This is a genomic window from Pseudomonas sp. PSPC3-2, assembly GCF_049897085.1.
GTDB classification, from domain to species: domain Bacteria; phylum Pseudomonadota; class Gammaproteobacteria; order Pseudomonadales; family Pseudomonadaceae; genus Aquipseudomonas; species Aquipseudomonas paraveronii.
In genome coordinates, this window is record NZ_JAFCVO010000010.1 from 168,831 (window position 1) to 224,043 (window position 55,213).

General features: G+C 58.0%; 54 protein-coding genes and 8 pseudogenes (2 of these 62 only partly in view). 27 read left to right on the forward strand and 35 right to left on the reverse strand.

The annotated features are described in order from the left end of the window. Positions 1-1,035: the 5' portion of a monovalent cation:proton antiporter-2 (CPA2) family protein gene (locus ACP7CJ_RS18195; RefSeq protein WP_426100938.1), read on the reverse strand. It extends 774 nt beyond the left edge of the window; only the first 1,035 of its 1,809 coding nucleotides appear in the window; its start codon is at positions 1,033-1,035; the stop codon falls past the left edge of the window. Between the two features lie 246 nt (positions 1,036-1,281). Between ACP7CJ_RS18195 and ACP7CJ_RS18200 the strand changes: the two are divergent. The 5 genes and pseudogenes from ACP7CJ_RS18200 to ACP7CJ_RS18220 all read left to right on the forward strand — a co-directional run bounded on the left by ACP7CJ_RS18200 (position 1,282) and on the right by ACP7CJ_RS18220 (position 5,265). After that, positions 1,282-1,588 (forward strand): annotated as a pseudogene (locus ACP7CJ_RS18200) (type II toxin-antitoxin system RelE/ParE family toxin). After that, positions 1,581-1,886, forward strand: a complete 306-nt coding sequence (locus ACP7CJ_RS18205) for an XRE family transcriptional regulator (RefSeq protein WP_247401743.1) — start codon at positions 1,581-1,583, stop codon at positions 1,884-1,886. The pseudogene ACP7CJ_RS18200 and the gene ACP7CJ_RS18205 overlap by 8 nt, the downstream one beginning before the upstream one ends. A 57-nt stretch (positions 1,887-1,943) precedes the next feature. Continuing rightward, positions 1,944-2,255: pseudogene (locus ACP7CJ_RS18210) on the forward strand (helix-turn-helix domain-containing protein); the annotation flags it as partial. A 95-nt stretch (positions 2,256-2,350) separates the two neighbouring features. Beyond that, positions 2,351-3,904, forward strand: a complete 1,554-nt coding sequence (locus ACP7CJ_RS18215; protein ID WP_426100940.1) for a DUF726 domain-containing protein — start codon at positions 2,351-2,353, stop codon at positions 3,902-3,904. Between the two features lie 41 nt (positions 3,905-3,945). Beyond that, positions 3,946-5,265, forward strand: coding sequence for an Nramp family divalent metal transporter (locus ACP7CJ_RS18220; RefSeq protein WP_426100942.1), 1,320 nt, complete (start codon positions 3,946-3,948; stop codon positions 5,263-5,265). A 26-nt stretch (positions 5,266-5,291) separates the two neighbouring features. On the opposite strand, the gene ACP7CJ_RS18225 is transcribed toward ACP7CJ_RS18220, so the two are convergent. The 3 genes from ACP7CJ_RS18225 to ACP7CJ_RS18235 form a co-directional block, all read right to left on the reverse strand. Beyond that, positions 5,292-5,669, reverse strand: a complete 378-nt coding sequence (locus tag ACP7CJ_RS18225) for a type II toxin-antitoxin system VapC family toxin (RefSeq protein WP_426100944.1) — start codon at positions 5,667-5,669, stop codon at positions 5,292-5,294. After that, positions 5,666-6,025 (reverse strand): type II toxin-antitoxin system Phd/YefM family antitoxin, encoded by a 360-nt coding sequence (locus ACP7CJ_RS18230; protein ID WP_426100946.1) that lies wholly within the window; start codon positions 6,023-6,025, stop codon positions 5,666-5,668. The genes ACP7CJ_RS18225 and ACP7CJ_RS18230 overlap by 4 nt, the downstream gene beginning before the upstream one ends. Before the next feature lie 144 nt (positions 6,026-6,169). Further along, on the reverse strand, positions 6,170-7,102 hold the full coding sequence (locus ACP7CJ_RS18235; protein WP_426100948.1) for a LysR family transcriptional regulator: 933 nt from the start codon (positions 7,100-7,102) through the stop codon (positions 6,170-6,172). Between the two features lie 117 nt (positions 7,103-7,219). Here ACP7CJ_RS18235 and ACP7CJ_RS18240 point away from each other — a divergent pair, with 117 nt between their 5' ends. From ACP7CJ_RS18240 to ACP7CJ_RS18265, 6 genes are all read left to right on the forward strand, one after another. After that, positions 7,220-7,708 (forward strand): DMT family transporter, encoded by a 489-nt coding sequence (locus tag ACP7CJ_RS18240; protein WP_276197704.1) that lies wholly within the window; start codon positions 7,220-7,222, stop codon positions 7,706-7,708. Between the two features lie 4 nt (positions 7,709-7,712). Beyond that, positions 7,713-8,165 (forward strand): DMT family transporter, encoded by a 453-nt coding sequence (locus tag ACP7CJ_RS18245; RefSeq protein ID WP_276197705.1) that lies wholly within the window; start codon positions 7,713-7,715, stop codon positions 8,163-8,165. 89 nt (positions 8,166-8,254) lie between these two features. Then, positions 8,255-8,425: a metallothionein gene (locus tag ACP7CJ_RS18250; RefSeq protein WP_276197706.1), complete on the forward strand. Its 171-nt coding sequence runs from the start codon at positions 8,255-8,257 to the stop codon at positions 8,423-8,425. A 75-nt stretch (positions 8,426-8,500) separates the two neighbouring features. Then, positions 8,501-9,265, forward strand: a complete 765-nt coding sequence (locus ACP7CJ_RS18255; RefSeq protein WP_276197707.1) for an AraC family transcriptional regulator — start codon at positions 8,501-8,503, stop codon at positions 9,263-9,265. Between the two features lie 91 nt (positions 9,266-9,356). Continuing rightward, on the forward strand, positions 9,357-9,530 hold the full coding sequence (locus ACP7CJ_RS18260; RefSeq protein WP_426100950.1) for a DUF1427 family protein: 174 nt from the start codon (positions 9,357-9,359) through the stop codon (positions 9,528-9,530). Between the two features lie 30 nt (positions 9,531-9,560). Then, the gene (locus tag ACP7CJ_RS18265) at positions 9,561-10,520 is read left to right on the forward strand and encodes a quinone oxidoreductase family protein (protein WP_276197709.1); all 960 of its coding nucleotides are present in this window, start codon (positions 9,561-9,563) and stop codon (positions 10,518-10,520) included. A gap of 48 nt (positions 10,521-10,568) precedes the next feature. Here ACP7CJ_RS18265 and ACP7CJ_RS18270 read toward each other — a convergent pair whose 3' ends face one another. The 3 genes from ACP7CJ_RS18270 to ACP7CJ_RS18280 all read right to left on the reverse strand — a co-directional run bounded on the left by ACP7CJ_RS18270 (position 10,569) and on the right by ACP7CJ_RS18280 (position 13,652). After that, positions 10,569-11,597, reverse strand: coding sequence for a purine-nucleoside phosphorylase (locus tag ACP7CJ_RS18270; protein ID WP_247408038.1), 1,029 nt, complete (start codon positions 11,595-11,597; stop codon positions 10,569-10,571). A gap of 14 nt (positions 11,598-11,611) precedes the next feature. Continuing rightward, positions 11,612-12,559 (reverse strand): nucleoside-specific channel-forming protein Tsx, encoded by a 948-nt coding sequence (locus tag ACP7CJ_RS18275; protein WP_426100952.1) that lies wholly within the window; start codon positions 12,557-12,559, stop codon positions 11,612-11,614. Between the two features lie 172 nt (positions 12,560-12,731). Continuing rightward, positions 12,732-13,652, reverse strand: coding sequence for an AraC family transcriptional regulator (locus ACP7CJ_RS18280; RefSeq protein WP_426100954.1), 921 nt, complete (start codon positions 13,650-13,652; stop codon positions 12,732-12,734). A 291-nt stretch (positions 13,653-13,943) separates the two neighbouring features. Here ACP7CJ_RS18280 and ACP7CJ_RS18285 point away from each other — a divergent pair, with 291 nt between their 5' ends. Then, positions 13,944-14,717, forward strand: coding sequence for an L-iditol 2-dehydrogenase (locus ACP7CJ_RS18285; protein WP_321860897.1), 774 nt, complete (start codon positions 13,944-13,946; stop codon positions 14,715-14,717). Positions 14,718-14,792: 75 nt separating this feature from the next. Here ACP7CJ_RS18285 and ACP7CJ_RS18290 read toward each other — a convergent pair whose 3' ends face one another. Next, positions 14,793-15,485 (reverse strand): NUDIX hydrolase, encoded by a 693-nt coding sequence (locus ACP7CJ_RS18290; RefSeq protein WP_426100956.1) that lies wholly within the window; start codon positions 15,483-15,485, stop codon positions 14,793-14,795. A gap of 145 nt (positions 15,486-15,630) precedes the next feature. On the opposite strand from ACP7CJ_RS18290, the gene ACP7CJ_RS18295 reads away from it, so the two are divergent. Beyond that, a complete protein-coding gene (locus ACP7CJ_RS18295; RefSeq protein WP_426100958.1) occupies positions 15,631-16,278 on the forward strand; it encodes a nicotinamidase in 648 nt (215 codons plus the stop codon). A 584-nt stretch (positions 16,279-16,862) separates the two neighbouring features. Here ACP7CJ_RS18295 and ACP7CJ_RS18300 read toward each other — a convergent pair. Together ACP7CJ_RS18300 and ACP7CJ_RS18305 are read right to left on the reverse strand one after the other, a co-directional pair. Next, positions 16,863-17,018 carry a DUF2256 domain-containing protein gene (locus ACP7CJ_RS18300; protein ID WP_247397565.1) on the reverse strand — a complete coding sequence of 52 codons (156 nt, stop codon included), beginning with the start codon at positions 17,016-17,018 and terminating at the stop codon, positions 16,863-16,865. After that, positions 17,015-18,553 (reverse strand): cryptochrome/photolyase family protein, encoded by a 1,539-nt coding sequence (locus ACP7CJ_RS18305; RefSeq protein WP_276197713.1) that lies wholly within the window; start codon positions 18,551-18,553, stop codon positions 17,015-17,017. The genes ACP7CJ_RS18300 and ACP7CJ_RS18305 overlap by 4 nt, the downstream gene beginning before the upstream one ends. Positions 18,554-19,355: 802 nt before the next feature. On the opposite strand from ACP7CJ_RS18305, the gene ACP7CJ_RS18310 reads away from it, so the two are divergent. The 3 genes and pseudogenes from ACP7CJ_RS18310 to ACP7CJ_RS18320 all read left to right on the forward strand — a co-directional run. Beyond that, positions 19,356-20,996 carry a methyl-accepting chemotaxis protein gene (locus ACP7CJ_RS18310; protein WP_426100960.1) on the forward strand — a complete coding sequence of 547 codons (1,641 nt, stop codon included), beginning with the start codon at positions 19,356-19,358 and terminating at the stop codon, positions 20,994-20,996. 326 nt (positions 20,997-21,322) lie between these two features. Further along, positions 21,323-22,006: pseudogene (locus ACP7CJ_RS18315) on the forward strand (PAS domain-containing protein); the annotation flags it as partial. Positions 22,007-22,111: 105 nt separating this feature from the next. Beyond that, positions 22,112-22,546 (forward strand): annotated as a pseudogene (locus tag ACP7CJ_RS18320) (methyl-accepting chemotaxis protein); the annotation flags it as partial. 294 nt (positions 22,547-22,840) lie between these two features. Here ACP7CJ_RS18320 and ACP7CJ_RS18325 read toward each other — a convergent pair. Both ACP7CJ_RS18325 and ACP7CJ_RS18330 read right to left on the reverse strand, forming a co-directional pair. Continuing rightward, positions 22,841-23,002: a hypothetical protein gene (locus tag ACP7CJ_RS18325; protein ID WP_247397571.1), complete on the reverse strand. Its 162-nt coding sequence runs from the start codon at positions 23,000-23,002 to the stop codon at positions 22,841-22,843. 70 nt (positions 23,003-23,072) lie between these two features. After that, positions 23,073-23,276 (reverse strand): annotated as a pseudogene (locus tag ACP7CJ_RS18330) (molybdopterin-dependent oxidoreductase); the annotation flags it as partial. Between the two features lie 181 nt (positions 23,277-23,457). On the opposite strand from ACP7CJ_RS18330, the gene ACP7CJ_RS18335 reads away from it, so the two are divergent. Then, positions 23,458-24,093, forward strand: coding sequence for a TetR/AcrR family transcriptional regulator (locus ACP7CJ_RS18335; protein ID WP_276197716.1), 636 nt, complete (start codon positions 23,458-23,460; stop codon positions 24,091-24,093). Continuing rightward, the gene (locus ACP7CJ_RS18340) at positions 24,090-24,767 is read left to right on the forward strand and encodes a glutathione S-transferase family protein (protein ID WP_247397576.1); all 678 of its coding nucleotides are present in this window, start codon (positions 24,090-24,092) and stop codon (positions 24,765-24,767) included. The genes ACP7CJ_RS18335 and ACP7CJ_RS18340 overlap by 4 nt, the downstream gene beginning before the upstream one ends. A 285-nt stretch (positions 24,768-25,052) precedes the next feature. Here the strand turns inward: ACP7CJ_RS18340 and ACP7CJ_RS18345 are convergent, their stop codons facing one another. The 11 genes and pseudogenes from ACP7CJ_RS18345 to ACP7CJ_RS18395 form a co-directional block, all read right to left on the reverse strand. Then, a complete protein-coding gene (locus ACP7CJ_RS18345) occupies positions 25,053-25,835 on the reverse strand; it encodes a hypothetical protein (RefSeq protein WP_426100962.1) in 783 nt (260 codons plus the stop codon). A 226-nt stretch (positions 25,836-26,061) separates the two neighbouring features. After that, entirely contained in the window at positions 26,062-26,301 is a 240-nt protein-coding gene (locus ACP7CJ_RS18350; protein WP_247397580.1) for a hypothetical protein, read from the reverse strand. 209 nt (positions 26,302-26,510) lie between these two features. Further along, a pseudogene (locus ACP7CJ_RS18355) lies at positions 26,511-26,647 on the reverse strand (short-chain dehydrogenase); the annotation flags it as partial. Beyond that, positions 26,646-27,461 (reverse strand): methyl-accepting chemotaxis protein, encoded by an 816-nt coding sequence (locus ACP7CJ_RS18360; RefSeq protein ID WP_426101016.1) that lies wholly within the window; start codon positions 27,459-27,461, stop codon positions 26,646-26,648. The pseudogene ACP7CJ_RS18355 and the gene ACP7CJ_RS18360, both read right to left, overlap by 2 nt. Positions 27,462-27,503: 42 nt before the next feature. Next, a pseudogene (locus ACP7CJ_RS18365) lies at positions 27,504-28,406 on the reverse strand (hypothetical protein); the annotation flags it as partial. 645 nt (positions 28,407-29,051) lie between these two features. Then, positions 29,052-29,762 carry an SDR family oxidoreductase gene (locus tag ACP7CJ_RS18370; protein WP_276197719.1) on the reverse strand — a complete coding sequence of 237 codons (711 nt, stop codon included), beginning with the start codon at positions 29,760-29,762 and terminating at the stop codon, positions 29,052-29,054. 36 nt (positions 29,763-29,798) lie between these two features. Further along, positions 29,799-30,359 (reverse strand): GTP cyclohydrolase I FolE, encoded by a 561-nt coding sequence (gene folE / locus ACP7CJ_RS18375; protein ID WP_426100964.1) that lies wholly within the window; start codon positions 30,357-30,359, stop codon positions 29,799-29,801. Between the two features lie 155 nt (positions 30,360-30,514). Then, positions 30,515-30,979, reverse strand: a complete 465-nt coding sequence (locus ACP7CJ_RS18380) for a thiol-disulfide oxidoreductase DCC family protein (RefSeq protein ID WP_247397584.1) — start codon at positions 30,977-30,979, stop codon at positions 30,515-30,517. A gap of 691 nt (positions 30,980-31,670) precedes the next feature. Next, entirely contained in the window at positions 31,671-32,681 is a 1,011-nt protein-coding gene (locus ACP7CJ_RS18385) for a zinc-dependent alcohol dehydrogenase family protein (RefSeq protein WP_247397586.1), read from the reverse strand. A 55-nt stretch (positions 32,682-32,736) separates the two neighbouring features. Next, the gene (locus tag ACP7CJ_RS18390; RefSeq protein WP_247397610.1) at positions 32,737-33,033 is read right to left on the reverse strand and encodes an ArsR/SmtB family transcription factor; all 297 of its coding nucleotides are present in this window, start codon (positions 33,031-33,033) and stop codon (positions 32,737-32,739) included. 289 nt (positions 33,034-33,322) lie between these two features. Further along, entirely contained in the window at positions 33,323-33,781 is a 459-nt protein-coding gene (locus ACP7CJ_RS18395; protein ID WP_426100966.1) for a winged helix-turn-helix transcriptional regulator, read from the reverse strand. Between the two features lie 97 nt (positions 33,782-33,878). Between ACP7CJ_RS18395 and ACP7CJ_RS18400 the strand changes: the two genes are divergently transcribed. Next, the gene (locus ACP7CJ_RS18400; protein WP_247397591.1) at positions 33,879-34,820 is read left to right on the forward strand and encodes an aromatic alcohol reductase; all 942 of its coding nucleotides are present in this window, start codon (positions 33,879-33,881) and stop codon (positions 34,818-34,820) included. 198 nt (positions 34,821-35,018) lie between these two features. On the opposite strand, the gene uraH is transcribed toward ACP7CJ_RS18400, so the two are convergent. Further along, positions 35,019-35,429: a hydroxyisourate hydrolase gene (uraH, locus tag ACP7CJ_RS18405; protein ID WP_247397592.1), complete on the reverse strand. Its 411-nt coding sequence runs from the start codon at positions 35,427-35,429 to the stop codon at positions 35,019-35,021. Positions 35,430-35,439: 10 nt separating this feature from the next. Beyond that, positions 35,440-35,943: a GlcG/HbpS family heme-binding protein gene (locus ACP7CJ_RS18410; protein WP_247397597.1), complete on the reverse strand. Its 504-nt coding sequence runs from the start codon at positions 35,941-35,943 to the stop codon at positions 35,440-35,442. A gap of 146 nt (positions 35,944-36,089) precedes the next feature. Here ACP7CJ_RS18410 and ACP7CJ_RS18415 point away from each other — a divergent pair, with 146 nt between their 5' ends. From ACP7CJ_RS18415 to ACP7CJ_RS18430, 4 genes and pseudogenes are all read left to right on the forward strand, one after another. Then, the gene (locus ACP7CJ_RS18415; protein WP_247397599.1) at positions 36,090-36,761 is read left to right on the forward strand and encodes a heavy metal response regulator transcription factor; all 672 of its coding nucleotides are present in this window, start codon (positions 36,090-36,092) and stop codon (positions 36,759-36,761) included. Then, a complete protein-coding gene (locus tag ACP7CJ_RS18420) occupies positions 36,758-38,128 on the forward strand; it encodes a heavy metal sensor histidine kinase (RefSeq protein ID WP_276197932.1) in 1,371 nt (456 codons plus the stop codon). The genes ACP7CJ_RS18415 and ACP7CJ_RS18420 overlap by 4 nt, the downstream gene beginning before the upstream one ends. Positions 38,129-38,187: 59 nt before the next feature. Further along, a pseudogene (locus ACP7CJ_RS18425) lies at positions 38,188-38,301 on the forward strand (NAD synthetase); the annotation flags it as partial. Positions 38,302-38,373: 72 nt separating this feature from the next. Next, entirely contained in the window at positions 38,374-38,559 is a 186-nt protein-coding gene (locus ACP7CJ_RS18430; protein WP_426100968.1) for a hypothetical protein, read from the forward strand. Positions 38,560-38,697: 138 nt separating this feature from the next. Here the strand turns inward: ACP7CJ_RS18430 and ACP7CJ_RS18435 are convergent, their stop codons facing one another. The 7 genes from ACP7CJ_RS18435 to ACP7CJ_RS18465 are packed head-to-tail and all read right to left on the reverse strand — an operon-like array spanning position 38,698 to position 45,137. Continuing rightward, complete coding sequence (locus ACP7CJ_RS18435; RefSeq protein ID WP_276197722.1) at positions 38,698-39,729, reverse strand: ABC transporter substrate-binding protein; 1,032 nt, start codon at positions 39,727-39,729, stop codon at positions 38,698-38,700. 14 nt (positions 39,730-39,743) lie between these two features. Beyond that, positions 39,744-40,841: an NAD(P)/FAD-dependent oxidoreductase gene (locus ACP7CJ_RS18440; protein WP_426100970.1), complete on the reverse strand. Its 1,098-nt coding sequence runs from the start codon at positions 40,839-40,841 to the stop codon at positions 39,744-39,746. Then, positions 40,838-42,181, reverse strand: a complete 1,344-nt coding sequence (locus tag ACP7CJ_RS18445; protein ID WP_276197724.1) for an NAD(P)/FAD-dependent oxidoreductase — start codon at positions 42,179-42,181, stop codon at positions 40,838-40,840. The genes ACP7CJ_RS18440 and ACP7CJ_RS18445 overlap by 4 nt, the downstream gene beginning before the upstream one ends. Then, positions 42,178-42,468 carry a (2Fe-2S)-binding protein gene (locus ACP7CJ_RS18450; RefSeq protein ID WP_046383765.1) on the reverse strand — a complete coding sequence of 97 codons (291 nt, stop codon included), beginning with the start codon at positions 42,466-42,468 and terminating at the stop codon, positions 42,178-42,180. The genes ACP7CJ_RS18445 and ACP7CJ_RS18450 overlap by 4 nt, the downstream gene beginning before the upstream one ends. After that, on the reverse strand, positions 42,468-43,262 hold the full coding sequence (locus ACP7CJ_RS18455; protein ID WP_276197725.1) for an ABC transporter permease: 795 nt from the start codon (positions 43,260-43,262) through the stop codon (positions 42,468-42,470). The genes ACP7CJ_RS18450 and ACP7CJ_RS18455 overlap by 1 nt, the downstream gene beginning before the upstream one ends. 4 nt (positions 43,263-43,266) lie before the next feature. Then, positions 43,267-44,112 carry an ABC transporter permease gene (locus ACP7CJ_RS18460; protein ID WP_276197726.1) on the reverse strand — a complete coding sequence of 282 codons (846 nt, stop codon included), beginning with the start codon at positions 44,110-44,112 and terminating at the stop codon, positions 43,267-43,269. After that, entirely contained in the window at positions 44,109-45,137 is a 1,029-nt protein-coding gene (locus ACP7CJ_RS18465) for an ABC transporter ATP-binding protein (RefSeq protein ID WP_426100972.1), read from the reverse strand. Before ACP7CJ_RS18465 ends, ACP7CJ_RS18460 begins: the two co-directional genes overlap by 4 nt. Positions 45,138-45,379: 242 nt before the next feature. Between ACP7CJ_RS18465 and ACP7CJ_RS18470 the strand changes: the two genes are divergently transcribed. Next, on the forward strand, positions 45,380-46,210 hold the full coding sequence (locus tag ACP7CJ_RS18470) for an IclR family transcriptional regulator (protein WP_247399775.1): 831 nt from the start codon (positions 45,380-45,382) through the stop codon (positions 46,208-46,210). A 151-nt stretch (positions 46,211-46,361) separates the two neighbouring features. Further along, on the forward strand, positions 46,362-47,273 hold the full coding sequence (locus ACP7CJ_RS18475; RefSeq protein ID WP_426100974.1) for a DMT family transporter: 912 nt from the start codon (positions 46,362-46,364) through the stop codon (positions 47,271-47,273). Between the two features lie 66 nt (positions 47,274-47,339). On the opposite strand, the gene ACP7CJ_RS18480 is transcribed toward ACP7CJ_RS18475, so the two are convergent. Then, positions 47,340-48,218, reverse strand: a complete 879-nt coding sequence (locus tag ACP7CJ_RS18480) for a GGDEF domain-containing protein (protein ID WP_247399785.1) — start codon at positions 48,216-48,218, stop codon at positions 47,340-47,342. 396 nt (positions 48,219-48,614) lie between these two features. Here ACP7CJ_RS18480 and ACP7CJ_RS18485 point away from each other — a divergent pair, with 396 nt between their 5' ends. Further along, complete coding sequence (locus ACP7CJ_RS18485; RefSeq protein ID WP_426100975.1) at positions 48,615-51,419, forward strand: ATP-binding protein; 2,805 nt, start codon at positions 48,615-48,617, stop codon at positions 51,417-51,419. Beyond that, positions 51,409-52,521, forward strand: a complete 1,113-nt coding sequence (locus ACP7CJ_RS18490; RefSeq protein ID WP_247399789.1) for an HD domain-containing phosphohydrolase — start codon at positions 51,409-51,411, stop codon at positions 52,519-52,521. Before ACP7CJ_RS18485 ends, ACP7CJ_RS18490 begins: the two co-directional genes overlap by 11 nt. On the opposite strand, the gene ACP7CJ_RS18495 is transcribed toward ACP7CJ_RS18490, so the two are convergent. Together ACP7CJ_RS18495 and ACP7CJ_RS18500 are read right to left on the reverse strand one after the other, a co-directional pair. Beyond that, positions 52,518-53,216: a response regulator gene (locus ACP7CJ_RS18495; protein WP_426100976.1), complete on the reverse strand. Its 699-nt coding sequence runs from the start codon at positions 53,214-53,216 to the stop codon at positions 52,518-52,520. The genes ACP7CJ_RS18490 and ACP7CJ_RS18495 overlap by 4 nt on opposite strands. Next, positions 53,197-55,213, reverse strand: the 3' portion of a protein-coding gene (locus ACP7CJ_RS18500; RefSeq protein WP_426100978.1) for an ATP-binding protein. The gene runs 1,361 nt beyond the window's last position; 2,017 of the gene's 3,378 nt are visible here — the last part of the coding sequence; the start codon falls outside the window, past its right edge; it ends in the stop codon at positions 53,197-53,199. The genes ACP7CJ_RS18495 and ACP7CJ_RS18500 overlap by 20 nt, the downstream gene beginning before the upstream one ends.

A 55,213-nucleotide genomic window follows, 5' to 3' on the forward strand; every position in this document is an offset into this window, starting at 1 on the left:
CACGAAGGCGAATTCACCGCCTGCGGCCAGCACCACGCCCAGGCGCAAGGCGCTCTCGCGGTTGAGATCGCCCACCAGTCGGCCGACGGCATACAGCAGCGGCAGTTTCAGGCCGATCAACAGCAGGGTCAGGCCGATCACCACCAGCGGCGAGCTGAGCAGCAGGCTGAGGTTGGCGCCCATGCCCACGCTGATGAAAAACAGGCCCAGCAGCAGGCCCTTGAACGGTTCGATCTGGGACTCCAGCTCGTGGCGGTATTCCGAATCGGCCAGCAGCAGGCCGGCGAGGAAGGCCCCCAGGGCCATGGACACACCCACCAGTTCCATCAGCCAGGCGGTGCCGATCACCACCAGCAACGCGGTGGCCGTGGACACTTCGCGCAGGCCAGTCTTGGCGACGATGCGAAACACCGGGCGCAACATATAGCGCCCGCCGATGATCACCACGGCGATGCTGCCGAGGATCTGCAACACGTGCTGCACGCCCTGGGCCTGCGTGCTTGGGTGATCGCCCCCGGCGAGCAACGGCACCATGGCAATCAGCGGGATCGCCGCAATGTCCTGGAACAGCAAAATCGCAAAGGCCAGGCGCCCGTGGGGCTGGTTCAATTCCTTGCGCTCGGCCAGGCTTTGCAGGCCAAAAGCGGTGGACGACAGCGCCAGGCCCAGGCCGAGCACGATCGCGCTGTTCCACGACTGGCCAAACAGCCACAGCGCCACCCCGCCCATCACCAGGCCGGTGAGCAGCACCTGGGCCAGGCCGACGCCGAACACCGCCTTGCGCATCACCCATAAACGTTTCGGCGACAACTCCAGGCCGATGATGAACAGCAGCAACACCACACCCAGCTCCGAGAACTGCGCGACGCTTTGCGGGTTACCGATCAACCCCAGCACCGACGGGCCGATGATGACACCGGCGAACAGATAGCCCAGCACCGCGCCCAATTGCAGGCGCTTGGCCAGGGGCACGGTCAGCACGGCGGCGAGCAGGAACACCACGGCTGCTTGTAACAGGTTGCCTTCATGGGGCATTGCGAACTCCAAAATCTTTAAAACCAGTCAACAGGCGGCTATTAGAGCGCTTTTTACCTGTCGATAATTGTGTTTTTGCAGTGCGTGATCGTGCAAGGCGCGGGATTTTCTGCTGGGCGACCGCGTTCTCGCGGGCGTGTCGGAAGGATGTGCAAACAATTTTCCCGGGGGATCGGGTGGCGGTCTGTCCCATTGGTCTTCTAGCGTTATGTTCTTGATTTTATATTCCTTGGGTGGAATATTTGCATGGATTGGGACATTGAATACACGGATGAATTCGGCAACTGGTGGAATGGTCTGGATGCAAAGGCGCAGGTGTCGGTATCTGCCAGCGTTGATCTGCTGGGGCTTTTCGGGCCAGGGCTGGGCTTTCCTCACAGCAGCGATATCAAAGGCTCTCGATACGGGCACCTGCGGGAACTGCGCGGTATTGCTGATCGGTGGCGATAAGCGCGGGCAACATCGATGGTACGACGAGCACGTCCCCGCGGCAGAAAAGCTGTATGACGAACATTTGAAAACACTGGGTAAAGAGGGCCGCAACCATGGCTAAAAAATTCGCTGAACTGCAAGCGCGCATGACGCCCGAGTCGCGCGCCGATGCAGAGCAGCTATTCCAGCAGCACTTGAAAGAGATGCCCCTGCATGAACTGCGCAAGGCTCAACAGTTGAGCCAGGCCAGCCTGGCCAAAGCACTGAATATCAACCAGGCCGCGGTCTCCAAGATGGAGCGGCGCACCGACATGTACATCAGCACGCTGCGCGACTACCTCCGCGCGATGGGCGGCGAGCTGGAAATTATCGCGACGTTTCCCGATGGTCAGGTGAAGATCGACAATTTCGCTGGCTGAGTGTTTTGCCATGCGCACTTGCGGGCGTGCGGTACAACCCTACGGCCAGTCCCGTGAGCCTGCCAACGATTTCTTGAGGCGCCTACGCAAAGTGTCTCCATTGACGAAATGGCCGCTTGGTCGAGCATGAGTCGACTCACCTTTCCCCGGCATTTCCTTGAGAACACGGGCATGACGTTCGTCTCCTGGCGCCAGCAAGTCTGCCTGCTGGAAGCCACCGCCCGGCTCAGCCACGGCGTGTCCATCACCGACGTGGCGTTTGAGTTGGGCTTCAGCAGTGCCAGCGCGTTCACTGCGCTGTTCCGGCGCAACCTGGGCGATACCCCGGCGCATTATCTGGCTAAATCAAAGGCGGCGGCGTTGTTCTGAGCCCCTCGTGCCGTCCACGCCCGTCAGGATTCATCTGCCTGTGGCACCGCCCTTTGTTACTATCGCCGTCTCTCGTCACCAGGAGTCACCGGCCCATGCAGCACCAGTGGGATGAAATGCACCGTACCCGCAAGCCCACGTTCGTAATGTGCGGCGAGCCTCAGGGGGACGTGCTCAATCTCTATGTTCACGGTTACTCGGCGTTCTTTGACCGGCAGCAACTGGGCAACTTCACGGCGCAACTGGCACGTATCGAGGGTTCGACCAACCTGATGCTGTTCTGGCCTGCCGGGCATTTTCTGGAAAACCTGTTTGCACCGTTCAAGGACGTGATCACCGCGATGCTCGGCGGTGGTGGCCTGGGCGCTGCGACGGTGGGGGTGGGCAAGGCGATTGGGTATTTTCTCGACCATTACAAAAGTGTCGAGGCCCGGGTGGATGAAGTGGCCCGCAGCCTGTTGCCGGAATTGGCCGAGTTCCTCCACGGCGAGTCGCTGCAGGTGCGGCGCATCAACTTGATCGGCCATTCCCTCGGCGCGCGCATCCTGGTCAAGAGCGTGTTGGCCAACCCCGACACCGCCCGCGAACTGCCGTTGAACAATTTGCTGTTGATGGGAGGGGCGATCTGCACGTCGAGCCCTTGGGATGAAGTGTGCGCACCGCTCTCAGGGCGGGTGATCAACTGTCATTCCAGCAAGGACTGGGCCCTGGCGATGAAACCGGATACCGAGCGTTGCATCGGCCGCTATGCCATCCCGATCACGCCCGCGCTCAAGGCCAAGGTGACCAACGTTCACCTGGCCAGCTTTGATCACGCGGCCTATTGGCCACAGTTGCAGACGGTGGTGCAGTACACCGACCTGCTGCAGGAGCGACGCGGCATGATCCGTGCCGACCAGCGCAGTACCGAAGTGCGCTTTGCCGAAGACGATGGCGAACTGTTCCCGGCGTTGGTGCAGGCGCGCCCGGACGAGCTGAAATTCCTCGCCGAATTGATCGCGCAAAAGCGCAGCGCCTCGATTGATGCGGCGGTGCGTGAGCCATTGAAGTTGGCCATCGAGTTGCAGCGCATGGGCGGTGACAGCTTCATGAACCTCGCCCGGGGGCACGGCGTGGGTTATCGCCAGATCGCCGAGGATGTGGCGCAGCGGCTGGGGATCAAGTTCGATGAGCCGATGGAGACCGTCGCGCTGGCGGACATCGAAGCGCAGGTCGCGGAAACACTGATCGAGCAATACAAGGACAAACTCAGCCATGCCGACCGCCAGGCGTTCGATGCCGAGCTTCAGGCGGCGGCGCAAAAGGAGCAGGGCTTGTTCCATCGCATCGATCTCGGCCGTTCGGCTGCCACGGCGTTGAGCGGTACGGCGTTGGCGGGGCTCACTGGGTTTATCCTGCGGCGCGGCGCGGCCACGGCGATTCCGCTGGTGGGCCAGGCGCTGGCGGCGGCGATGTTGTTGGTGAGTGGGGTGCGCGCGTTTTCCGGCCCGGCATATTCGATCACAACCTTGGCGGTGCTGGTGATCGGGGTGATCCGCCAGCGCATGGAGCGCGAAGCATTGAACCAGGAGATGGACCTGGTGGTACAAGTGGTCGAAGCGTTTGACCTGCCGCGAGACACGGTGATGCGCACGGTTACGTCCGACTGATAAGCTGCGGGCTTGCCTAATGTGTTTGCCTGGAATACTGCGTGAAATTCAGCCTGCCGAAAATCGCTACCGCTCCGTTCTGCCCGCCTGAAGTGGCCGGCTCTGTCATCGTCGATCCCAAGGCGTCGTTTTTCAAACGGATGCTGATGTTTGCCGGCCCCGGCTTGCTGATTTCCATTGGCTACATGGACCCGGGCAACTGGGCCACGGCCATCGAGGCCGGTTCGCGCTACGGCTACAACCTGCTGTTTGTGGTGCTGCTGGCCAGCCTGGCGGGCATGGTGGTGCAGTGCCTGTGCTCGCGCCTGGGCATCGCCACCGGCAAGGACCTGGCGCAACTGTGCCGCGAACGCTATAGCCAGCGCTCGGCCCGCACCCAGTGGGTGTTGGCGGAAATTTCCATCATTGCCACCGACCTCGCCGAAGTGCTTGGCTGCGCCCTGGCGTTTCACTTGCTGCTGGGTGTTTCGTTGACCACCGGTATTGTCATCACGGCGTTTGACACGCTGTTGGTCCTGGCCCTGCAAAATCGCGGTTTCCGCCGCCTGGAAGCGATCATGCTGGCGCTGGTCGCGACCATCGGCGTGTGCTTCTTCATCGAACTGATGCTGATCAAACCCTACTGGCCGGACGTGTTCAGCGGTTTCGCGCCGTCGCTGTCGGCCATCAGCGATGCCGCGCCGTTGTACCTGGCGATTGGTATCCTCGGCGCCACGGTCATGCCGCATAACCTCTACCTGCACAGCTCGATCGTGCAAACCCGGCTGATCGGCAAAGACCTCGCCAGCAAGCAGGACGCGGTCAAGCTGGCGCGTATCGACACCATCGGCTCCCTGGCCCTGGCGTTGCTGGTCAACGCCGCGATCCTGATACTGGCCGCCGCCGCGTTCCATAAAACCGGGCATGCGGATGTGGTCGAGATCCAGGACGCCTACCATTTGCTCGATCCGCTGGTCGGCGGCGCCTTCGCCAGCATTCTGTTCGGCGTCGCCTTGCTGGCCTCCGGGCAGAGTTCCACCTTCACCGGCACCATCGCCGGGCAAGTGATCATGGAGGGCTACCTTAACCTGCGCATTCCCTGCTGGCAGCGCCGCCTGATCACCCGTGGGCTGGCGCTGATCCCGGCGTTTGTGGGGGTGTGGCTGATGGGCGACGATGCCATTGGCAAACTGCTGATTCTCAGCCAGGTGGTGCTCAGCCTGCAGTTGCCGTTTGCGCTGTATCCGCTGATCCGCATGACCGGCGACGCGCAACTGATGGGCCCGTTCGTCAACCGCCTGCCGACGCGGTTGCTGGCGTGGTTTCTGTTTGCGCTGATCAGTGGGGCAAACGCGTGGTTGATCGCGCAGTGGTTGTTTTGATCCAAGGCTCGCGGCGCTTGGGCGATCTACATCAGGATCGCCAGCGACGTGTATTGGGCAACCTGCGGATCGGCGGTCAATAGCTTCATCGGTTCGCTCATGGCGGTTGCAACGATGAGCCGATCGAAAGGGTCTTTGTGATGAGGCTCAAGATCCTTTACGGCAATAGCGTGTTCTGACGTGATGGGGAGTTCGACGAAACCGCTTTGCAGGCAGTACTCACGGATGTCATCCAGATCGACAGTGAGTTTCCCCAAGCCTACCTTGATCGCCAGTTCCCAGAATGTGGCGGCACTGACGTAGATCTCTGCCGCATGTTCAATCAGCTTTCGGGCTTTGCTGGATAGCTTGGGGTCGTCGTTCAACGTCCACAGCAGGATGTGGGTATCCAGCAGCACTCTCATGAATGAGTGCCTTGGAACGCATCGAGGAGGTCGTCAGACAAAGGCGTGTCAAAGTCATCCGGGATCACCAACTTGCCTTTCATGGCGCCAATCCGCTGGCCTTTGGATTTTCCGACAGGGACAAGCTGTGCCATCGCCCGTCCATGCTTGGAGATAGTGATGATGTTGCCGGCCGCCGCCTCATCAACCAGTTTTGACAGCGTGTTTTTTGCTTCACCCAGCGGGACGGTCATCATGTGGCTCTCCGCATATTTTGGCCAAATATAGCCAAAACTGCTGGCGCTATCAAAGACGGCCTGACCGCTGGTTGACGCCAACCGTTTTGAGTGCGACGGGTAGCGGTTCATGACATCCATGGCATTTCTCCGAACAAGGAATTCGCCAAAGTCTGTCGCAGCGTTGGGGGGGCTTAGGAATAGTGGCCCGAAAAAACGGAACGGACCTACATTTAGCCGCGAGGCGTTTTCCTCATGAGCGTGGTTGTGGCGGATCTCGCTCGCTTATCGATCCCAATACGGCACCGCTCCAAAACACTCCACAAAATAATCAATCACCGTGCGCACCTTCAACGACAACCGCCGACTCCCGGGCCACAACGCTGCAATCTGCTGCGGCTCCAGGGTGGTCGCCACGTCGTATTCCGTCAGCACCGCCTGCAAGGTGCCGGCGCGCAGGCTTTCACCGATCAGCCACGAGGGAAACACCACCAGCCCCAGGCCCTGTTCGGCGGCGTGGGTCAGGGTGTCGGCGTGGTTGCCGGTGATGGGGCCTTTGACGCTGTAGGGCGTCCAGTCGCCCTGGTCGCGGCGGAAGAACCAGCGCTGCTGGCCGGTGATGCCTTTGTAGGCCAGGCACTGGTGGTTAACCAGTTCGTCGGGGTGGCCGGGGGTGCCATGTTCTGCCAGGTACGCCGGGCTGGCGGCGATGCGAAAGCGCTGGGGGGCGAAGATGCGCGCCTGCATGCCCGAGTCGTTGAGTACGCCGATGCGAAATAGCAGGTCGGTGCCGTCTTGCAGCGGGTCGACGTAGGTGTCGGTTTGCTGGATATCCAACTGCAGCTTCGGATAGCGCCGGCACAACTCCCCCAGCCACGGTGAAAGGTGGCGTTGACCGAACACCATCGGCGCGTTGATCCGCACCAGGCCGCTGGGCTCGCTTTCCTGTTCTTGCAGGGCCTGGCCGGCGGCCTCCAGTTGTTCCAGCATCAAGCGTGCGTGCCGCCCGAGCAGGCGCCCGGCTTCGGTGGGGCTGACCGCACGGGTGTGGCGATAGAGCAACTGTTGCCCGAGCGCCTGTTCCATCTGTTGGATCTGCCGGGAAATGGAAGAGGGCGCCAGGCCCTCACGGCGCGCCACTTCGGAAAAACTGCCGTGGTCCAGCACCGCGACGAACAGGCGCAGCGCCTTGAAACTCAATTCATTCAAGCCCTGCATCATGCCTCCAGGCTGTGCGTTTTGCACAAAGGTGTTGTACGTATGCTCCCATTTATCGCACAGCACGGCCACCGGATAATGCGCGCCAGGTTTCCTTTTTTGACACGCAGGTGATGTATGCAAGCCAGTTCTATCGAGGGTGCGGCGCAGGCCGGGCCGAAAAAAAACCTTCTGCGGTTGCTGTTGTTGCCCCTGGTGATCTTCGCCGGCATGGGCTTGTCAGTGGAGGCCGGTTTGCTCGGCCCGCTGGGTGTGCAGGTCGGGCATTTGTGGGCGACCTTGAGCATTTTTGGCGTTGGCTCGGCGATTTTGTATGTGCTGTTGTTGTTCAGCGGCCCGCAAAAGGGCCCGGCGTTGACTGATCTGCCGCGCTGGCAGTTGATCGGCGGGTTCCTGGGGCCGATGTACGTGGTGGTGCTGACCCTGGCCACGCCGCATATCGGCATCGCGATGACGATGATCGCGATTCTCTCGGGGCAGGTCGGCAAGAGCGTGCTGATCGACCATTTCGGCTGGTTCGGCACCGCGCGCAAGCGGGTCAACGGCGAGCGCTGGATTGCGTTGGCGTTGATTGTGGCGGCGCTTGTTTTGATTGCACGAGGCTAAGGCGATGAATTTGACTCTGTTGTTGGTACTGGTGATCGCCGCAGGTGCGGTGTTGAGTGTGCAGGCGGCGATCAATGGCCGTTTGGGCCAGACGGTGGGCGTGTTGCGCAGCAGCTTGCTGACCTTTACGGTGGGCGCGCTGACGACCGCGCTGTTGATTTTCTTCTTCGAACCGCCCCAGGCCGTGAGCCTGCTGGACGTGCCGAAGTGGCAACTGACCGGCGCCCTGTTCGGGGTGGTGTACATGATGGTGATGGTCGGCGCGGTGCCGGTGGTCGGTGCGGCAGTCGCCACCGTGGCGGTGATCGTCGGGCAATTGGGCATGGGCATGCTGATCGATAACTTCGGCTGGCTGGGCAACCCGGCCATCGAGCTGTCGGGCAGCCGGATCGTGGCGATGGCCTGCCTGGCACTGGCGCTGGTGTTCATGTACCGCAGCAATACCCGCACCGACTGATGGTTGGAACCCTCCGCGTCGGGCGGCAGTCACTGCTAAAGGTGTCGGCGCTCGCCGCACCGGGACGACCATGACGAAGGAGTTTGACCATGCCAGATACAACCTGTGCCTGCCCACACTGCAAGTGTGTGCTAGGAAAGGATGCGGTGATGAAAGACGGTAAGGGCTATTGCTGCCAGGGCTGCGCCGAACACCATGCGCATGGTGAGCCGTGTGCGGCGGCGACAGGCTGCGAATGCGCCAAGTCGGCTGGCGGCTGAACGCGGTAAAAATTCACTCGGCTTGTCGGGCGCTGGTCATTACCATGGCCGCTCACCTTTGCCGGATGTGTACCCATGGCCCTGGCCGCGCCCCCCGACCTCAGTGATCACGCCTTCCCCGTGCAGCGGCTGGCGCGTACTTACCCGCGCGGTTTGTATGTGGAACCCCATCGCCATGATTGGGGCCAGTTGCTCTATGCCATGAGCGGCGTGATGTGGGTCGAGACGCCACGCGAAGCGCTGGTGGTGCCGCCCCAACGAGCCGTCTGGCTGCCGCCGGGTGTGGAACACGGGATACGTGTGGTTTCGGATTTGCAGATGCGCAATATCTACCTGCGCCCGGCATTGGCGGCGACGCTGGACAGCCAGGTGCAGGTGCTTGAAGTCGGCGGGCTGCTGCGCGAGTTGATCGTCACGCTGGTGGAGCAGGCCGACAGTGGCGATGCCGTCTATTACGACGCGGTGGTCGGCCTGGCCTTGCTGGAGCTGCAGCGCGCACGCCGCGCGTCAATCCGCATCGCCATGCCGCTGGAGGCCGACCGCCGCCTGATCAATGTCTGCCAGGCGGTCATGGCTGCGCCGTCCCTGGCGATTCCCTTCGAACATCATGCCGAGGCCGCCGGTGCCAGCGTGCGTACCTTGGCGCGGCTGTTCCAGAACCACCTGGGGATGGGCTTTGCGCAATGGCGCCGCCAGGTGCAACTGGCCACGGCGGTGGCCGAGTTGACCCAGGGCCAGCCAGTCAGCGCTATTGCGCGATCCCTGGGTTACTCGCCCAGCAGTTTCAGCGACATGTTCCGTCGGGAACTCGGGGTGGCGCCGTCGCAGTACAGCGGTTGAGGGTTTGGCCGAAATTCTGAAGCACTTGGCCGACGAGGTGGGCGGCGGCTTCCTACACTAAGCGCCATCCAACCACCAGGCGCGGCTCCCCATGAATTACCTGATCTCCCTTGCCATTGGCCTGTTTGTCGGCGTGATCTACGGCGCGCTGGACTTCCGCTCGCCCGCGCCGCCGGCTATCGCACTGGTAGGCCTGATGGGCATGCTGGTCGGCGAAAAACTGTGGCCCATGGGGCGCCAGTTGGTCAGTGGTTGGTTGTCCTGAATGTCCTTTCCCCTTTGATGGATGCCGCTCATGAAAGCGCTGCAATTTACCGCCACCGGCGACCTCTCCACCCTGCGTTTCGTCGATGTGGTCACCCCGGTACCCGCCGCCGGTGAAGTGCTGGTACAGATCAAGGCCGCCGGTCTTAACCCCAGCGACGCGAAGAATGTGCTCGGGCGCTTTCCCTACACCACGCTGCCGCGCATTCCCGGTCGCGACTTTGCCGGCGTGGTGGTCGAAGGCCCACAGGAATGGGTGGGGCAGGCGGTCTGGGGCACCGGGCGTGACCTTGGTTTCTTCGCCGACGGTTCCCACGCCCAGTACCTCACCGTGTCCGCCAAGGGCGTGGCCCACAAACCCACGCACTTGAGTTTTGCCCAGGCCGCCAGCCTCGGCGTGCCGTACACCACCGCCTGGGACGCCCTGGAGCGCAGCGGTGTCGGCGAGGGGACGCGGGTGTTGGTTATCGGTGCGAACGGTGCTGTCGGCAGTGCGGCGTTGGCCTTGGCGAAAATTCGCGGGGCACAGATCCTGGCGGCGGTGCGGCGCCCTGAGCAGGTCGGGGTGTTGCAGGCGCAGGGTTTCGAGGCGATTGCGCTGGGCCAGCCGGAGGACTTGGGCGCGCAGGTCAATGCGCTCTTCAAGGGCGGCGCGGATGTGATCTTCGATACCACCGGTTTCTGGTTACCCGCCGCCGTGGCCGGGCTGGCACCGTTCGGGCGCATCGCAATCATCGCAGCGCCAGTCGACGGCCATGTGCAACTGCCGGCCCTGGCCCTGTACCGCAAGGGCGGCTCGGTGGTGGGGATCAATTCGTTGCTCTACACCTGCGAACAGTGTGCGGTGATGCTGGAGCAGTTCGGGCGCTTCTTTGATCAAGGGCTGCTGCCGCTGCCGACCGGCCTGCGTGAAGTAGCGTTGGCTGAAGGGGAGAAATGCTACGAAGAAGTGAATGCAGGCAGTGCCGATAAGATCGTTTTCCTGCCCTGACGCGGTTAAAAATGTGGGAGCAAACCCGCTCCCACATCGGGGTTTTTATTAGGCTTCGGGCACGCCTTTTTCCCACGCCGACCAGTTCTTCAGGATCGCCTGGACCAACGGGTTACCCGTGCGGTACAGGTTCTCCAGCGCCGGGACGAACCCGCCCTGGTCGGCATATTTCAGCAGGTTATCCACCTCGCTGTAGCCCGGATAAGGCCGGTCGAAATCCGACCCGGCGCGTACCACCGCCAGGCGCTGGATGTCCACCAGACCCTCGCGACTGGCGCGCAGCAGGGCTTCATAGGTGGAGTTGTCTTCCTGCTGGGTGGTGCAGTATTCGCCTTTGTTGTCTGTGAGCAAGCGGGTCCAGACTTCGGCGCGCTCGCTCAGGCGCGTGCCGGAGAACCAGGTGTTGCCCGCCAGTGTGTCGCAGCGGGTGACTTGCGGCGGCTGATTGGCCGGTGCGGCAGGGTAGTGCTTACGCCAGGCGGCGGATTCCTGGCTTTCCGTCAGCTCCACCTTCTGCGACAGGGCAAACGCCTTGGCCTGCAGTTTCGGGTTCAGTTCGAACACTTCGGTCTTGTAGTCCAGCGGCGGTTTTTCGTTGGGGCCCTTGGTATTGATGCCGATGTAGCCGGTCGGCCAATCCTTGGGCGCATCCCGCGAATCCAGCTCCCATTGGGTGCCGAACTCCACCAGGTAATGGGCCCAGGCCGCCGTGCCGATGGTGCCGTGTTTGGGGCTGATGCCGGCGATCCCGGCGATCAGAAAGTAGCTCTGGCGCAGGTCGAACTTGGGCGATAACGCCAGGGCCAGGGTGGACGCGGCGGCGTTGGTCTGGCCCATGCCGGTCACCAGCAGGCACACCTCTTCGGTGTTGCAACGAATCACCGGGTATTCGGCGGACAAGCCCGGCACGCGGACTTCCTGCTTGAGCGCCAGGCGATCGATCCAGGTTTGCGCCTCGGGGGCGAACATGGTGATCAGCATCACTTTCGGTTTGATCGGCGCAGGCGCTTGCGCCAGCACCACGAGGGGCAGCAGGGCCAGGCCGACGGCCAGCGAGAGACGGTTAAACGCTTTCATCTAAGACTCCTTGATTAGAATTGGTAGCCCACGCCTGCGTAATAACCCCAGCCGTTGGAGCGGGCGCGGAAGTTGCCGTCGCCGAAATTCAACTCGCTGCCATCTTCCCAGTTACCGCCGTTATGAAAGTAACGACCGACCAGTGTGAAGCGCAGGTGGGTGAACGAATACAGCAGCACATTGGTTGCTACCAGCGCGTTGGCGGTGCGCGCCGGGTTGTCCTTGTGCAGGTCCGAGCCGAAATCGTAGTTGGTGAAGCCGATGTAGGTCAGCGAGGCGCCGTTGTCGAACGTGTCGATGGGCACGATGTACTTCATCTGCGCACGGTAACCGTCCCAGGAGTATTCATTGCTGGCGCCATAGTTTTCCCACTGGTAACGCCCATAGAAGTTCGCGGACAGGTTGACCCGCGAGTGCGTATCGATGTCGGTGCCGAGGCCGCTGTACAAGGTGTTGGCGCGGTTGGCGGTGTTGCTGCCGTGGTCGTAGATCCAGTCAAAGGCCACATACCATTCCTTGAACGGGCCGATCGCCAGGCTGCGCCCGGCCAGGTAATCGATGGAGATCCGCGGTTCGTGCTCCATGAACAGCGGCGAGCCATGATCCCACGCACCTTTGTCATTGCTGTTACCGATGCCGAGGATCTTCGGCACGTCGATGTAACCGTACAGTTCGAACGGGCCCTTGCGGCCGAAGTACTCGTACTCCAGGTAAACGTCATCGGCCGGCTTGGGGCCGAAGCTGATGTCTTTGCTGCCGATCAATGTCAGGTCCTGGTTGAACCAGTCCGACAGGTATGCGCCTTTTTTCGTCCGGCTGGCTTCAGGGCTCAGGGTTTCGCCCTGTGCTGAGTCATCGACGGGTTGTTCCTGCGCCAGAATGGACGGGCTGAGTACTCCCGTAACGGCGCTCAGTAGCAGGGAGACACCAAAGGAAGCGGAACGCCTTGAGGTGGAGTGCATTGAAAATCCCTATTCGTTCGCGGTTTAGACCCGATTCTTCGGGTTGGAGTGAACCTGGCGATCAAGTTCGTTACGCAAACGTTTGCACAGGCTGTACCAACTTTACTCAATGGCTTGAATTGCTTTGAAAAAAGTGGAATTAATCGACCTTTTGGTCAGCATTGACGCGGTGTCATTTTTCGCTGCGATTGAACAGGTGCATGGCGGTTTCGCGCCGATACTCGCTGGGCGTCTGGTGCATCTCGATGCGAAAGTGCCGGTTGAAATTGGACAGGTTGGCGTAGCCCACTTCAAAGCAGATAGCCGCCACTGACAGCTCGCTTTGCAGCAACAGCCGGCACGCCCGCTGTATACGGAACTTGCGCATCAGGTCGATAAAGCCATGGCCGGTGTTGCGCTTGAAGAAGCGTGAGAAGCCCGGCTCGCTCATCTCCAGTTGCCGGGCGATCACCGACAGGCGCAAATCGCCGGTCAGTTCACGCATCAGGTAGTCGAACGCTTTGTTGATGCGCTCGGCGCTGCGCGCGTCCAGGGTCGGCGCGTAGCACGGGCTGGCCAGGGCCTGGACCTGCGGCGGCGGGGCGTTGTTGAGGGTGTCGAGCAGTTGCAGGAACAGGATCAGGCGTTGCAGGCCGTGGGCGCGGCCGATGTCTTCCATCAGTTGGGCCGCCTGCACAGCGGTCTCGCCGCTGAACGCCAGGCCGCGCCGGGCCTGTTCGAACAACGCCTGCAAATCGCCGAGTTCCGGCAGGGTCTCGCGCAGGGCGAGGAGGGCGGCGCCATCGAATTGCAGCACCACATCGCGGCCGCTCAGGTACTCACCGGGGGCCAGGTCGCCGATCCAGTCGTGGGGCAGGTCCGGGCCGATCAGCGCGACATGCCCTGCACTGAATGCGCCGATGTAGTCGCCCGCCACCAACTTGCCGCTGCCTTGGCGAATCAGGTGGATCTCGAATTCGGGGTGGTGATTCCAGCGCGCCAGCTCGTAGGGATAGTCATGTTCTAACCAGCGAAAGCAGTGCTCCGGTTCGGGCAGGATCACTTCGAGTTCGGCGGGGCGGTGCTCGAACAGCTCGGCGCGACTGACGGGCATGGTGATGCCTCTTGTACTTGGGGGAGTGCCCCAAAATACGCGGGTTGGCGACAGCGGCGCTACCCAAGGTTTTGCCCGGTACTGATACTTTTTTGCGCTGGGGTCTAGGGTCAAAAAAGTATCAGCCGAGCATTCGCCATGGGTTTGTGAGGGCCTGGCCAAGCTGCTGTAATCGGCCCTCACCGATAAAAACAACAGGTGGAAACTGCCGGTTCCAGGCTCAGCCCACCACCGAGCGCGAGATGAACCGCGCCGGTTATCCCAAATAAATGCCCAAGGGACACGCACCCCATGAAACGACTGGAAGGTAAGAGCGCGCTGATCACCGGATCGGCGCGTGGCATCGGCCGCGCCTTTGCCCAGGCCTATATCGGTGAAGGCGCGACGGTTGCCATCGCCGATATCGACCTGCAACGGGCCCAGGCCACGGCGGCCGAACTGGGCCCGCAGGCCTACGCGGTGGCGATGGACGTCACCGACCAGGCCTCCATCGACGCCGCGATTGCCGCCGTGGTGGCCCATGCGGGCCGGCTGGATATCCTGATCAACAACGCCGCGCTGTTCGACCTGGCGCCGATTGTCGACATCACCCGCGAGCGCTTCGAGCGGCTGTTCTCGATCAACGTCGCCGGCACGCTGTTCACCCTGCAGGCCGCAGCCCGGCAGATGATCCGCCAGGGCCACGGCGGCAAGATCATCAACATGGCCAGCCAGGCCGGGCGGCGTGGCGAGCCGCTGGTCGCGGTGTACTGCGCGAGCAAGGCGGCGGTGATCAGCCTCACGCAATCGGCGGGGCTGAACCTGATCAAGCAGGGCATCAACGTCAATGCCATCGCCCCGGGTGTGGTCGACGGCGAGCATTGGGACGGGGTGGACGCGCTGTTCGCCAAGCACGAAGGCCTGGCGCCGGGCGAGAAAAAGAAGCGGGTAGGCGACGAGGTGCCGTTCGGGCGGATGGGCACCGCTGAAGACCTCACCGGTATGGCGATCTTCCTCGCGTCGAAGGACGCCGACTATGTCGTCGCCCAGACCTACAACGTCGATGGCGGTAACTGGATGAGTTAGGCCATACACCGATCAACATGTGGGAGCGAGCAAGCCCCGTCCCACATTGGATCGTGGTTGTTCTTGAATACCGCGCTAGTCGGCAAAACTGCGATCGAAGAAATAAATCTTCCCCGGCTTCAAGTTCTCCATCGTCGCCTGGGGCCTGCCGCCTTCGCCTGGTTTCTTGCGCCCCGTTTCCCGCAAATACCCCACCTCAGTCAGCTTCAGCAAACGCTGGCGAACACTGGTCTTCAACACCGGCCGCGCGAGCACCAGCGAGAAGATCGCCGTCGCTTGCGGGGCGCTGAATTCCTCGCCCAGGAACATCAGCGGCAAGCTGCTGTACAGCGACTTGGACAGTAACCGCGCCTGCACGGCGGCCACGATGGTGTTGTGATCGAACGGCAACTTGATGCGGCCGTCGGCTAGCGCATCCAGCGAAAACCAGGCTTGATGCTCGCCCAGCGTCACCTCATCCGCGATGATCGCCAGGTAGAAAGTGGACGACGACCAGCAACGCGGATCGCGGAACGCGTCGCCCACCGTACCCACTTGCTCGCTCCACACCAGGTCGAGGCCGACTTTGTCGCTCGCGCGCAGGCGCTCCACGGCATCCGTGAGGCTCAGGTCCTGCACGTCGCCATTCACCACCACACCCGGCAGTGCCCAATGCCCGGCGAAGGGTTCGGTGTCGCGCTTGTTCAGCAGCAGCTTCAGTTCTCCCGCCGCGCGGCAGTAGAACAGCACGCACAGGTCGACGGTGTGGAGGTAGGCGCTAAGTGGCATGTGCAGTCCTTCTAAACAGCGGTGGTGCACAGTCTAACGGATCGAAAAAATATGTCATGTACTGACTAAAGCCTATATAAATAAATCATTCTTGCAATGAAAGTACGTGACGTGTACTTTTTTTTCAGGCCGCAGGAGACCCGCCATGACCCTCTCGAAACATGCCATCGCTTCATTCGACGTCGACGCCCAGAAGAGCTTTACGCCGCTGTGCCCCAACGAATTGCCAGTGGCCGGGGGGGACCTCATCGGTGCCGAACTCAACTACATGGCCAGCCTCGCGGGCTACCGTGTCGGCAGCAAGGACGCCCACACTCCACATGCGCCGTGGGTGGTCAAGCAACACAGCGAGATGCTGCAACCCACCGGCCTGGCCCACGCCGATGTCACCTGGGTCAGCCACTGCGTGCCGGGCACCGAGGGCTTCAGCCTGCTCGATGAACTGCCCACGCCCTATGACTACGATTACTTCATCTGGAAAGGCGTCGAACCCAACCTGCACCCCTACGGCGCCTGCTACCACGATCTGCACGACAAGCTGTCCACGGGCGTCATCGAGTACCTCAAAGCCCAGGGCGTAAGCCGCGTGATCGTCGGCGGCCTGGCCCTCGACTACTGCGTCAAGACCACCGCGTTGCAACTGCTCAAGGCCGGCCTGGAAGTGGTGCTGCACCTGCCGGCGTGCCGGGGTATTGCGCAGGAGGGCGGTGTAAAGGCTGTCAACGAGTTGCTCAAGGCCGGTGCCGGCATCAGCCGCACCCGCGAAGAACTGGCTGCGATGGCCACGCGCTAAGGGGACACACCATGGAAAGTGCCTACGACTACGAAGCCCCGGTGATCCAGGGTTTGCTCGACACCGACAGGTATACCCATGAGCATGTCTAAAGATTTACCGCCTAAATCCAATAAATTCAAAGAGTTACAGAGTCAGGATTTTGTCCATGTTTTCGGCCAGAAATGGACACGACTGAGGCGCTAGCTCAGAGGCGGATAAAGGATGGGGATTTATTGAAAAGGTTCAAGAAGATCCAGATGAGTTGATACGTGCAGATATCGGGGCTTCCACATGGCGGGTCAATTCCATCAGGGCTGCCTCAAGGGCTAGCTGGTTTTGGTACGTCCTCTCTAGGACATCAGCTAGCGAATATTGCGATGGCATGAGCTCGATCCTTCCTCGTAAAAACTTGGTTTGGTAGCGTAGGAATTGAAGGCCGCAGTTTGAGTTTCAGGTCATCCCACACTGGGCGTTGAACGCAGTGACGGTGCTTTAATCTTGGTACGCAGAGGTTTAAATATTTCCACCGGTCTATCCAACGTTTGATAAAAACCTACCGTTATCAAACACCGTAGCTTTGCGTGGGTCGGAAATGCTTCCAATCAAATTACCACTTTCGACCCGGAAGAAAGAATGCTACGCCGGCGGAGCTCTAAGCAGTAACGAACTTTCTCCCTGCAGCGCGCCCATTTCTTTCTCCATGTGAAGGGAACACCGCAGATCATGCAGGTGTTGATGGGGCGCTCACGCTGTTTCAAAATGCCCCCCCTTCATCTAATTTAGCGAGCAACCACTCGCCGCGTCGCCACAGCGCCTGCTGTTTGGATTCATCCATGCGGTCGAGGTTTTTATAGGTCATGCCCATGCGGTTATTACCGCGCAGACGGTCACCGTGACGCATCAGGAAGTGCCAGTAGAGTGAGTTGAAAGGGCAGGCGTCGTCCGTGATGCTTTCGCTCACCTTGTACGTGCAGCCATGACAATAGTCAGACATGCGCTTGATGTACTGGCCACTTGCGCAGTAGGGCTTGGAGCCCAGATACCCGCCATCGGCATGCATGACCATGCCGAGTGTATTGGGTAGCTCCACCCAGTCGAACGCGTCCATGTAAATTGCCAAGTACCACGCACAAATTTGACTGGGTACGATGCCCGCGAGCAGAGCGAAATTACCGGTGACCATCAGTCTCTGGATATGGTGTGCGTAGGCATACTCGAGGCTTTGGCCGATGGCTTGGCGCATGCAGTTCATGCGTGTTTCGCCTGTCCAGTAGAACTCAGGCAGCGACCGGGTATTACCGAATGCATTGCCCTCGGCATAGTCAGGCATCTTCAGCCAGTAGACGCCCCGGACGTATTCCCGCCAGCCGATCAACTGGCGAATAAAGCCTTCCGCAGCATTGAGCGCAATACTGCCCGCCAAATAGGCTGACTCCACATCGCTGCAAAGCTGACGAAGATCCAGTAGGCCAATATTTAGTGCAGCGCTTATACGGGCATGAAACAGGAAAGGCTCGTCGCTAGCCATGGCGTCTTGATAGTCGCCGAAGGCTGCCAAGCCCCAGTCAAGGAAGTAAACCCATAGGGCCTGAGCTTCGGCGTGGGTTACTGGGTAGGAGAACGTGTCGAGGGCGCCATAGTGGCTGGAGAAGTGTTTGGCTACCAACGCAAGCACATCCTGAGTGATTGCATCCGGGCTGAAGCGGGCTGGCGAAGGGGGTCTAATACCCTTGGGCAATGCCTTGCGGTTGTCCGCGTCAAAGTTCCAGGCGCCTCCGACCGGGGTGCCGTCGCCATTTAGTAATAACCCGCTCTTGCGACGCATCTCGCGGTAGAAAAACTCCAGGCGCAGCTGCTTTTTGCCTTTGGCCCAGTTAGAGAACTCTGTGCGTGTGCAGAGAAAGCGACTATCGAGGTGCCATTGGATCGCTAAGCCACAGTCCTTGAGTGATTGCTCCAGGCGCCAGTCGCCGCACTCTGTGATGTGTACTTCATCTGGTTGCATGAGTGCCTGCCACCGCCGTAATTCGCTCGGCACCGACCCAGTATTTTCTGGATCATCGAGCGCAACGTACTGCACTCGAATTCCTCGCTGCTGCAGAGCCTCTGCGAAATGCCGCATGGCGCTAAAGATCAGCGCGATTTTTTGCGGATGGTGAGGGACATGGCGTGCTTCCTCCATCACCTCGGCCAACAGCACTGTATCGCTTTTGGTATCCAGCCCATGCAAGGAGGCGAGATTGAAAGATAGCTGGTCACCTAGGACGAGGAGTAGCCGGCGAGTCGTATGCATCAAACAGAATCCAGTGGAATAAATGCGCGCAGAAGCAATAAGGCGCCGCAGCGATTATGCGCAGTACCGATCCTTCCATCGAACTTTCGATATCGAGCGAGAAAACCTATACAGGGAGATGTGAGTGTATAGGTGTTTTTTGGCCGGTTTGGTGGGTGACGTGAGTGTTTTTTTGCTGTCAGCAAACCTGTACCGCCTAATCGATTTTGCTACTACCGGTCAGTTCACCTTACGTAGTGACATCGTCGCTCTGCGACTATCAACGTGGCTACGTTCCCACATGTTCCATCGACGAACCTGGCGTGCAGCGACGACTCCGTAGGCTCAAGAGGAGATCCCAGGGATTTTGCGTCGAACGCATCATCGCGGATGTCAACAAGCAGGAGGCGATCCGGCATAGCCTGTGTGCGTAGTGTCTTGATTTCTCGAGCGCATGGTGGGCGCGCGCCATCAAATAGAGCGTCAGTGGCCACTATTTTTATTGTACATAAACAAACATTTTGTATAAGTTTATTTAAAGGATATTCTCAAAGAGCTGAACTGACAATGGGAGCTCAGCTAAGCGATGAAATGGGTTTATTGGTGCCCCTTTGGTGATCTCAAGAACGTTGGCTTTCGACAGCCTCACTCATCAGATACGACTGCAAAAGTCACCCTGAAATCCCATGGATAGCCCGCTATGCCCATTGCAGTTCAGATGACGCATCCAGCATCGATTTATCGTCGGCGGATTTAACGCGATTACAGATTAGAAGCGATCGCATTAAGCCTGTCCCGGACAGGGCATATTATTGAGCTAGCCATGAAGAAAACGCTTTCGTTGGCCACACGTATAGGCCTCAGTTTCACAGCCATCCTGGCGCTACTTATAGTGATAACAGCCATCGGTATTCAGCGCGTTGCGTTCATTGATTCGACCTTGGTCGACGTTAGCGAAAACGCGGCAAAGGTGCAGCGCTATGCCATCAATTTCCGTGGGAGCGTGCACAACCGCGCCATTGCTATCCGGGATGCAGTGCTGGTGACGACCGATCTGGATCTGGAAAAACACTTGTCGGAGGTTACAACCTTGGAAAAGGCTTACTCCGACTCGGCGGCGCCTATGGATCAGCTGTTCAAGGGCGTAAGCGTGACTGCCGAAGAGGTTCGATTGCTCAGCGCTATTAAGGACATCGAACAACAAACCCTGAAATCTACCCAGGCGGTACTGTCCCTGCGCCGGACTGGCGATGTTTCAGGAGCCCAGGCACTGCTGATGCGTCAAACGTCTTTGGATTACAGTGAGTGGTTGAAACGCGTGAATGCGTTGATCGACTACGAGGAGGCGTCAATCAAGGTGAAGCTTGGCGCGATTCAGGCAACCGCTAGCCAGTTCAGTACGCTGATGCTGATCGCAACCGTTATTGCCCTGCTGCTGAGCCTCATGCTGTCAGCTGTGATTATTCGTTTCGTTAAGTCCACACTGGGCGCGGAGCCCGCCGAGGTTGCATTAGCTATCCAGCGGCTGGCTTCAGGTGACCTGAATCAGACTATTTCTACAGATTATCCGGACAGCGTGATGGGGGTATTGAAAGACGCGCTTAGCCACCTGGCAGAGACTATCCAGCAGGTGCGGATAGCGGCCCGTGAGGTCAATCACTCGTCTGCCCAATTGTCTGCCACCTCATCGGCTAACAATGAGCAGATCAGCCTGCAAACCCGCGAAGCCGAGCAGGTGGCCGCAGCAATCACGCAAATGGCTGCGACTGTTAATGAAGTATCCGGGTATGCCGCGCAGGCGGCTAATGCTTCCCGGTTGGCCGATATAGAAGTGGAAAGTGGCAATCAATTAGTTGCAAGCACCACTCTTGCCATCGAACGGCTTGCAATAACCCTGGAGCAAACCACGGACACCGTGAATCAGGTATCCAAACACAGTGAAAATATCGAGTCAGTGATCGACGTAATCAACTCCATCGCCTCGCAAACCAATTTGTTGGCCCTAAACGCTGCTATTGAGGCTGCTAGGGCAGGAGAGCATGGGCGCGGGTTTGCGGTGGTAGCTGATGAGGTGCGCTCGCTGGCCAATCGTACACAGCAGTCGACCGAGGAAATTCGGGAGATGATCAGCACGCTGCAAGTGGGTACTGAAACCGCATCGCAAACAATGCGCAATAGTTGCGAGCTGGTGAGCCAAACGGTCACACAAACCCGCAGTGCGCAGAATGCATTAACCAGGATCAGCGAGCAGGTTGGCGCCATCAGTCATATGAACGCCCAGATCGCAAGTGCCTCCGTGCAGCAGAGTAGCGTTGCCGATGATGTCGCTCAAAATATAAACCGCATCCACGGATCCACGGTGCAGTCGGCCACCGGCTCGCTTCAAGTGGCAACGGCTAGCATGGAGCTCTCGCAGTTGGCGGATCGCCTTACCGCGAAAGTGGCGTTCTTCAGCGCCGCTTAGGATATTCGGGGTGAGCTAGGAAGTCCCTCTATGGCGCATGGGTGCCTGCTACGCTACCAGTGATCTGCCCGCCGAAAGATTGAACGTCTAACCCGGACGCGAGTAAATACGGTATGTCATGGCAGCTCAGCGACGATGTAGGAAGATTTTTCTATATGACGTTTCACTCGTCTGGTCGCCTCAACATCCTGCTGACCATGCCGATAGACTTATTATGACCCAACAGGCGGTTTCCCATGTTCAATACCAAAATCAAGAACCAGCTTCAATCTCAGGCAGCAGAGCTGTCGGAGCTGCGCCAATTACGCGATGGCCTAAACCGTGAAATGCTAACGTTGAGTATTGATTCAACTTTTAAAATTACCGCATGCAATGAAAGTTTTGCGCAGGCTTTGGGCTACACCCAGAGTCAGCTTATAGGTCGCGCCATGGCCGATCTCGTTCCGCAGTATGTGTCCAAGCTACCGTGCTTTCACAACTTTCGGGCAGCCGTAGCCGCAGGTAAGTCTATCTCTGACGAATACAGGTACCTGCATACTGACGGTTCATTGGTGTGGCTTCATGCGCATTGGCAGCCCATAACGGATATGACTGGCAGGTTGAGTCATATCACCTGCTATGCGACGAACATTACCTCTCGATTGGAAAAAGCATCGGAAAGCGTCTCGTTCATTGACGCATTACTTCGTTCGACGGCGGTGATTGAGTTTGATCTCTCCGGGCATGTACTTACGGCGAATGATCAGTTTTTAAAAGCAATGGGCTACAGCCTGGGCCAAGTTAAAGGCAGTCATCACCGTATTTTCTGCACACCAGAAGAAACCTCGTCCCAGAAATACAAGGATTTTTGGGCAATGTTGAACAAGGGTGAGTTTGTTGCCGGCCGATTTGAGCGTATTGACAGTCGCGGTCAGACGGTATGGCTGGAGGCGACGTACAACCCGGTTTATGACACCGAAGGAACACTCTGCAAGGTGGTTAAATTTGCGACCGTTGTCACCGACCAGGTTATCCGTGAACAAGCGGTCAGTGAGGCTGCCCAAACTGCGTTTGAAATTTCCCAGCAGACTGATGTCAGTGCTCAGCGAGGAGCCGTGGTAGTCAATGACACTATGCATACTATGCGTAAAATTGCCGTTGATATGCAGGCTGCCTCTGGCGGGGTCGAAGCGCTTGGTAAGCAGTCATTGTTGATCAGCTCGATCATTCAAACGATCAGTAGTATTGCCCAACAAACCAACCTGTTGGCATTGAATGCCGCGATTGAAGCCGCCCGTGCAGGCGAACAGGGCCGAGGCTTCGCGGTAGTAGCGGATGAGGTTCGACAATTGGCTGGACGCACCAGCAGCGCTACTGAAGAAATTGCCTCTGTCGTCTTGCAGAACGAGAAGCTGGTCGAAGAGACCGTAGCTGAAATGGCGAACAGCAAGTCCCAAGCTGAACAGGGCCTTGTACTTGCTACTCAGGCAGGAGAGGTAATACTGGAAATCCAGGATGGCGCTAAAAGGGTAGTCGACGCGGTCGGCAAATTTGCGAATCAGGTTGCTTAGGAAATGATGTGGCTCTGGAGTGCGAATCGCCCTAGGTGTCAGATGAGTAAGGCCTCCATCCAGGCCAGTCTCATATCAGGCAATATCAAAGAGTCCACCCGCATCAAATACTCAAATCCAAGAAGGATTGAGGGGGCAATGCAGCGAACCTGAACTTCGTAACTTCAAATACCTTACCAAATAGGGTGAGGCATTGCAGTTACATCCTGATCCCATACACCTATAAGCGCCATCGAGAAAACCCGCTGAGGCGGGTTTTCCAGACGCAGTATAATTTTCCTGCAATGCCCTGCTTTACTGAGAAATGTCATTCTTTTTCATGTCGTCTTTTTTCATGCCGTCATTGGACATGGAATCTTTTTTCCTCGTGTTCTTCTTCATCGTATCGTCGGCATGTACAACCGCGACGCCCACTGCCAGGTAAATACCTAGGATTGCAGTCGTTAACTTTTTCATAGTGAAGCTCCTTGAGACTCAGGTTGCGAAAAAGCGCAGCCCGGGCTGCGCAATGGGGTTGCCATGGGCGTCAGCTACCACCGAACCAGTTGTAGCCCAGGTCTCCCCAGTAATCACCCGGATAGGTATTGGTGACGAAAATCGCTTGAATGTGCTTTGGGTTCTTATAACCAAGCTTGGTGGTCATGCGCAGTTTCATTGGGAAGCCATATTCACGGGGCAGTACGGCACCGTCGTAGGTCAGCGTCAGTAGCGTTTGCGCATGCACTGCCGTGACTGGATGTGCAAGGGAGCGAGTCGATATCAAAAATTGACCAGTTGTTGCTCTTCCATTCGATAGTTCTTCCGTGCGCATCACTGGTCAGTGAGGTTCTGGGATGTGAAATTTGTTTTGTGGTGAGCGATACAAAACATGTGCTATGGTCAACAACAGTTCTCTAATGCGTGCGAAAACCATGGCCCGTCCCCGTACATTCGATGAGTCGACTGTTTTAACAGCCGTCGCTGAAGCGTTCTGGACGCAAGGCTACGAGGCCACCTCGACCCGAGACCTCGTCAATCGCACCGGGCTCAATCAGCCAAGCCTTTACAACGCGTTTGGCGACAAACGTAGTCTTTACCGTCGCGCCCTCGTGCACTATCTAGAGTGCAGTGTGCGTGATCGAATTCGGCGCCTTGAAGCTCTGCCAAACGCTGGAATGGCCATAACTGGGTTCTTCGCAGAGGTGTTGAATCGCACACTGAACGATCCTTTTCATCGTGGGTGTCTGCTGGTGAATTCTGCCCTCGAAGCAAATGCAGAAGACACGGATTTGCGACAGGCCGTCGCAGAAGAGTTCGAGTCCATTCGCAGTTTTTTTGAAGGCCGCCTGCAAACCTTCCGCATGCAATCTGTCGATTCCGTCGAGATTGATGTGAAGCAGGGGGCGCATCATTTGCTCAGTGTGTTGCTGGGTATTCGAGTTTTGGCACGGGTTAATCCCGATCCCGCGTGGGTAACAGACGCCATTAGTATTGCAATCAAAAGCCTTGGGCTTCCTCCCTTGGCGTTAGCGATGTTCACTGAAAACCACTGCACGGAGTCAATATGATCAAGCTCTACTATCACCCGTCTCCTAACCCCGCCAAGGTTGCGCTTTTCTTGGAGGAGTCAGGCCTTGAGTACGAACTCATCCCTGTTGATACGCGCAAGGGTGAACAGCACGATCCGGCGTTTCTTAAGATCAATCCAAATGCCAAAACACCGGCTCTGGTTGATGGTGACAACGTGGTATTCGACAGCAACGCCATACTGCTCTATCTAGCCGAAAAAACAGGTATGTTCCTGCCTGCTGACAATCTCAAGGCTCGAGGTGAGATGTATTCCTGGCTCATGTTCGTCGCGACCGGTATCGGCCCTTACTCTGGACAGGCTGTTCACTTTAAGCACTTCGCACCCGAGCCAAAAGACTACGCCGTTACCCGCTACACCTTCGAAGCCTGGCGTCACTGGACGATCATCAACGAGCACCTGGCCAAACAGCCTTACATGCTCGGAAGTGAGTACACGCTGGTGGATATGGCCGTATGGGGTTGGGCGCGCGCGGTACCTTTCATCCTAGGTGATGACGCTTGGGTAAAACTTCCAAACGTAAAACGGCTCCTTGATGGCATCAATGCTCGACCGGCAGCACAGCGAACCGAAGAACTGAAGACCCGCCACAGTTACAAGACCGAGATGGATGCTGACGCGCGTAAGGCAATGTTTCCTCAGATTAGTCAGTAGGCGCGCCAGATCATGATCGACTTGCATGAATGGACTCCCCGCTATTGGGTCGAGATTTAATGTTCTTTTACGTATCCGGGCTTCCGCACGTCATTGCTCCAGTGAGCATTGGTAAAAGTGGAGCAATTTGCTCGGTTCAAGGCTGCGGGCCCCTATAAGGGGCCCGCACCGGGCGGCTTTTTCCTATGCACAGCGCCTTTAACAGCCGCTCAAGTGGTGCTCCTAAGTGCTACCTACAAACCAGTCTGGCAAGCCAACCTCAAGTGTGATGTCAGCATTAGGCGGTCACCATTGTGGATCAGGCGCACAGCGCCAACCTCCAGCTGGACTGTATGTGCCGAGTGAAGACATGACGGTTTCGTTAGCAAAAATAGCCGGAGCAAACGGATCCACTGACGACGGCAGTAGGAATTGGCCTGTTTTGGCGGGGAGCGTCGAACACTCTATTTTCCATGGAGTTTCTCCCGCGTTATGCCTACCAAAAGACAGTTCGCAGGCTAAAAGGGAGGCTGGGTTAAATGAGTTTTCGGGTTCGCCGAATTGTTCGCGCAAATGAGTCCCCGGTGTTATCGGTGTGGGACGACTGGCGGCGAAAATAAAATAGTCTCCGGCCAATAGCAGGCAGCCCTGGTGCGACGGCTCGTCCACCGCTTTCAACCATTGACCTCGACAAGAGCCGAGTGAGTCGGGTAAACGTTCCCATATTTCGTAGTAACTCTCATCCAGAGCCGTCTCTACTAGGCGCTCACTGGTTTCAAAGTGCATGCGTCCAATGTCTTCCTCGTCATTGACCGGCTGGTAGTCCAATTTGCGATGCCATTGGCAAATGTCTTCGTCTACTTGGGTCACCCCGGCGAAACCTTGCTGTTCACACAATGCCAGTTGTTGAGAGTGGCTGAGGTCTTCGAGCGCCAGACTTGGAAGTGAAATCGAGGGGATTCTTAGGTCTGCAAACAGTCGCGGTGTTTGTAGCCAGTACACGGCTGTTTCGCTGTCCGAACGCCCTGAGCGGTACTGGATCAGACTCCGCTTCCATACGCCAAAGTACCTTTCAGCAACCTGATTCATAGATATTCCTTGTGTGCGTCGCGTTTGGGTGGATATGGCTGCGCATACATTCCCAGAAAGATCTAGAACATGGCAATAGCCGGTACTGATACTCGGAAGGCTCGCTAAGTTAAGTTCTACGAAAACCCGGAATCTGGCGGTGTGTCTATTCATCGCGACCACTGAAGCCCTCTGGCAGAATTGGCGCCACGAATGAGCCATTGCGCCTTGCGCGGGCACTTAGCATTTAGTTGGCAAGACCGGTCTTCAGGACGAGGTCGCGAGTTGAAGGAAAAACACCGATGGTCGCTGAAAAATCCGAGCGCCCTTTGATGGAGTCTGGCCATGGCGTGCGGTACGTCACAGCAAAGCTTTGCAGACAACACCAAGACTGCGAATTCTCCGGCCCAAAGCCTTTGGGCTTGGGGCGCAGCCAGATGGGCGTCCATAACCAGCTCTGGTTGTTGGCGCTATCAAGCGTACTCATCGCTGGCTGCTCCAGCTCCAAATCCAATTCGCCCCCGCCGGTCGAGCGCGACCCATGCCTGGATGCGGGGCCGGCTAAAAGCGTGGAGTACGATAACTGTGTGGCTGATCGGGAAGCCAGCAAGAGGGAGGCTCTCAGAGCACTCCTCGACGATACCGGCGTTTATTCCCGACAGATGCAAATAGTCGAATCTGAGGACAATACTTACCAATGCTTGCCGGTCTGGCTTCAGAGGCACCGCGAAAGGGGGGGGCGGCAGGCACGAAATAGCGGTGCCGGGATGAAGACTCAACAAGCGGATCTGAGGCCGCGTTCGTGCCAGTTCGAAGGCGGCCGTTTTAAGGTTAGAATTTGAACTGATGCACGATTTCCAATAAGCGCTCGGCGTCTCCGCCGCTTTCGCGTCCGCGCTTAAGAGTGCTTTCGGCTAGCGCTACAGTGGTGTTCGCGACGACCGAGACACTGCTGATTCGTCGATTAATTTCATCGGTAACCATGGCCTGCTCATTTGCAGCTTGAGCTATCTGTAGGCTCATGTCTGATACAGAAGACACTAGTCCGCTGATGCGTTGCAGCGCCTCGCCAGCGCTAATCGCCTGCTGCACGCCTCGCTCTGCGAAGACACGGCTATCGTCCATTACTTCTACGGCTTGCTTCGAAGCGTTTTGGAGGCGGTCGATCATGCCATTTATCTCTTGCGTAGACTTTTGTGTTCGGCTAGCGAGCGTACGCACTTCGTCAGCCACTACGGCAAAACCACGACCTTGCTCGCCTGCACGAGCGGCTTCAATGGCTGCGTTGAGAGCCAATAAATTGGTTTGTTCGGCAATAGTACGAATCACCTCCAGTACCCCACCTATCTCGCGTGAATGGCCTTCTAGATCGCAAATCACAATCGCAGCACGACCCACCTCATCTGCAAGGGCGCGAATATCGATGATGGTTTTATTGACGACGGTAATCGCCGCTTGTGCCTGCTTGTCGGCATCTTGAGTTTGAGCCGCGCTGGCTTGGGCGTTTGTAGCAACGCCCTGCACGTTGGTAGCCATCTGATTAGCCGCCGCCGCAACTTGTTCCACCTCGACTTGAAGATCTGTAGCACTGCGCTGAGACGCGTCAGCATCACTCAGCAATTGTTCGGCGGAGCGCTCCAGCCCCATTGAAACATCTGCAACTGTGGTGATTTTGAGGCGTAGGCTTCCAAGGAATGCATTGAACAGTTCGATAACCTGACCAATTTCGTCGTCTCGATTCGATTTGATAGTGCGGCTCAGGTCGCCACTGCCATCATTCAACGCGCTCAGAGCCTTACTCAAAGAGTACATGGGGGGTAGTACTCGATTGGCAATTAACCACAACGCCCCCAGCATAATGACCAAGACCGTGCCCCAGGCGATGAGGTTGGTGGTTCGAATCATTGTGCGCTCAGCCTTGCTGTCAATTAGCTGCTGACGATATAGCTTATCCAGCGGCTCACTAAAAGCAGCAAAGTCGGAAATAACTTTCGCTGAACGCAGGTCAAAGTCTTCCATGACTTTATCACCATCAACTTTATCACGGGCATAGGCCTGCACCATGAGCTTTCCGGTGCTGTTAAGCTGCTCAAGTGGAGTGCGCAAAGCCTGAATATTGCTGGAGAGGCTCGGAACCATAGGTGTTAGTTCATCGAGCAACTGAAGCGATGCGTTGTAATATTTCTGTGCATCGCCTATGGGTTCTTGGTCTTGGGTTAGGCTAGCGTCAGTGTAAAACTGTTGGATTTGTGCGCTGTCGTAGCGCAATTTTTGGGTCGATTCAAGAGCGATCCCTAACCGTTCGCTATTGAGCTCCATGCCATCGAGTTCATTAATTTGGGTGTGCATTAATAGGGTCAAACCAACGGCAGTTGCGACCAAGCCTGCTGCACAGAAAGCCATCAAACGAGAAATACTTAACGTCACCGAGTTCTCCAATATTGTAAAGGAAATAATAGCGTGGCTCACGCGTTTGCGTCTGAAGCGCACGTTCAAGAAATTGCCTGCACTGTAATCGGCGTATGACTTGGTCAAGACGTCGCGCTGGATATGCAGCGTATCTAACTGTTGCCGACTCCTCTCTAAGAGCATCAACAAAAAACGGCTTGGTAATTATGAGTTTACCAAAGAAAGATACCGTGCCAGCGGTATAAGCGTCCGTCCAACATGTCTTACATAATTAAATAAAATGGCTCCCTTTTGGTTGAGCAAATATTGTGCGATCTTACTCATTTTCAGGCCGAAACGCGAACCGTCATTGAAACTGCGTAAATCGCCATTTTGAATGGGGTGAAAAGCTTAGCTTATCTAGAATGGATTCAATGGCCTGCGATGTTGGTGATGGTGCTCGCTGCCTGGCTTATCGGGTCTCAACGACCAGCAAGGCGGATGACAGGATTTGAATGCTTTAGCCTGAGCAATATATTGTGGGCAGGTTTGCCTTTTCATGATGAACCTTCGCGGGTTCAAAAAGAACTTCGACGTACACTAGGTTTAGTCGTAAACATCAGGAGCTTTCAGGGACTAATCCTTACCTCTGGCACCGGGCATCTGCGATACCATGATTGATGGTGCGAAGGTGGATAGGCTACAACGTCCAGCAAAGTGAACAGGTCGTGATAGAGACTGACTCGTGCCAGATAAAAATCGCCCTCTAGCGACAGCTGCTCCAACTCGCGTACTTCCCCATTCGATACCCTTTCAGTCAACGCCTACGATTCAAGGTTAACTCGCTGCCTACCAAGGAAGGCGTTCTCCGTTATAGGCAAAGAAATTGCCGCTGTCGGCAGGCTCTAATTGGTCGATCAGTGATAGTAATTCACAGGCGGCCACGTTTGCCGGCCTGGCGGCAGAGGCGCCACGAAAGGGTTGCGACAGTGCTGAAACAACTGTACCTGGGTGAAGGCTCAGCAGGCGGCTCTGAGGTCGCGTTCTTGCCAGTTCGATGGCCGCCGTTTTAATCAGCATATTTAGTGCTGCCTTGGAGGCGCGATAGGCATACCAACCGCCCAAGCGGTTATCGCCGATACTACCCACCTTGGCAGAGAGCATCGCCATCGCGCCACGAGGATCAAGCAAGGGCAGAAAGTGACGCAAAACCAGCGCAGGCCCGATTGTGTTGACTTGGAATATCGCCTGGAGCGTATCCGCCTCAATAGCGGAGTAACTTTTTTCAGGTTTGATTTCGTCGCGATGGAGCAGACCGGCAGCATGCAAAATTAACTGGTACGGGGCTTCTTGAGCTAATTCGGAGGCCGCCCTGGCGATACTGTCGGCATCCTCCAGATCGAGGTGTGGAACACTGTTGCGCCCCAACTGACGAACATACGCACACTGTGGATCCTGATTGAGTAACTCACAAAAAGCCGAGCCAAGCGCGCCACTGGCGCCAATCACCAAGGCACGGTAGCCCTCGCCAAGGGAGTTCATCTTGAAGGAACTGTTCATTTAGCCTCACCCACAGTCTGGCGCGATTTTTCGGTATTAACCCATTCGCCCTATCAGTTGCAGAAATTCGTGACGCGAAGCGGACGACTCGCGAAAAGCTCCCAGCATCACCGAAGAGGTCATCACCGAGTTTTGCTTCTCCACGCCTCGCATCATCATGCACATGTGCTTAGCTTCAATGACTACTGCCACGCCAGCCGCATGGGTAATTTTCTGTATGGCGTCGGCAATTTGCTTTGTAAGATTTTCCTGGATCTGTAAGCGACGGGCGAACATATCCACCACTCGGGCGACCTTCGACAGGCCCAGTACCCTTCTTGTGGGGATGTACGCGACATGAGCCTTACCGATGAAAGGCAGCATGTGATGCTCACACAATGAATACAGTTCGATGTCGCGCACTATGACCATTTCATCGTTTTGTGATTCGAACAATGCGCCATTGATCACATCATCGAGACTCATTGCGTAGCCGTTGCACAGGTACTGCATTGCTTTGGCTGCGCGCTTGGGTGTATCCAGCAGTCCTTCACGCTCAGGGTTTTCGCCTACGCCGACGAGAATTTCACGGTAATGCTCTGCTAATGATGGGTTCATCTTGATTCCTCGAAGCCTTGCTGCGCTTTATGTGTCGGCCAATCCTTGGCAGTAGGAGACTATCTGCTGCGCACGATCTGACGCAGATGACACAGGGTTCGCCAGATCAGCTATGACCCAGGCTCTTCGCCGGGCCCATTACAAATTGGAGCTTTCTAGGTCTGCTTTGTTTTCAACGTGGACTGGTCGTCCGATGCGGGTTTGGACGCCGGCACCTCGCAACGGTTATCGAGACAGCGACGGCCACTATCTGGGTGAGGTAACCACGCCAAATGGGGGCGTAAGTGGCAGAAAAGGCGATAACCGAATTCAAGCAGCGGGCGGAATAAACTCCACGTCAGTGGCGTTGCCCAAAAGCCCAAGCCGGCGGCTCGCCAGCTCCACAGTGTGGCATCCAGGCCCGTTACCCAGCGTCCATCAGCGAAACGGGCGTGCAGCGAGGACTGCATCTGCTCGAACGTGAACCCGAGTGCATTGGCGTCGAATACACCGCTGCTGATGTCCACAAAAAGCAGTCGATCCTTTACTGCATGTCCGCGCAGGAGCTTGATTTCGCGCGCACACAGAGGGCATTCACCGTCAAAGTACAGCGTCAGTGGCCACTTCATTTTGTTGTACATTGAGCATGCTCTTGTATAGGTCGTGTACAAGATATGCTGAAAGAAACGGACTGACAATGAGCAATGTTCTTTTGCCGTGCTATGCGCTCTGACGCCCGGTTTCGTGAACGGATCGCCTGTCTGTTCATATCCAGGTTCGTGACGGCAAGGTGCTCGAAGGCGTTCCCGTTATCGTGGGCACCCCCATTATTCTTGGAAAAGCGGGGCGTTATAGAATTGGTCAGGCACGTTAATGCTTGCGGCGCAGGACTGAATTCATCACTAAGACGTGAGCGAGTCCAAAGGTGTGATGCAGCTTGAATCGCCCAGGATTCTCTAGACACTTTGCAAATAGCCCAGTCCGTTTTTTGAGAACACCTTGCAAAAAGTTATACAAGGTGCTCGATTGAGTACAAGGGTGGTGGCCGACCTATGCAAGTCAGCATGCAATCCTACCGATCAATCACTACGCTCCACCCTGAAGCCTCTCTAGGTGGTTTTGACATCTGCCGCGATCAGGAGAAAGTCCGGTTAGCGCATTGCTTTCAAGACAGGACGGTTGCAGAGGTCGCATACGCCGTCATGAACAGTGAGAGGCAACTATTGTGGATGGGTTTTTCCTACATTGAGGTCTGAATGACGAACCTTGCAAGCCGTGAAGAGCTAATCACATGGCGAACCTTAAGGTCTTCTCATGCTCAGTAATGCGCGCTTAGATATCCAGACAAATTTTGCCGAAATGCTTGTTGGTTTCCTGATACTTGAACGCTTCGACAATCTCGCTCAAAGGGAAATGACGATCAATAATCGGACGCATACCATTAGCATTGATGGCTCGGATCATGTCTTGCTGCTGGCTGCGGCTGCCCACCAATACACCCTGCAGACGCACTTGCTTGATCAGTGCGGGTACAAAATTCATTGCACCGCTTACGCCACTCAGTATCCCGATGATGGAGATGTGACCAGCAACCCGAGTTGCAATCATCGATTGCTCAAGAGTCGCAGGGCCGCCGACTTCTATGATGTGATCAACACCACGGCCGCCCGTTAGAGCGCGTGCAGTTTCACCCCAGTTAAGGTCTTTGCGGTAATTGATCACATGATCAGCGCCTAGCCCTTTCAGACGTTCAAGTTTTTCGTCGCTTGAAGAAGTAGCAATGACGGTAGCACCCGCCATTTTAGCGAACTGCAGAGCGAAAATTGAAACGCCACCAGTGCCTTGGACGAGCACAGTGTCGCCCGGCTTGAGTGAGTCATCGGCCATCAGGGCGCGCCATGCAGTAAGGCCTGCAGTGGTGAGCGTCGACGCTTCAGCATGGCTGTATCCGGTAGGCGCGAGGGTGAACGATGTGGCTTTGGCCGTCACTTGCTCACGAGCGTAGCCGTCAATGCCATCACCTGGCACGCTAACAAAGCCCTCAACCAGTGGCGCACCGTTGATCCACTCAGGGAAGAATGTGCTAACAACCGAGTCACCCACCTTAAATTCAGTGACATCTTCGCCGACAGCAATGACTTCACCTGCACCATCGGCCATGGGGATGCGTTTTTCGCTAGGCCCCCACATACCGCTGACCACCGCGAAGTCGTGGTAGTTGAGCGAGTTGGCGTGAAGGCGCACGGTGATTTCGCCGCGCGCTGCGGCCCGGACTTCGCTACTGCCAACCACAACCTTTTCATAACCGCCACCGGGTTGGACGAAGATAGTTTTAGTGCTCATAGGGGATTCCTTGCGTTTTCTAATTACGCGAAATAACGAAATGAAATGTTAGAAATTATAGTTCGATTGTCAGTCTAGCCGCAAAATCAGCAATCGCCTGCTCGTTGCGCCGATAGTAAGTCCATTTTCCGATGCGGGTGGTTAGCACGAAGCCTGCACGTTGCAAGATAGCTAAGTGTGCAGACGCGGTCGAAGGTGAAAGGCCGGCCTTGTGCTGCAAATGGGTTACGCACACTCCTATCGCAGGATCGTCATGATCCTGAGGTGGGAAATTACTGAGTGGGTCTTTGAGCCACTCCATCATTTGCATGCGAGTGTCATTGCCTAAGGCTTTGAGCTGTTCGAGTATCATGGTGGGCGATGTTACGGGTTTTTGCAAAATGTTCAATAAATAATCTATATGGCCAGCGGATTTACTGCTGAGTAGCTCGCCTCCAGCAGTCTTTGGTCGACGTACATAGCCCAATCATCATCTGTCAGCGGATAGACTGCCGCTGAAAGTACCTCGGCGCGCTTCTCAATGAGCAGGCGCTCCGGATCGCGAGCGACTTTATAGGCTCTGCCTGATACACGTCGAGTTACTGAGTTGGACGGACGCTTAGCCCGATTTAGCCTAAGGACGTTACTTGCAACGCTAAAGATTACTCAAGCGCTTTTGGATCTACTGGAATCGACGAGGGGATTTGCCATGAAGGTTTTTTGCCATCCTGACTGTCGAAAATGCGACGTGCCTTGCGGAAATCCTCGGCATTTTCGACTACCCACGTCCAGATAGGGGACATACGGATCAACAGCCCCATGCCCAGCGGCGTCAGTTCGTACTCGACGCGGGGCGGAATTTCACCGAATTCCCGCCGAATCAGTAGGCCATCACGCTCCATGGAGCGTAGCGTCTTCGTCAACATTCGCTGAGTCACACCAGCCATCTGCCTTTTTATCTCGGCATGGCGCATCTTACCGTACACACCCAAGGCATGCAGGATGCCCAATGACCAGCGGCTACCTGCGTGAGCGAGGACTTCCCGCCTGACTCCATCATCATCTTCTCTAAGCGTTTGGCAGATAGCTTCTGCTTGGCTAAGAGTTTCATGATCGGTCATTTCTCCCCCCTGGTATCACACGTGTGCCTTCTTACGAGCGCTGCTGAATCGTGCAAGCATTCGCTTATCTTACAGGCAACCGGTCTCAGGAGAAATCATGACCAAAGTGACCCCGCTTTCCCCACAATCAATTCTCGTTCTAGGCGCCGGTGAACTTGGCCTTCCGGTTTTACGCAATCTTGCGCAGGTGGCAAAGCGTATACCCGGCTCCACAATCAGCGTCCTGCTCAGGGATTCGACCATCAACACTCAGGTGCCTGAGAAAAAGGTAGAAATCGATGAGCTCCGTAGTCTGGGCATTCAAATGGTCGCCGCAGACCTAGTGAATGATTCAATCGATCAGCTTGCTGAAGTGTTCGCACGGTTCGATACGGTAATAGGCTGCGCAGGCATGGTCGCGGGTCGAGAAACCCCGATGAAGTTGGCGACAGCAGCTCTCAAGTCCGGCGTGAAGCGCTACTTCCCATGGCAGTTTGGCGTCGATTTTGAGGTGATCGGTCGGGGCAGTCCCCAGGATCTATTCGATGCTCAGCTCGATGTGCGCGAGTTGCTTCGTGCCCAAAACAAAACTGAATGGGTAATCATCTCGACGGGTATGTTCACCAGTTTCCTTTTCGAGCCTGTATTTGAGGTAGTGGACTTCGAAAACGACGCAGTGAACGCCCTAGGCAGTCTTGAAAACAGCGTGACGCTCACGACACCAGACGACATCGGTACTCTGACAGCGGAAGTCGTTTTCTTTGAACCTCGATTCCGCAATCAAATCGTCTACCTTTCTGGCGACACTGTGACGTATGGGCAGGTTGCGAGCATCCTTGAACGTGTTCTGGGACGCCCATTCAAACGTAACGTGTGGACTGTTCCGTACCTAATCCAGGAATTGGAGAAAGACCCGACTCATCACATCAAAAAGTACCGCGCTGTGTTCGCACAAGGTCGAGGCGTGGCGTGGCCTAAAGCTGTCACTTTCAACGAGCAGCAGTCGATTCAAGTCACCACCGCTGAGCAGTGGGCTCGGAAATACCTTACAGACAATTGAACGCAAAAGCAGGTAGCCGAACGTTCTCGCGCCCATGATTTACCTGCTCAGAAGCACCTTGGCCCGATAGTGGGTGCTATGCGAAGGCGTTAACGTTCGGGGGGAGTCCCCAACCGGTTATTCTCAGCAAAGTGGGGCGTGCACAAAAATGCCGCCGATGCGATGAGGGGCGGCCTTGTCTCTTTGTCTGGTAGACGCTCAATTCCCTCTGTAGGTAGAGAAACCGTAGGGGCTGAGCAGTAATGGGATGTGGTAGTGCGCAAGGGTGCCGTCTACCTCAAAAATGACCGGTACCTCCGGAAAGAAACTTGAGATTTTGTGAGCGTTGAACCACTCACCGGTTTTGAAGGTGACACGGTAGGTGCCTTTTTCCAGGGCTTGACCATTGGGGTACAGCCCGGGAATACGACCTTGCTCGTTTGTCGCTGCGCTGTTGAGCATGTTCCAGCTCTTGCCGTCCTGTTTTTCCAACGTGACATTGACACCCGGAGACGGCAAACCATCTTGTAAGTTGAGTACATGCACACTGAGCGGGTTTCCTGCCGCTAATGCCAGTGACGATACGACACTCAATACAACGCCAGCGAAGAGAGCTTTTAATACAGTCATGATGATGTCCTTAGTTTTTAACGGCAGGTAAAATTTTGTTGATAGCGACTAATGCGCACCCTTCATCGAATGCTGCCCCACCTGCACCGGCCACTCCGATAGCGCCAATGACTTGGCCTTCAAACAACAGCGGCACTCCGCCGCCCAGCAGCAATAGCTCATTCAGGGTGTTGAGGTTTTCAGCATCGGGTGTACTGCGAGCACGCTCTGCCAATAGTCGTGTTGGCGTCTTGGTCGATAGGGCGGTATAGGCCTTACGTTGGGCTGCTAATGTGTTGTGTGGGCCAACGTTATCGTCGCGCTGCAGGGCGACTAAATTGCCTCCACGGTCGACAATTGCAGCAACACTTGTACGGCCATCGGCATGACACGCTGCCCGCGCGGCATTTAGCAAGTCATTGGCCATTGCCAATGACACGTCGTTGCGCTGCACAACTTGATCCGGTGATGCGACGGCGAGCGCGGAGCTCATTGCGAGTGACGTCAGCAATGAAGTCGGTAGGCTTATACGCATGCTTTTTCCTTTATTTTGTCTGGCTGAGTCATAGCCACACATGATGACCGGTGCACTCCGTCAGAATGATTGCCTCATGATTACCAAGATGTAATGTGCCAAAACGGTCAGGCGCGCTAGCCTATGCTCCAGTTTTGGAGGAAAAGATGCGTATCCTGGTCGTCGAAGATGAAACGAAAACAGCGGATTACCTCCACAAAGCCCTGACTGAATCGGGCTACGTGGTTGAGGTTGCCTTGGATGGCCTGGAGGGCCAGTACCTGGCGCAGGAAAGTGAGTTCGACTTGATCATTCTGGACGTCATGCTGCCGGGCCTGGACGGATGGCAATTGCTTCAGATTATTCGGCGCAAGTGGCAAACGCCGGTGCTTTTTCTTACCGCCAGGGACTCTGTGGAGGATCGGGTCAAAGGGCTTGAGTCAGGGGCCGATGATTACCTGGTCAAACCTTTTTCCTATGCCGAGTTGTTGGCCCGTGTACGTACCCTGCTGCGCAGGGGGCCTCCCCGTGAGGTCGAGCAGTTCTTGGTTGCAGACCTGAGCGTGGATCTGTTGCGGCGTAAGGTCACGCGTCAGGGTGAACGCCTGACCCTGACCAACAAGGAGTTTGCCCTGTTGCACCTGTTAGTCAGTCGGGAAGGGGAGGTGCTGTCGCGCTCCTCGATTGCTTCGCAGATCTGGCAGATGAACTTTGACAGTGATACCAATGTGGTCGATGTCGCCATTCGGCGACTGCGCGCCAAGGTTGACGATCCTTACCCACTAAAGTTGATACACACAGTACGTGGCATCGGCTACATGCTTGAGGTGCAATCCTGAAACTGTTTCCGCGTGCCCTGAGCTTGCGCCTGGCGGTTATGTTCGCGTTGGTCAGTGCGCTGCTGCTGGGCTCCATTGGTTTTTATCTTTATCAGTCGTTACAGCGAGAAATCGCGTGGCGCGATGACCAGGCCCTACTCGGGCGCCTGGATCGCATGCAGGCGTTGATCAACGACAGTGACAGCATCGAGCAACTACGAAATCGGCCCAAACTTTACGAAAACATGCTGGGCAATCGCGACAACCTGCTGTGGATTGTCGATGACACTGGCCAGGTGCTGATCGAAATCAACCCCGTAAGCATGCGCTTGCCCCAGTTACCTGCCGCAGCCCAGGCTCAGCTCGGTGACGGCCACTCTTCAGTGTCAGTGCGGCTTGCTTGGCAGCATGTCATGCAGGGTGATCGCGGCTTGACCCTGATTGCTGGCAAGTTGTTGAGTGAGCGCGAGCAGATGCTCAGGGCTTACCGACTCAAGCTCTGGCTCGCGATGTCAGTCGGCGCGCTGCTGGCTTTTGTGCTCGGCTGGTGGGTCAGTCAGCGAGGCTTACGACCTGTGCGCCTGCTGGCGAAGCGCGCTGCCGCAATTGATGTACACCATCTGCATCTGCGGCTGGATGAGTTCAACGATCTGAGTGAACTACAAGCGCTCAGCCAGGCGCTTAATAACATGCTTGCACGCCTCGAAGAGGGGTTCGCCCAGCTATCACGATTCTCAGAGGATCTCGCCCATGAGATGCGTACCCCGCTCACTAACCTGATGGGGCATACCCAGCAATCCCTGAGGCATGGTCGTTCAATCGAGGACTATCAGAACCTGCTGGTTTCCAATCAGGAAGAATATGAGCGTCTAGCGCGAATGATCGACAGCATGCTGTTCCTCGCGCGTACCGAGCAGTCGCATGCATCTGTAAGTGATGAGCTCATCAACCTGCACGATCTAGTAGAGCAACTGTGTGAGTATTTTGAAGGCGTGGCGCAAGAACGCGATGTCACGCTAATCAATCAAGCCCATGATCAGTTGCGTGCTGATCCGGCCTTGATCCGTCGAGCATTGGCTAACCTGCTCGCCAACGCACTGCGTTATGGGGCTCCCGCTACGGCAGTGACTATTAGCAGTGTGGTGTTGGCGGACAGTATTGAAGTTACTGTGCACAACCAAGGCCAGCCGATTTCAGCGGAACACCTTCCTCGACTGTTTGATCGCTTCTACCGTTGCGACCCCTCACGCAATCAGCCGGATGATTCCGGTGGCCTGGGGTTAGCAATCGTTCGCTCAATTCTGCAGCTGCATGGCGGTCGAGTGACCGTAGATAGCAGTCAATTAGGAACTAGCTTTCGCTTGGAGTTTCCTATTCGAAACGTTTGAATAGTTTTCCTTAAATGACTGCGCCGGCTTACCCAATCTAATCCGCCCTCACGCACTGACTGACTGCAAAATTACTCAAATTGTGGCAGCGAGCAGGGGCATTGCCTAAAAGCTATAGTGCCCACCCAATCCGTCATGCCACCTTGACTCAGTTAAAGGATGTCTTGGGGGGCTGACCGCTGCAAACCGAAGTGTCTGGTTGGGGCCTGCTTTCGTTGACAGCTTTTCTAGTGTTTGGAAACTTCATGATTGCGCGTGGCCGTCGATGGGCCGCTGGATTTATGGTGGGCTATTTCGCTTTTTGCCTGATGCTGGTGATCCCGACGATTCCATTCAGTCCCCATACGTTGGCTTATGCGCTGGGTATCGCGTTTCCGCTCCTGGGGTTGCTTCTGTTCAATACTCCCCGCCATCGAGAGATGCGGCAGTAGCTTAGCGAGATTCGAGCCCAGAGGGCGGTCGTGGTCGCGTTCTACGAAAAACACTCAAAGTAACGCAAACTCAATGCTTGCAGGGCAAGGTAGTAATCGCACCCACGCAAACGCGTGGGCGCGAGCCGTTATCGCTGCCTACCGCTCAATCGACCGACTCCACCGCGCATTCCACTCCGGCCGCGCCTGGTTCACCTGGTCCCAATCAATCGAAATCGCCGTCTGCAAATAACCCTGCATCGCCTCCACTCGCGCGCGGGTCTTGTCGCTGGTCGGCGTGGTCGGGTTCGACGGGATCTGGTCACCTTCCTCCAGCGCCGGCGCCTGGGCTTCGGCGGTGAGCAGGAAGGCCGCGAGTTTCTGCGCCAGTTCCGGTTGATCGTTACGCGCGATCACGCATTCGGCGACGTTCAACACCACGGCGCCTTCCTTGGGTTGCGCGTATTCCATCGGCACGCCGAGCAGTTTCTGCGTGGCGACCTGGGTCGGGGTGAGGGGGAAGATCGCGGCTTCGTCGGTTTGCACCATCTCGGAAATTTTCGCCGAGCTGGCGATGTATTCCAGTACGTTGGGGCCGACGGTTTTTGGCCAGGCCTTGAAGCCTGGGTCTACGTTGGTCTCAGAGCCGCCCTGGATACGGTTGAACATCAGGAAACCGTGCAGGCCGAAGGTGGAGGAGGCCAGGGACTGGAATACCACTTTGTCCTTGAAGCGCGGGTCGGCCAGGTCCATCCACGAGGTCGGTGCGGCCCAGCCTTTCTCTTTGAACATCCTGGCGTTGTAGCCCAGGCCGGTGACGCCGAGGGTCACGGCCACGGCTTCGTCCTTGATTTTCGCCTTGGCCGGGATCTGCTCCAGGGGCGGGCTGGGCGCCAGTTTTTCGCACAGGCCCATGGAGATGGCGCGGTACATGATGCCGTCGTCGAGGAACATCACGTGCATCTGCGGGTTGTCTTTGTTGGCCTGGACCTTGGCGAGGATGTCCGACGAAGTGCCGGGCACGATCACCACCTTGACGTTATTGGCCTTCTCGAACGCGGGCAGCACCTTGTCGGCGTAGACCCGTTCCATGGTGCCGCCGTTCATGCCCAGGTACAGCGTCGGCGCCGCCTGGGCGGTGGAGGCGAGCAGAGCGAGGGACAAGCAGGACAGCGCAATACGAGTATTCATGGATGTTTTTCCTCTCAGGCTTGGAAACGACGGATGGAAAACGCTTCGATGGGTTGCCGGCTGGCCCCTGTGCAGACGATCTCTGCCAGGGCTTCGCCGACCGCGGGACCGAGCTGGAACCCGGCGCCGGCAAAGCCGAAACCGTGGAGCAGGCCAGGTTGGGTGCTGCTGGGGCCGATCACCGGTTCATGATCGGGTAGGTAACCTTCGGTGCCGCTCCAGGTGCGAATCGCCTGGGCCCCCTTGAGAAACGGGTACAGCTCGCCGGCATTGCGCAGGATCTCCAGCACCGCCGCGTGCCCGGGCCGCGCCTGCCGGGGGCCAAGGGCAAAACCGCGACCACCGCCGAGGATGCAATTGCCCCGGGCCACCTGGCGCGCATAAATTCCGCCGCCTTCGACGCCGGTGCTGACGTTCATCACTATGGGCAGCGGCTCGGTGACCAGCATTGCCGGGTGCGCAGACGTCATGGGGACGGGCTCGCCGAATTGCGCAGCGACTGTCCCTGCCCAGGCGCCGGCGCAGTTCAGCAGCCATGGCGCCTGCAGGTGCAGGCCATTGGCGCAGTCCACCTGGAACCGCTGGCTGTCATGTTCGATGCGGATCACCTCGGCTTGTTCGTAGACACTCGCGCCAAGGCGTTGCGCGGCACTGGCGAAGGCGGGGGATACCAGGCGCGGGTTGGCATGGCCGTCTTCGGGGCATAACGAAGCACCCACTGCGATATCCCCGACCCACGGAAAACGTGCGCGCAGTTTGGCGTGATCGAGCAACTGCAAGCCCAGGCCAAAGCCCCGCGTGTGTTCGGCATACGCCTGCAACGCGGCAAAATCCGCATGACTGCGCGCCAGTTTCAAATGCCCGGAGCGCACGTATTCGCCGTCGATACCGATCAAACCTGGCAGGTCGGCCCATAACTGATGGGCGCGCTGCGACAACGGCAACTGATGCAACGGGCGTCCCTGGCGCCGCACGCCGCCATAGTTCACGCCACTCGAGTGCGAGCCGCAGAAGTCCCGTTCCACCAAGGCCACACGCTGACCTTTGTGCGCCAGCATCAAGGCCGCCGACGCACCGACAATCCCGCCGCCCAGGACGATGACGTCGATCATGGCTGCACCTGCACGCCAAACGGCAGCGGCTTGATCGGGGCCTGGCCGCGCAAACGCCCGACGTTTTCAATCGCGCGACCACTGCGCTCGGCGACGATTTCTGCCGCCGCCAACCCGCACATGCGGCCCTGGCAGCGGCCCATGCCGACCCGGCAATGGGCCTTGACCCGATTGATTTCCCAATGCCCTTCATCCACCACGGTGCGTATATCGCCCACCCTGACTTCTTCACAGCGACACAGCATCAAGTCGTCCGGCGCCTGCGCCGCCCAGTCTTGCGGGAAGGGAAACGCAGTCTCCAAGCCCTGGCGAAAGCGCTGGATACGCGCCAATTGCCGCTCAAGCAGGGCGGGGCGCCGATGATCGATCGCGACCCCCGCATCCTCCAGCACCGCCAGCGCCGCCCGCTCACCGGCCATCTGCGCGGCATCGGCCCCCATGATCCCTGCACCGTCGCCCGCCAGGTACACACCGTCGACGCTGCTGCGCCCGGCGCGGTCCCGTTGCGGCAGCCACGCACGGTTCAAGGCATTCCAGGCAAATTCACAACCGAGCAGGTCCGCCAACTGCGTCTCGCTGCGCAGCGCATGGGCGAAGGCCACGGCGTCGCAGGCCAGGGTGTGCTTGCGCCAACGTAGGCCGCTGACCCGTTGTTCACCGTCGATCTGCTGCAGCGTCACGCCCTGATGCACGGGAACGCCATGGGCGGTGAGCCATGCGCGGTAATACAAGCCCTTGGCCAAGGTCGCCGGTTGCCCGAGCAGCGCCGGCAAGGCGCGGCATTGGGCGCTTAACGGCGCGCTGTCGAGCACGGCGACCACCTTGGCGCCGGCCTTGGCGTATTGATACGCCACCAGGTACAGCAACGGCCCGCTGCCACAAAACGCCACGCGTTCGCCGATGGCGCAACCTTGGTACTTCAAGGCGATTTGCGCCGCGCCTAGGCTGTAGACACCGGGCAAGGTCCAGCCCGGCACCGGCAGGATACGGTCGGTGGCGCCCGTGGCGACGATGATCCGCGAATACTCGACGCTTGCTGCGTGACCGTTGTTCAACAGGTCCAGGCGCCCGTCCTCGGCATTCCACACCAGGGTTTCGGGCCGGTAGTCGATCAGGCGCGCCAGTTCATCCAGGGTGCGATGCACGGCCTCGGCCTTGTTCGCCTCAAATCCGTATATCTGCTTGGCGGTCCGTTGGAAGCCCGGGGGTTGGCGGCGATAGATCTGCCCGCCGCCGCGCAGGCTTTCGTCCACCAGGCAAGGCGTTACGCCGTGGTCGAGCAGGGTGCGCGCCGCACTGATCCCCGCCGGGCCTGCGCCCACAATCACCACCGGCTTCATAACTGGCGCCCCGGGTCGCGGCTGATCGCCTGGCCTTCTTCCAGCAGGGTCGAACAGGCGCGCACGCGTTGTCCGTCCGCCAGGCGCACCCAGCAGTCCTGGCAGGCGCCCATCAAGCAAAACCCGGCGCGGCGTTCGGCACTGAAATCGCTGCCGCGCAGGTGCTCGGCGCACGTCAGTACCGCGGTCAGCAGGGTGTCGCCGAGCAAGCCTGTGGCCGGTTGCCCGTCGAGGGTAAACGCCAGGGCCGGGCGTGCGGTTTCGGTCAATCGTTTGAACAAGGCCATCAGTGTTTCCCCACCAGCACACGATCCAGGCCGTAGACCCGGTCGAGCACAATCATGGCCGCCGCCGTGAGGGCAATCACCAGTGCCGACACTGCCGCCATCATCGGGTCGATGGATTCGGTGGCGTACACGTACATGCGCACCGGCAAGGTTTGCGTGGCCGGCGAGCTGACGAAGATCGACAAGGTCACTTCGTCGAAACTGTTGATGAAGGCCAACAACCAGCCGCCGGCCACGCCGGGCAGGATCATCGGCAACGTCACCAGACGAAACAGCGTGAAGCGTCCGGCGCCGAGGGATTCGGCTGCCTGCTCGGCGCTGCGATCAACCCCGATCGCTGCCGCCAATACCAGGCGCAGCACATAGGGCGTGATGATCACCACGTGCGCCAGCATCAGCCAGGTGAAGCTGCCGTTGACGCCCATCAAGGCGAACAACCGCAGCATCGCCACTCCCAACACCAGGTGCGGGATGATGATCGGCGACAGGAACAACGCACTGAAGAAGTTGCGCCCAGGGAACGCATAACGGCTGATCGCCAGCGCCGCCGGCACTGCAATCAGCGTCGCCAGGGTCGCGGCGGTGAATGCCAGGATCAGGCTGTTATAGAACGCCTGGATAAAGTCGGCACGCTCGAACACCGCACGAAACCAGCGCAGGGAGAAGCCTGAAGTGGGCAGGCTCAAGGTGTTTTCCGGGGTGAAGGCCACCAGGCACACCACCACCAGCGGCGCCATCATGAACACCACCACCAGGCCGTGGAAGCCAAGGGCCAAAGGACCGTTTCTGGACATGCGCTTAAACCCCCAGGGACTTTTTGTAGCGGCCTTCGACCATGCGGTTCCAGCTCAGCATGATCAGCAGATTGACCAACAGCAGCACCACCGCGATGGTCGCGCCCATGGGCCAGTTGAGTTCCGAGAGGTACTGGTCGTACACCACGGTGGCGACCATTTTCAGGCGCCGCCCGCCGAGCAGGCCGGGGATCGCAAAGGAGCTGGCGGCCAGGCCGAACACGATCAGGGTGCCGGACAGCACGCCCGGCATCACCTGGGGCAACACGATCTTGCGCATCACCGTGGCCTGGCTCGCGCCCAGCGACAAAGCCGCCTGTTCGGCCGATGGGTCGAGCTTTTGCAGGGAGGTCCACACCGGAATGATCATGAACGGCAGCATCACGTGCACCAGCGCAATGATCACCGCGAACGGCGTGTACAACAGCTTCACCGGGCGCCCGCCCAGTGCCTGGATCACCTGGTTGACCAGCCCGTCGGCGCCGAGCAACAGGCTCCAGCCGAACGCTCGCACCACCACCGAAATCAACAGCGGCGTGAGGATCAGGATCAGGAAAATCGAGCGCCACGGCGTGCCCATGCGGCTGAGGATATAGGCCTCGGGCACGCCGATCGCGACGCAGAGCAGCGTCACCAACGCGCTGATCCAGAAGGTGCGCCAGAAGATTTCGTAGAAGTACGCATCGCTGAACAACGACAGATAATGAGCGAAGGTCCACTCATCGGCCTTAACCCCCACTTGGTAATCGAACACGTTGAACGACAGCACCAGGGTCAGGCTCAGCGGCAGAATCAGCAGCCCGGCGAACAGCAGCAACGCCGGCAGCGAGAGTAAATAACCGCGACTCATGGGTGCACCTCATCCGCCGTCAGCACCCGCAGCAAGTCGGCTTGCCAGTCCAGGCCCACTGCCGCACCGCGACCCAGCGGCGCGCTGCCGTCGTTGCTGCGCACCACGGTGATTTCGCCCAACGCGGTATGGACCCGGTACAGCCACTGGCTGCCGAAGAAGTAGCGGTCGAGCACCTGGCCCCGCAGGCGACCTTCGCTGGCGTCCACCAGTTGGATTTTTTCCGGGCGCAGGCTCAAGACCAGCTCGCCGTCGCCGCCGGCGTGGCGCACTTGCGGGATACCGAGTGCGTCATAGTCGCCGGCCAGCAGGTTAGCCTTGCCGACGAAGTCCGATATAAAGCGCGTCCGTGGGTGTTCATACAGCGTGTACGGCACGTCGATCTGGGTCACGCGCCCGGCCTGCATCACCACCACACGGTCGCTGATGGACAGCGCCTCGGCCTGGTCGTGAGTGACCATCAGGGTGGTGATGCCCACCGCGCACTGGATGCGACGGATTTCAAACTGCATCTCTTCGCGCAGGTTGGCGTCGAGGTTGGACAGCGGTTCATCCAGCAGCAACACCGGCGGCTCGATCACCAGCGCGCGCGCCAGGGCCACGCGTTGGCGCTGGCCACCAGACAACTCGCGGGGGTAACGGTCGGCGTGGGGAGCCAGGCGCACCAGCTCCAGCACGGTCTTGACCTTGGCGGCGATCTTGGCAGCCGGCACTTTGCGCATCTTCAGGCCGAAGGCGACGTTGTCGCGCACGCTCATGTGCGGGAACAGCGCATAGCTTTGGAACACCACCCCCAGGCCACGGCTGGCGGGCTTGGCGTGGGTGATATCGCGACCGTCGAGGAGGATTTGCCCAGCGCTCACGTCGACGAAGCCGGCGATCATTTGCAGGGTGGTGGTCTTGCCACAGCCCGAGGGGCCGAGCAGGGAAACGAACTCGCCTTTTTCCACCGCAAGGTCAGTGGCGACCACCGCGTCGACGGCGCCGTAGCGTTTGCTCAAGGCGTTGAGTTGGAGAAATGCCATGTCTGCGTTCCACCTGTTTTGAGTCGCGTCGAAACGCGCTTTTTTGTTTTGGGCAGATGCGAAAAGGGTGTTGCGGGTGCGTTGGCGCTCGATCTTGAGTCGGCTGCCGGTTGTTGTTCATTTCGCCCCTGTGGACGCAGATTAGGACGAAGACTAGGATGGGCGGAAGACAGAATTTCACTGAATGGAGTAGTTTTTTCAGTTTTATTCACTGACAAGAATTATTAATGAGATTGCGCGTTATGAATTCCACTGAGCGGAATGAAAATACCAAGGAGGTGGGCGCGGGCGGCGTGTCTCGCCTGTTCGCATTGCTGCGTACCTTGGGTGGCGTGCCCGACGGTGGCGAACGCGTGACCCAGCTCGCACAACAGGTCGGCCTGTCCCAACCCACCACCCACCGCCTGCTGCGCAGCCTGATCGACGAAGGCATGGTCGAGCAGGACGCGCGCAGCAAACGCTATCGCCTGAGCCTGGAGTTCTTCGCCCTGGCGGCGAACGCGGGCAAGACCGGCAACCTGCGCGACCTGGTCAGGCCGAGCATGCTGCGCCTCAGTGCGTCACTGGGCGATTCATTGTTTTTGCTGGCGCGCAGCGGCTTTGACGCGATCTGCCTGGACCGCAGCGAAGGCCCGTACCCGATTCGTACTTTTACCGGTGATATCGGCGGGCGCGTGGCATTGGGCGTGGGGCAGGGCAGCCTGGCGATCCTGGCCTTTTTGCCGGAGGAAGAGCGCGAGACGGTGATCCGCTACAACTTGCCCAGGCTCAAGGATTTTCACCTGTATGACGAGGTGCTGTTGCGTTCGGAAGTGGAGAACGTGCGCCATCTGGGCTATGCGGCGCGCAATACCGGCGTGCTGGAAGGCATGGCGGGATTGGCGGTGCCGATCCTGAACCGCGACGGCCATGCGGTGGCAGCATTGAGCGTGGCGACCATCAGCGACCGGTTGGGACCGAGTCGCTTGCCGATGGTGGTGGAGTTGCTCAAGCGCGAAGCGGCGGCGATTGGGCCGCGGATCAATCCGTTTGATCCAACGCTGCGCCGGCCCTCACAGACCTTTGGTGGGTAGGTCATCCAGATACCGAGACCGGCTGCGCGCCAGCTCCAGAGCGTAGCGGCCAACCCCTTCAACGCACATCCGTTTTCGGCAGCAAGAATCGGAGTGCGGGCACATGTCGAACACCCTTACGGTGAGACTCCAAACTTAGAGGCGTCCACCATTGAAATTATCCGATTATGTTCGACTACTTGTTCTGGCGGCGATCTGGGGCGCCAGTTTTCTCTTCATGCGCATCTCGGCTCCTGTTCTGGGCGCATTGCCGACTGCATTTTTCCGCGTGTTGTTGGGCACCATTGGCTTGGCCGTTATTCTTGCCATTTTAAAAACCAAAGTCGACTTCAACGGCAAGTTGCAGCAGATCATGGTGTTGGGCGTTATCAATTCTGGCATCCCATTTTTGATGTATAGCGTGGCGGCACTGCTGTTACCTGCCGGCTATTCAGCAATTTTCAATGCGACCACACCGATGATGGGCGTCTTGATCGGTTGGATGTGTTTCAACGATTCGTTGACACTGAAAAAAGGTGCCGGCGTGTTGATCGGGCTTATGGGCATTACGTTGCTGACCAGCACCGGCCCCGTCACGCTTTCAATGAGCGTGGTCATGGGCGCGCTGGCGTGTTTAGTCGCCACCAGTTGCTACGGTGCAGCAGGGTTTCTGACTAAACGATGGGTCGCCGACAAGGGTGGGCTGGACGCGAAACTCGTAGCTTTTGGCAGTCAGATTGGCGCGACGCTGTTTCTCGTGCCGTTCTTCGGCATCTCAACCGCAATAAACCCACCGGCGACCTGGGGCAATCCGCAGGTGTGGATAGCACTGGTTGCGCTGGGTTTCATCTGCACCGCGTGTGCGTACATTCTGTATTTCCGCTTGATCGCGGATATCGGGCCGGTGCGTTCGCTGACCGTGACCTTCCTTATCCCTCCCTTCGGCGTGCTGTGGGGTGTGATGTTCCTGGGTGAACGTCTTTCGGCCGCACATTTATACGGCGGCGGGCTTATTTGTTTAGCGGTGTGGTTCGTTCTCAGCAAGAGCAAGCCGAAGCAAGAACGCTCATCAGCCTCGGATTGATCCAACAACTTAACTGGCCTCAACGATTTATGACTTGGCCGGACCGATACACTTCTTACGTTTTACTTATGTGCCGGGCGCTTTATTGTCTAAAAAACGCTGCCTTTTCATCTGGTACATTTCATTGTCCGAGTAGGTAAGCAGTGTGTCGGCGTCCTTCCCGTCCTCGGGATAATAGGCCGCGCCGATACTGCACGACGGCATCTTGAGTGTGCCGAATTCAGGCGGTAGTGGCGCGGCCATGACGGTGTGAATCTGTTCTAACTTCTTGGTAATGGCGTCTCTCGAATGGATATCTGTCAACAGCACTGTAAATTCATCGCCGCCCATTCGGGCCACGGTGTCCGTCGCACGCGTGCAGTTTTCTAAACGTCGGGCAATCATGCAGAGAATACGATCCCCCACTGCGTGGCCATGAACATCATTGATACTCTTGAAGTCATTGATATCCAGAAATAGCAAAGCCAACTGACTATTGTGACGGTGCGCCACGTGCAGGGCAGATTTCAGTCGGTCACTGAAAATCGACCGGTTGGTTAATTTTGTCAGCGGATCATGATGGGCGAGGAAACGTAATTCCTCCTCGGCTTTAGCTAACGCCGTGACGTTGCGCGCGACTCCAATCCTTGCACCCACCTCTTCCGACCAGAATGCAGCCCACAGGATGTACACGACTCCTCCATCCTTACGGATGTAACGGTTGCGAAAATCGAAGTGAGATTGACCATTCATGACGCGGGTAATCGAGGCCCGTGTGGCCGTCAGGTCTTCGGGATGCATATAGCGACTGATAGGGGTGCCGTTCAGCTCGTCAGAACGGTAACCCAGTAGTGCCTCACAGGCATCGCTCACAAAAACGATGTGGTCGTTTCTATCAACCACAAATACCGTATCCAGCATCAGATGGATAAGTTTGGGGTAGAGCGCTTGTAGATCAACGGCCATAAGTCGTGGGGATCTGATTCATTGAGCTCGATCATATCTCGATCGAGAGGCCGGGCGGCGAGTAATCTTGCAGGCATTAGGTAGGCATGGGAACGCGTATGCCAGGTGAGCCTGCCGGCCGCCATATTTTGGCAAGTCATTTTTCACACACTTTAGTCGGGTAGGCCCGTCGGGCAGTCTTCCAGCGCCCTATAACAAGGGTTTGCGCTAGGACAAACGTCATTTTGAAAATTCCCCACATAAAAAGCATGGAAACGGTTCACCGGATGAGCTATCGTTTTTGTTGATATCGTATTGCCACTATTCAAATAAAGGCTGATGCCATTTGCAGGAGTGCTCTTAGTGAATGAAAGGGCTTCTCAAATAGGCTTGCGCCATTGGATTTGGCGGGCATTTATGCACAGTGCATTAATCCCGTTGGTCTTGGTGGAGACGATTCTGATTACTTGTTACTTGCTGACCAATCAGGCGATCCGTGTATCCCAGATCGATTATTTGGAACGCAGTGCAATTGAAAGCCTCGGCGCAACCGTCGACCAGCACACCAGAATCATTCAGGATCAATTAACCCACATCGCTGATGTCACTCAGCTATTTGCGGATATGACGGCTAACGCACTTCGTGCCGCCTCAACACCCTTGAGTGAAACATTAAGTACCTCGGTTGATGGGGCTCAGTTCAGTGGAAAAGACCTGGGAGGGGCCGCGTCGTTCTACTCGGCGGTCACACCGGTTGCGCAACAGAACCTGAGTAAAGTGCAGAAGTTATCCAGTCTCGACCCATTGATGCGTGCGATAAACGATCATGAGTCGATGGTGGCCAGTGTTTATTTCAATGCATGGGACAGTTATAACCGGATTTATCCGTGGATTCGTGCAGATGAACAATATCCGCATGATATGCAGATACCCAGTTATAACTTTTATTATCTGGCCGATGCCGAACATAACCCGCAGCGCGGGGTTCGCTGGACTGACGTCTACCTCGATCCGGCAGGTCATGGCTTGATGATGTCTGCCATCGCGCCTGTTTATGAACGCAACTTTCTCGAAGGCGTGGTCGGGCTGGATATCACCGCGGGCCAGTTGCTCAAAGAAATTTCCACGCTTAAGGTGCCGTGGGGCGGGTACTTGATGCTCGTCGGCGCGGATATGAAGATCATGGTGTTACCGCCCGAAGCCGAACATGATTTTGATAAAAACGATTGGGGGCGTTGGGGATCGAACGCCTCGAATGAGGCTGAGTTTAACCCTACGGGTCAAGATTTAACCGACGCAGTGAACCCCCGGGAGTTGCTCGCCGCTGTCGCCCTGCATGGCCGTGGCAACGCCGAAGTCGTGCTCAACGGGCGCACGCACTTTGTCGCGTGGGCCGAAGTAAAACCCGCGGGTTGGCGATTGCTGGCGGTCGTTGATGAAGAGGACGTCATGGCAGCCACGAACAGCCTGGCACTGCATTCCCGCAACATCGGCTATTTGATGATTGCCGGGCTGGTGATGTTTTACCTCGCGTTCTTCAGTTACATGTGGATTCGTGCGCGTAAATTGAGCCATAGCCTGCGGCGGCCGATCCGCGATATCAGAGACATGCTGCAGCAAATTGGTAACGGCCAGTTGCTCCCTCAGCGTGCACGATCGACCATTCGCGAGTTGGATGAGATGGCGGGCAACGTGCTTTCAATGGGCGCTCAACTGTCATCCAGTGAAGCACGGCGCAACGCGGCTCAGAATCGCCTCAACCTGGTCGTTGAAAGCATCACCGCCGGGCTCTGGGAATACCGCCTGGATACTGACTGCCTGTCGTTGAGCGAAGCGTTCTGCAAGCGTTTTGGCGTACCGGCGTCTCAACTGGAGCGCGTCCGTTTTTACGATCACGTTGACGCCGAGGATGTGCAGGCCCTTGATCGGGCACTTAGCGCGTTGCGGGCAGGCACGGCGTCGGTGATCGACCTGGAGTTACGTTTATTGCGGCCCGATGGCTCGCCGATCTGGTTTCTGTGTCGTGGCCGCCTGATCGAGTCCCCCGACACGCGCATGCGTTTGTCCGCGGGTACGTTCGTCGATATCGACACGCTTAAACAGGTTGAAGAGGATTTGCGCCGGCGCACCCTTGAAGCGCAAGGGGCGAGCAAGGCGAAGTCGCGTTTTATCTCCAGCATGAGCCACGAGTTACGCACACCGCTGAATTCGATTCATGGATTTGCCCAGTTATTGCGCCTGCAAGTGGCCGATGGGCAGGAGGAGGCCAAATCCCTTGATGAGATCCTGGGCGCCAGCCAACACCTGGCCCACCTGGTCGACGATTTGCTCGATTGGTCGAGCCTGCAGGCTAAAGCGCCTCGCGTGCAGATGCGTGTCCTGGAGGTCAACGGACTGATGCGCGAATGTGCCGAAATGGTCCGTTCCCAGGCCAAGGCTGCGGGTCTTGACCTTGAGTTGCAGTCGACGAACCCGACGCTGAGTGTCCTGGCCGATGCGAGGCGCCTGCGCCAGATCCTGCTGAATCTGCTGTCCAACGCCATCAAGTACAACCGCCCTCACGGTCGTTTGTTCGTGGGGGCTGAACTCCACAATGGGCGCGTGAGGGTGTTTGTCGAAGATGGCGGCGCCGGTATTTCCCCGGCCTTGCAAGGCGCGCTGTTCGAGCCCTTCCAGCGTTTGGGCCAGGAAAATACCGCGATCCAAGGCGCCGGTATCGGCCTTGCGTTGTGCCGAGAACTCGCTACGTTGATGAATGGCAGCATGGGGCTCGTCAGCGAAACCGGCGTTGGCAGTCGCTTTTGGGTCGATCTGCCCCAAGGCGTTACGGCACCCAAGGTCCGCAAGCGTTTGCCGTCGCTGTGTTTCGTGGGGCAGGACGACGAGACGCTGCGCTGTCTTGACGACACGTTGAGGGGCATAGTGGAACTGCGCCACGGTATGCTTTCGGAATGCCTGGAGCAGGTACGGCACGACACGGCGCCGGACGTCATGCTGATTGACTGTGACTTACTGGGAGATGACTTGATCGATGCGTTGTCTCGGTTACGACGTTTGCCAGGCGGCGATCAAATCCCGCTTATTTTGCTGTGTACATCACCCCGCATGCTCGCGACGCTGGGGTGCGAATTTCAAGCAGTGCTAAAACAACCGCTGGAGCCCAATGAACTACGCGAACTCATACACGCGATGATGCAAGTGGAGACACCGAATGTTCAGTGATATCCCTGCCGATACCCGCATCGTGATTATCGATGATGTGGCTGCGAACCTGCGCTTGCTGCACTCCAGCTTGAAAGCCTTCGGTTTGCGCCACGTTGTGAGTTTTGCCGACTCGGCCAGCGGTCTGGTTTGGCTCAAGGAGCAACCCTGGGATTTGCTGCTATTGGATCTGGATATGCCGGCACCTGATGGGTTTGAGATTTTGCGCCAACTCAGCGAGCGCGATCGTTCAAGGTCTCCGGTGATTATCTTGACGGCCTTGAGCGAGCCGCAGAACCGCCGTCTCGGCCTTGAACTGGGGGCCAACGATTATCTGCTCAAACCCTTGGATTTGCCCGAGCTGCTATTACGCATACGCAACGCCCTGCGTTTGTCTCACGCAACCCGCCAACTGCAAGACCTGAACCACGCGCTGGAGCAAAGAGTGCACGAGCGCACCTTTCAGTTAGAGGACAGTTATTGCGCAATGCTCAGGGCATTGAGTCGCGCGGCCTGCTACCGCGATGACGAAACGGGCGCCCATGTATTGCGCATTGGCGAAACCGCCGCCGTGATGGCCAAGGCAATCGGTATGCCGCAGCCGTGGTGCGACCTTATTCGCTTGGCGGCGCCGATGCATGACTTGGGCAAAATTGGCATTCCTGATCGGATCTTGCATAAGGACGGCCCATTAACGGCGCAGGAACGCCAGCAGATGATGGACCATCCGCGCATAGGGCATGCAATTCTGCAGGACGCTCACGCCACGGAGCTGAGCGATATGGCTGCGGACATTGCCTATGGTCACCATGAAAAATGGGACGGCAGCGGCTATCCGCAAGGGCTTGCCGGTAAGGACATTCCGCTTTCGGCAAGGATTGTTGCGCTGTGTGATGTCTATGATGCGTTACGTATGGAGCGGCCCTACAAGCGTGCCTGGAGCCCTGAACGGGCGCAGGCCTATATTCTTGAACAGTCGGGCATGCATTTTGATCCGGAACTGGTGACGGTGATGTGCCGTTGTTTTGGCCAGGTGGAAAAACTCATTGAGGATGATGCCGAACAGGCTGGCGCGCACACGCAACGACCCTCCAAAGCGGGCGCGGGCCAGCCCCCAGATTAAAGGGTCGCCAGCATGGGCGCCCGGCTCGGGCTCATCGCCGCCAATGCCACCGACGTCGCCGCCGTGCGCGTCTCCACTCCCAGCTTCACGTACACATGTTCCAGGTGCTTGTTCACCGTCCTTGGGCTCAACCCCAAGATATCGCCGATATCCCGATTGGTCTTGCCGCACGCTACCCAGCGCAGCACCTCGACCTCGCGCTCGGTCAACTGAAACCGCGCCGACAACAGCTTGTGCGCCGGCTCATCCTCCAGGGTCAACACACTCGGCTGCGTCGCCGCCCGCGCGGACAGCAGGATGCGCGAGGTGCGCAAATGCGCCGCCACCCGCGCCAAGACTTCATCGGTCTGGATCGGCTTGGTCACATAGTCGCTGCCGCCCACCTCGAAGCCGCGCACCACATGCTTGCTGTCGGTCAGCCCGGTCATGAACACCACCGGGATATCCGCACTGGCCGGTAGCGCCTTGAGCCGGCGGCAGGTTTCGAAACCGTCCAGGCCCGGCATCATTGCGTCCAGCAGGATCAGGTCCGGGCGCCTTCGTTGCACGCGGTTCAGCGCGCTGAGCCCGTCGAGGGCCACCAGCACCATGTAGCCAGCATCGTCGAGGGCGTCGGAGAGCATGGCCAGGTTGTCCGGGGTATCGTCGACGATCAGTACCACGCCGGGTTCGGTGCTACGGGTGAGTACATTCATCTTCGGCCTCCTTGAGGGTTCGGTTGAGTTCATCCAGGCGAAAACCCTTGAGCAATCCGCGCACTTTGGTGATGAACGGTGCGGCGTCCGGGCGGTGTTCGAGGATCGTGTCGAGCTTTTCGTGCAGGCCCCGCACATAGCCGATTGCGCTGAGTTCGGCGAGCGCGGCGAGGTCATCGGCGCTCGGCAGCACGCTGGGCGGTGGTGGCGCGACGAAGGTTTTGGTGCGCCGCAGCCATTGCAGGCCGAGGTGTTGTTGCAGGCGTCCGAGCAGTTCCGGGGTGCGCACCGGCTTGGCCAGGTAGTCGTTGCAGGCGGCGGCGATGCTGCGTTCGCGGTCGTCGGTAAAGGCGTTGGCCGAGATCACGATGATCGGCGCAGTGGACAGCGCATTGCGCCGGATCAACCGGCTGGTTTCCAGGCCATCCAGGGTCGGCATCGACAGGTCCATCAGGATCAGGTCCGGCGCCAGCAGCGCGACCTGGCGAATCGCATCCTGGCCATTACTCGCCTGGATCACCTCAAAGCCCAACGGCGTGAGCATGCCGCTGAGCACCTTGCGGTGGTCCACATGGTCGTCCACCACCAGAATCCGTCGGCGTGCGCCCTGGTAGCCGATGATGTCGTGTTCCACATGCACCACCGCCTGCGGCGCGCGCACCTGGGACAGGAACAAGCGCACCTGGAAGAAGGTGCCCTTGTCCAGCTCGCTGGTGACGCGCAACTCGCCGCCCATCAGCGAGGTGAGCATGCGCGTGATGGTCAGCCCCAGGCCGACGCCCTTGTCCTGGCGCATCAGGTCGCCGCGCTCGAACGGCTGGAAGATCCGCTCGATCTGCCCGGGGTCGATGCCGATGCCGGTGTCGATGATTTCAAAGTTGGCGGTCTCGCGCATGTAGCTGACCCGCAGGCACACCTCGCCGCTGTCGGTGAAGTTCACCGCGTTGCCGAGCAGGTTGATCAGGATCTGGCGCACGCGTTTTTCATCACCGCGCACCACCGCCGGGATCTTGCCGACGCAATCCAGGCGAAAGCGCAGGCCCTTGTCCTGGGCCTGGGGCGTGAACATCTGCTCCAGGTCGTGGATCAGTTCGGGGAAGGGGATTTCGGTGAGTTCCAGGCGCAACTTGCCGGCCTCGATCTTGGCCACGTCGAGCAGGCCGTCGATCAGCGACAGCAGGTGCGAGCCGCTGCGCAGGATGGTCGCCAGCGCGTCCTGGTGCTGCTCGGGCATGACGCTGTCGCGCTGCAGAATCTGGGTGAAACCGAGGATGCTGTTCAGCGGTGTGCGCAGTTCATGGGACAGCCCGGTGACGTAGCGGCTCTTGGCGGCGTTGGCGGCTTCGGAGGCTTCCTTGGCCTGTTGCAGGGCCTGGTCCGTGAGGCTGTGGGCGTCGATTTCCTGCATCAACAGCAGAGTCTGGCGGTCGGATTCTTGCTGGGCCACGCGGCGGCTTTCACGCGTCAGCACCACCCACCAGGCGAGCACGGCGGCCAGCACCGACAGGGTGAGGAAGGCTTTGAAGAACGCTTGGTACAGGGTTTGCGAATGCGGCAAACCCTGGGCCGCCTGTACGTAGATCAGGGCCAGGGCGCCGGCGAGCAGCAGCACCAGGACCAGTAACAGCCCCAGGTAATGGGCCAGCCGCGTATGCAGGCGTGGCATCAGGCTGTGGGGCAGCAACCGGCGCAGTACGCCTTCGAACTGGCTGACCAGCCGCGCATGGGGTTTGCAACGGTCGCCGCAGCGCGCATCCAACGAACAACACAACGAGCAAATGGGCGTGCTGTAGGCTGGGCAGAACGCCATGTCCGCCGTCTCGAACGGGTTGCTGCACAGCCCGCAGACCGCATGGGTGGCCGGTGCCACCGGGTGAATCAGTTGTGCGTCGCTGGTGCGCGCGATGTAGTACTTGCCCTGGGTCAGCCAGGCCAGCAGCGGCGCCATCACCAGCGCCGTGCCGAGCGCGACAAAGGGCGGGGCGGCCTGGGCCAGG

Coding starts and splice junctions, on each gene's coding strand:
- ACP7CJ_RS18255 (WP_276197707.1), top strand. CDS start 8,501: ATGGCCCTGGCCGCGCCCCCCGACCTCAGTGATCACGCCTTCCCCGTG.
- ACP7CJ_RS18450 (WP_046383765.1), bottom strand. CDS start 42,468: ATGGCCTTGTTCAAACGATTGACCGAAACCGCACGCCCGGCCCTGGCG.
- ACP7CJ_RS18345 (WP_426100962.1), bottom strand. CDS start 25,835: ATGAATCAGGTTGCTGAAAGGTACTTTGGCGTATGGAAGCGGAGTCTG.
- ACP7CJ_RS18360 (WP_426101016.1), bottom strand. CDS start 27,461: ATGGGGCTGGAGCGCTCCGCCGAACAATTGCTGAGTGATGCTGACGCG.
- ACP7CJ_RS18325 (WP_247397571.1), bottom strand. CDS start 23,002: ATGAAAAAGTTAACGACTGCAATCCTAGGTATTTACCTGGCAGTGGGC.
- uraH (WP_247397592.1), bottom strand. CDS start 35,429: ATGACTGTATTAAAAGCTCTCTTCGCTGGCGTTGTATTGAGTGTCGTA.
- ACP7CJ_RS18385 (WP_247397586.1), bottom strand. CDS start 32,681: ATGAGCACTAAAACTATCTTCGTCCAACCCGGTGGCGGTTATGAAAAG.
- ACP7CJ_RS18465 (WP_426100972.1), bottom strand. CDS start 45,137: ATGGCATTTCTCCAACTCAACGCCTTGAGCAAACGCTACGGCGCCGTC.
- ACP7CJ_RS18445 (WP_276197724.1), bottom strand. CDS start 42,181: ATGAAGCCGGTGGTGATTGTGGGCGCAGGCCCGGCGGGGATCAGTGCG.
- ACP7CJ_RS18285 (WP_321860897.1), top strand. CDS start 13,944: ATGAAACGACTGGAAGGTAAGAGCGCGCTGATCACCGGATCGGCGCGT.
- ACP7CJ_RS18250 (WP_276197706.1), top strand. CDS start 8,255: ATGCCAGATACAACCTGTGCCTGCCCACACTGCAAGTGTGTGCTAGGA.
- ACP7CJ_RS18380 (WP_247397584.1), bottom strand. CDS start 30,979: ATGTACAACAAAATGAAGTGGCCACTGACGCTGTACTTTGACGGTGAA.
- ACP7CJ_RS18245 (WP_276197705.1), top strand. CDS start 7,713: ATGAATTTGACTCTGTTGTTGGTACTGGTGATCGCCGCAGGTGCGGTG.
- ACP7CJ_RS18490 (WP_247399789.1), top strand. CDS start 51,409: ATGTTCAGTGATATCCCTGCCGATACCCGCATCGTGATTATCGATGAT.
- ACP7CJ_RS18435 (WP_276197722.1), bottom strand. CDS start 39,729: ATGAATACTCGTATTGCGCTGTCCTGCTTGTCCCTCGCTCTGCTCGCC.
- ACP7CJ_RS18275 (WP_426100952.1), bottom strand. CDS start 12,559: ATGCACTCCACCTCAAGGCGTTCCGCTTCCTTTGGTGTCTCCCTGCTA.
- ACP7CJ_RS18430 (WP_426100968.1), top strand. CDS start 38,374: ATGATTGCGCGTGGCCGTCGATGGGCCGCTGGATTTATGGTGGGCTAT.
- ACP7CJ_RS18440 (WP_426100970.1), bottom strand. CDS start 40,841: ATGATCGACGTCATCGTCCTGGGCGGCGGGATTGTCGGTGCGTCGGCG.
- ACP7CJ_RS18265 (WP_276197709.1), top strand. CDS start 9,561: ATGAAAGCGCTGCAATTTACCGCCACCGGCGACCTCTCCACCCTGCGT.
- ACP7CJ_RS18495 (WP_426100976.1), bottom strand. CDS start 53,216: ATGAATGTACTCACCCGTAGCACCGAACCCGGCGTGGTACTGATCGTC.
- ACP7CJ_RS18310 (WP_426100960.1), top strand. CDS start 19,356: ATGAAGAAAACGCTTTCGTTGGCCACACGTATAGGCCTCAGTTTCACA.
- ACP7CJ_RS18335 (WP_276197716.1), top strand. CDS start 23,458: ATGGCCCGTCCCCGTACATTCGATGAGTCGACTGTTTTAACAGCCGTC.
- ACP7CJ_RS18410 (WP_247397597.1), bottom strand. CDS start 35,943: ATGCGTATAAGCCTACCGACTTCATTGCTGACGTCACTCGCAATGAGC.
- ACP7CJ_RS18395 (WP_426100966.1), bottom strand. CDS start 33,781: ATGACCGATCATGAAACTCTTAGCCAAGCAGAAGCTATCTGCCAAACG.
- ACP7CJ_RS18455 (WP_276197725.1), bottom strand. CDS start 43,262: ATGTCCAGAAACGGTCCTTTGGCCCTTGGCTTCCACGGCCTGGTGGTG.
- ACP7CJ_RS18415 (WP_247397599.1), top strand. CDS start 36,090: ATGCGTATCCTGGTCGTCGAAGATGAAACGAAAACAGCGGATTACCTC.
- ACP7CJ_RS18350 (WP_247397580.1), bottom strand. CDS start 26,301: ATGAGTACGCTTGATAGCGCCAACAACCAGAGCTGGTTATGGACGCCC.
- ACP7CJ_RS18370 (WP_276197719.1), bottom strand. CDS start 29,762: ATGAACAGTTCCTTCAAGATGAACTCCCTTGGCGAGGGCTACCGTGCC.
- ACP7CJ_RS18305 (WP_276197713.1), bottom strand. CDS start 18,553: ATGCATACGACTCGCCGGCTACTCCTCGTCCTAGGTGACCAGCTATCT.
- ACP7CJ_RS18485 (WP_426100975.1), top strand. CDS start 48,615: ATGCACAGTGCATTAATCCCGTTGGTCTTGGTGGAGACGATTCTGATT.
- ACP7CJ_RS18215 (WP_426100940.1), top strand. CDS start 2,351: ATGCAGCACCAGTGGGATGAAATGCACCGTACCCGCAAGCCCACGTTC.
- ACP7CJ_RS18400 (WP_247397591.1), top strand. CDS start 33,879: ATGACCAAAGTGACCCCGCTTTCCCCACAATCAATTCTCGTTCTAGGC.
- ACP7CJ_RS18240 (WP_276197704.1), top strand. CDS start 7,220: ATGCAAGCCAGTTCTATCGAGGGTGCGGCGCAGGCCGGGCCGAAAAAA.
- ACP7CJ_RS18295 (WP_426100958.1), top strand. CDS start 15,631: ATGACCCTCTCGAAACATGCCATCGCTTCATTCGACGTCGACGCCCAG.
- ACP7CJ_RS18225 (WP_426100944.1), bottom strand. CDS start 5,669: ATGAGAGTGCTGCTGGATACCCACATCCTGCTGTGGACGTTGAACGAC.
- ACP7CJ_RS18260 (WP_426100950.1), top strand. CDS start 9,357: ATGAATTACCTGATCTCCCTTGCCATTGGCCTGTTTGTCGGCGTGATC.
- ACP7CJ_RS18230 (WP_426100946.1), bottom strand. CDS start 6,025: ATGGATGTCATGAACCGCTACCCGTCGCACTCAAAACGGTTGGCGTCA.
- ACP7CJ_RS18235 (WP_426100948.1), bottom strand. CDS start 7,102: ATGCAGGGCTTGAATGAATTGAGTTTCAAGGCGCTGCGCCTGTTCGTC.
- ACP7CJ_RS18470 (WP_247399775.1), top strand. CDS start 45,380: ATGAATTCCACTGAGCGGAATGAAAATACCAAGGAGGTGGGCGCGGGC.
- ACP7CJ_RS18460 (WP_276197726.1), bottom strand. CDS start 44,112: ATGAGTCGCGGTTATTTACTCTCGCTGCCGGCGTTGCTGCTGTTCGCC.
- ACP7CJ_RS18390 (WP_247397610.1), bottom strand. CDS start 33,033: ATGATACTCGAACAGCTCAAAGCCTTAGGCAATGACACTCGCATGCAA.
- ACP7CJ_RS18270 (WP_247408038.1), bottom strand. CDS start 11,597: ATGAAAGCGTTTAACCGTCTCTCGCTGGCCGTCGGCCTGGCCCTGCTG.
- ACP7CJ_RS18280 (WP_426100954.1), bottom strand. CDS start 13,652: ATGCCCGTCAGTCGCGCCGAGCTGTTCGAGCACCGCCCCGCCGAACTC.
- ACP7CJ_RS18205 (WP_247401743.1), top strand. CDS start 1,581: ATGGCTAAAAAATTCGCTGAACTGCAAGCGCGCATGACGCCCGAGTCG.
- ACP7CJ_RS18480 (WP_247399785.1), bottom strand. CDS start 48,218: ATGGCCGTTGATCTACAAGCGCTCTACCCCAAACTTATCCATCTGATG.
- ACP7CJ_RS18290 (WP_426100956.1), bottom strand. CDS start 15,485: ATGCCACTTAGCGCCTACCTCCACACCGTCGACCTGTGCGTGCTGTTC.
- ACP7CJ_RS18340 (WP_247397576.1), top strand. CDS start 24,090: ATGATCAAGCTCTACTATCACCCGTCTCCTAACCCCGCCAAGGTTGCG.
- folE (WP_426100964.1), bottom strand. CDS start 30,359: ATGAACCCATCATTAGCAGAGCATTACCGTGAAATTCTCGTCGGCGTA.